Annotated in this window: 27 protein-coding genes and 12 pseudogenes; 19 read left to right on the forward strand and 20 right to left on the reverse strand. The window is 42.8% G+C overall.

The annotated features are described in order from the left end of the window. Positions 1-617: 617 nt before the first annotated feature. Both F6K63_RS21755 and F6K63_RS21760 read left to right on the forward strand, forming a co-directional pair. A pseudogene (locus tag F6K63_RS21755) lies at positions 618-1,166 on the forward strand (reverse transcriptase N-terminal domain-containing protein); the annotation flags it as partial. Between the two features lie 426 nt (positions 1,167-1,592). Further along, a pseudogene (locus F6K63_RS21760) lies at positions 1,593-1,955 on the forward strand (hypothetical protein); the annotation flags it as partial. A 24-nt stretch (positions 1,956-1,979) separates the two neighbouring features. On the opposite strand, the gene F6K63_RS21765 reads toward F6K63_RS21760, so the two are convergent. Then, positions 1,980-2,141: a hypothetical protein gene (locus tag F6K63_RS21765; RefSeq protein WP_267872037.1), complete on the reverse strand. Its 162-nt coding sequence runs from the start codon at positions 2,139-2,141 to the stop codon at positions 1,980-1,982. A gap of 402 nt (positions 2,142-2,543) precedes the next feature. After that, a pseudogene (locus tag F6K63_RS21770) lies at positions 2,544-2,633 on the reverse strand (transposase-like zinc-binding domain-containing protein); the annotation flags it as partial. 1,134 nt (positions 2,634-3,767) lie between these two features. Between F6K63_RS21770 and F6K63_RS21775 the strand changes: the two are divergent. From F6K63_RS21775 to F6K63_RS21795, 5 genes are all read left to right on the forward strand, one after another. After that, positions 3,768-5,135 carry a hypothetical protein gene (locus tag F6K63_RS21775; RefSeq protein WP_008184713.1) on the forward strand — a complete coding sequence of 456 codons (1,368 nt, stop codon included), beginning with the start codon at positions 3,768-3,770 and terminating at the stop codon, positions 5,133-5,135. A 544-nt stretch (positions 5,136-5,679) separates the two neighbouring features. Beyond that, positions 5,680-5,970, forward strand: coding sequence for a DUF2499 domain-containing protein (locus F6K63_RS21780; protein WP_008184715.1), 291 nt, complete (start codon positions 5,680-5,682; stop codon positions 5,968-5,970). 203 nt (positions 5,971-6,173) lie between these two features. Next, positions 6,174-6,503: a DUF3593 domain-containing protein gene (locus F6K63_RS21785; protein ID WP_008184717.1), complete on the forward strand. Its 330-nt coding sequence runs from the start codon at positions 6,174-6,176 to the stop codon at positions 6,501-6,503. Positions 6,504-6,522: 19 nt separating this feature from the next. Continuing rightward, the gene (locus F6K63_RS21790) at positions 6,523-6,699 is read left to right on the forward strand and encodes a hypothetical protein (RefSeq protein WP_287313100.1); all 177 of its coding nucleotides are present in this window, start codon (positions 6,523-6,525) and stop codon (positions 6,697-6,699) included. A 270-nt stretch (positions 6,700-6,969) separates the two neighbouring features. Then, on the forward strand, positions 6,970-8,178 hold the full coding sequence (locus F6K63_RS21795; protein ID WP_353813065.1) for a protein kinase domain-containing protein: 1,209 nt from the start codon (positions 6,970-6,972) through the stop codon (positions 8,176-8,178). Between the two features lie 125 nt (positions 8,179-8,303). On the opposite strand, the gene F6K63_RS37365 is transcribed toward F6K63_RS21795, so the two are convergent. Together F6K63_RS37365 and F6K63_RS21800 are read right to left on the reverse strand one after the other, a co-directional pair. Beyond that, positions 8,304-8,432: a transposase-like zinc-binding domain-containing protein gene (locus F6K63_RS37365; RefSeq protein ID WP_353813068.1), complete on the reverse strand. Its 129-nt coding sequence runs from the start codon at positions 8,430-8,432 to the stop codon at positions 8,304-8,306. A gap of 84 nt (positions 8,433-8,516) precedes the next feature. Beyond that, on the reverse strand, positions 8,517-10,334 hold the full coding sequence (locus F6K63_RS21800; RefSeq protein ID WP_287313101.1) for a fatty acyl-AMP ligase: 1,818 nt from the start codon (positions 10,332-10,334) through the stop codon (positions 8,517-8,519). 545 nt (positions 10,335-10,879) lie between these two features. On the opposite strand from F6K63_RS21800, the pseudogene F6K63_RS21805 reads away from it, so the two are divergent. Beyond that, positions 10,880-11,704 (forward strand): annotated as a pseudogene (locus F6K63_RS21805) (DUF6444 domain-containing protein); the annotation flags it as partial. A gap of 68 nt (positions 11,705-11,772) precedes the next feature. Here the strand turns inward: F6K63_RS21805 and F6K63_RS21810 are convergent. The 8 genes and pseudogenes from F6K63_RS21810 to F6K63_RS21845 all read right to left on the reverse strand — a co-directional run bounded on the left by F6K63_RS21810 (position 11,773) and on the right by F6K63_RS21845 (position 22,582). Then, positions 11,773-12,858 (reverse strand): annotated as a pseudogene (locus tag F6K63_RS21810) (IS4 family transposase). Then, entirely contained in the window at positions 12,771-13,007 is a 237-nt protein-coding gene (locus F6K63_RS21815; RefSeq protein WP_287313102.1) for a hypothetical protein, read from the reverse strand. Before F6K63_RS21815 ends, F6K63_RS21810 begins: the two are co-directional and overlap by 88 nt. A gap of 23 nt (positions 13,008-13,030) precedes the next feature. Further along, complete coding sequence (locus F6K63_RS21820; RefSeq protein WP_287313103.1) at positions 13,031-13,684, reverse strand: transposase; 654 nt, start codon at positions 13,682-13,684, stop codon at positions 13,031-13,033. Between the two features lie 58 nt (positions 13,685-13,742). Beyond that, positions 13,743-17,279, reverse strand: a pseudogene (locus F6K63_RS21825) (beta-ketoacyl synthase N-terminal-like domain-containing protein); the annotation flags it as partial. 98 nt (positions 17,280-17,377) lie between these two features. Beyond that, positions 17,378-18,604 (reverse strand): annotated as a pseudogene (locus F6K63_RS21830) (group II intron reverse transcriptase); the annotation flags it as partial. Between the two features lie 107 nt (positions 18,605-18,711). Beyond that, positions 18,712-19,074 (reverse strand): annotated as a pseudogene (locus F6K63_RS21835) (reverse transcriptase N-terminal domain-containing protein); the annotation flags it as partial. Positions 19,075-19,610: 536 nt separating this feature from the next. Then, positions 19,611-20,876 carry an RNA-guided endonuclease InsQ/TnpB family protein gene (locus tag F6K63_RS21840; protein WP_287313105.1) on the reverse strand — a complete coding sequence of 422 codons (1,266 nt, stop codon included), beginning with the start codon at positions 20,874-20,876 and terminating at the stop codon, positions 19,611-19,613. Between the two features lie 251 nt (positions 20,877-21,127). Continuing rightward, positions 21,128-22,582, reverse strand: a complete 1,455-nt coding sequence (locus tag F6K63_RS21845; protein ID WP_287313106.1) for an acyl-CoA-binding protein — start codon at positions 22,580-22,582, stop codon at positions 21,128-21,130. A gap of 592 nt (positions 22,583-23,174) precedes the next feature. Here F6K63_RS21845 and F6K63_RS21850 point away from each other — a divergent pair. Together F6K63_RS21850 and F6K63_RS37375 are read left to right on the forward strand one after the other, a co-directional pair. Continuing rightward, positions 23,175-23,348: a hypothetical protein gene (locus F6K63_RS21850; RefSeq protein ID WP_287313107.1), complete on the forward strand. Its 174-nt coding sequence runs from the start codon at positions 23,175-23,177 to the stop codon at positions 23,346-23,348. A 262-nt stretch (positions 23,349-23,610) separates the two neighbouring features. Then, a pseudogene (locus tag F6K63_RS37375) lies at positions 23,611-23,745 on the forward strand (protein kinase domain-containing protein); the annotation flags it as partial. A 13-nt stretch (positions 23,746-23,758) separates the two neighbouring features. Here F6K63_RS37375 and F6K63_RS21860 read toward each other — a convergent pair. The 3 genes from F6K63_RS21860 to F6K63_RS21870 form a co-directional block, all read right to left on the reverse strand. Next, positions 23,759-25,111 carry a helix-hairpin-helix domain-containing protein gene (locus tag F6K63_RS21860; RefSeq protein WP_287313108.1) on the reverse strand — a complete coding sequence of 451 codons (1,353 nt, stop codon included), beginning with the start codon at positions 25,109-25,111 and terminating at the stop codon, positions 23,759-23,761. A 196-nt stretch (positions 25,112-25,307) separates the two neighbouring features. After that, positions 25,308-25,496 (reverse strand): hypothetical protein, encoded by a 189-nt coding sequence (locus tag F6K63_RS21865; RefSeq protein WP_287313109.1) that lies wholly within the window; start codon positions 25,494-25,496, stop codon positions 25,308-25,310. Between the two features lie 606 nt (positions 25,497-26,102). After that, on the reverse strand, positions 26,103-26,780 hold the full coding sequence (locus tag F6K63_RS21870) for a hypothetical protein (protein ID WP_287313110.1): 678 nt from the start codon (positions 26,778-26,780) through the stop codon (positions 26,103-26,105). A 611-nt stretch (positions 26,781-27,391) separates the two neighbouring features. On the opposite strand from F6K63_RS21870, the gene F6K63_RS21875 reads away from it, so the two are divergent. Continuing rightward, positions 27,392-29,221: an Rqc2 family fibronectin-binding protein gene (locus tag F6K63_RS21875; RefSeq protein ID WP_287313111.1), complete on the forward strand. Its 1,830-nt coding sequence runs from the start codon at positions 27,392-27,394 to the stop codon at positions 29,219-29,221. Positions 29,222-29,577: 356 nt separating this feature from the next. Here F6K63_RS21875 and lipB read toward each other — a convergent pair whose 3' ends face one another. Then, on the reverse strand, positions 29,578-30,252 hold the full coding sequence (lipB, locus tag F6K63_RS21880; protein WP_287313112.1) for a lipoyl(octanoyl) transferase LipB: 675 nt from the start codon (positions 30,250-30,252) through the stop codon (positions 29,578-29,580). A 173-nt stretch (positions 30,253-30,425) separates the two neighbouring features. Here lipB and hpf point away from each other — a divergent pair, with 173 nt between their 5' ends. The 4 genes and pseudogenes from hpf to F6K63_RS21900 all read left to right on the forward strand — a co-directional run bounded on the left by hpf (position 30,426) and on the right by F6K63_RS21900 (position 34,715). Then, positions 30,426-31,067, forward strand: a complete 642-nt coding sequence (gene hpf, locus F6K63_RS21885) for a ribosome hibernation-promoting factor, HPF/YfiA family (protein ID WP_287313113.1) — start codon at positions 30,426-30,428, stop codon at positions 31,065-31,067. 194 nt (positions 31,068-31,261) lie between these two features. Continuing rightward, positions 31,262-32,495 (forward strand): annotated as a pseudogene (locus F6K63_RS21890) (RNA-guided endonuclease InsQ/TnpB family protein). Positions 32,496-33,173: 678 nt separating this feature from the next. Further along, the gene (locus tag F6K63_RS21895; RefSeq protein WP_008189000.1) at positions 33,174-33,950 is read left to right on the forward strand and encodes an LmeA family phospholipid-binding protein; all 777 of its coding nucleotides are present in this window, start codon (positions 33,174-33,176) and stop codon (positions 33,948-33,950) included. Between the two features lie 132 nt (positions 33,951-34,082). After that, positions 34,083-34,715, forward strand: a complete 633-nt coding sequence (locus F6K63_RS21900; RefSeq protein ID WP_008188998.1) for a GerMN domain-containing protein — start codon at positions 34,083-34,085, stop codon at positions 34,713-34,715. A 185-nt stretch (positions 34,716-34,900) separates the two neighbouring features. Here the strand turns inward: F6K63_RS21900 and accB are convergent, their stop codons facing one another. Together accB and efp are read right to left on the reverse strand one after the other, a co-directional pair. Next, entirely contained in the window at positions 34,901-35,425 is a 525-nt protein-coding gene (accB, locus tag F6K63_RS21905; protein ID WP_008188996.1) for an acetyl-CoA carboxylase biotin carboxyl carrier protein, read from the reverse strand. Positions 35,426-35,577: 152 nt separating this feature from the next. After that, complete coding sequence (gene efp / locus F6K63_RS21910; RefSeq protein WP_008188994.1) at positions 35,578-36,135, reverse strand: elongation factor P; 558 nt, start codon at positions 36,133-36,135, stop codon at positions 35,578-35,580. A gap of 592 nt (positions 36,136-36,727) precedes the next feature. On the opposite strand from efp, the gene F6K63_RS21915 reads away from it, so the two are divergent. The 4 genes from F6K63_RS21915 to F6K63_RS21930 all read left to right on the forward strand — a co-directional run bounded on the left by F6K63_RS21915 (position 36,728) and on the right by F6K63_RS21930 (position 40,679). After that, entirely contained in the window at positions 36,728-37,879 is a 1,152-nt protein-coding gene (locus F6K63_RS21915; protein WP_008188990.1) for a peptidylprolyl isomerase, read from the forward strand. 227 nt (positions 37,880-38,106) lie between these two features. Next, on the forward strand, positions 38,107-39,288 hold the full coding sequence (gene thiL / locus F6K63_RS21920) for a thiamine-phosphate kinase (RefSeq protein WP_287313114.1): 1,182 nt from the start codon (positions 38,107-38,109) through the stop codon (positions 39,286-39,288). A 176-nt stretch (positions 39,289-39,464) separates the two neighbouring features. Then, the gene (locus F6K63_RS21925) at positions 39,465-40,301 is read left to right on the forward strand and encodes an Rpn family recombination-promoting nuclease/putative transposase (RefSeq protein WP_008188986.1); all 837 of its coding nucleotides are present in this window, start codon (positions 39,465-39,467) and stop codon (positions 40,299-40,301) included. A 147-nt stretch (positions 40,302-40,448) separates the two neighbouring features. Further along, complete coding sequence (locus F6K63_RS21930; protein ID WP_131827126.1) at positions 40,449-40,679, forward strand: hypothetical protein; 231 nt, start codon at positions 40,449-40,451, stop codon at positions 40,677-40,679. Positions 40,680-40,737: 58 nt separating this feature from the next. Here the strand turns inward: F6K63_RS21930 and F6K63_RS21935 are convergent. Then, positions 40,738-41,526: pseudogene (locus F6K63_RS21935) on the reverse strand (zinc ribbon domain-containing protein); the annotation flags it as partial. 23 nt (positions 41,527-41,549) lie between these two features. Next, positions 41,550-41,755: pseudogene (locus F6K63_RS21940) on the reverse strand (IS4 family transposase); the annotation flags it as partial.

The raw sequence follows: 41,755 nt of genomic DNA on the forward strand, positions 1-41,755 counted from the left end.
TCCCTTTTACCCATAGCCTGTCGCCTATAAAGGCTTCTTTATTCTAAGGTTTCATCTCCGGCCTTATTTCATATAACTTAAACTCATAACTCACAGACTGTCGCGCATTTCGGCGACCCTATTCTTACGGTAACTTCAAACCCTCGCGAAATCCGAGTGACAGCCCTACCCTGATTCATAGGAAGTAACACACCTATGGATTAATGCAAGGGTCGAACAGTGAAGCACTGCAAGCCAAAAAATGGTGTTAGTAACAGGCAAGGGACTCATGGGTACGAATAGGAAGATACGTTTAAATCATCGTTACAAACACGTAGCGAAATAAGGCTGATACGCTACCGACAAAACGTCAATGGAATAAAGATTATAGATTTTTCCCTCTATAACGATTTACCACAATATTCCCGGTGAATAGTATCGCCCTAAAAGTCCGCAGAATGGTTATCAGGAACGAATTAACCCTCACATGTACTCTCAGGAAGGTCGAATATTCTGAGTAGGTAGTTAGCCGCAAGTCATGTGGGGGCGAGATTGAGCTCAGTTGCCAATGCTTAGAGTAATATCTAGGATATGCTGACGGACTCACGTTATAGGAAATGGTGTAGTTGTAAGTAGTAATGAAAATGCCCAATACTCGGGGTTTTTCCCCAAAGTCGGAATGGAATAAGGTTAACTGGCGAAAGCTAGAAAAGACTTTATTTAAGTTACAAAAACGAATATACCGAGCCTCACAACGTGGTGATGTCCGCGTGGTTAGAAAGCTGCAAAAGACTCTGATGAAATCCTGGGACGAAACCTTAGAGAGGGTCGCCTTAATTCATATAACTTAAAACTATTACCTATAACCTGTCGCGCTCAATGGCGACCCTCTCTTACGGTAACTTCAAGGACAGCCAAAATGATTGCGGTCAGGCGAGTTACCCAGGAGAACAAAGGTAAAAAGACTGCCGGAATAGACGGGATTAAAACTTTAACCAATAAGCAGCGTCTCGCCTTAGTAGCCAAAATTAAAGTCTCCACAAAGGCACAACCCACCAGAAGAGTATGGATTCCCAAACCCGGACGGACGGAAAAACGCCCATTAGGTATCCCAACCATATATGACCGTGCTCTACAGGCACGCGGCCATTCAGGCTCTTGAACCTGAATGGGAAGCAAAATTTGAACAAGACCGTGAGACGCATTCCCCCACCTGGCCGCAGGCCACGCTACGCGAACGCTCAGGTTTTGAAGTTACCGTAAGATAGGGTCGCCTTATTAAAAAAGATTTAAACCTTTTCTGCATAGCCTGCTGACTATAAAGGCGACCCTATCTAAGAGGATATCTCCCAAGTTTTTTGATACTGAATTTTGCCCCCCTGACCCCCCAACTTTGGGGGGAACAAGAGTCAATTTGCTTCTAAAAGTCCCCCAGAGGGGGACCAACGGGGGCTTGGATGTAGCAAATGAGACTTCTCAGACAACCTCTAAGGTTTCGTCTCCGTGGTTAGTCCACGCCAACAACAATTACTAAAAACCTGGAACATTCATTAATCTCTTGTCGTCTAATCTTTTGTAGACTAAAAATTAACTAAGGATATTTTATTAGACCAGTGAAAGCGCCAGCAAAAGTCATACGAACTGACAAATGGAAACTTAATCCGTCCCCCGAACAGAAAGTGTTATTCGGGGAGACGGTCAAAGTTTATCGTCAGGCTTGTAGGTACTTAGTTGGTATTATTTATACTCATTGGTCTGAACTTGGCGAGTTAACAGCAGATCAGTTAACTCCTGCTGTCGAAAAGTTGATGCATAAAACAGCCAAGCGACCTAATGTAAAATATCCTCAGTTCAATAAGGCTTTTCATAAATTTCCTAGCTATTACCGTCGAGCAGCAATCGCATTTGCAGCTGGGCAGGTTAGCAGTTATGTTACCAGATACCGTGAATGGCAGTCTGGTGTCCGAAAAAGGAAAGGCGTTGCTGAATAACGAAATGGTTTAACTATAAAGGGGGATTTTTTGATATTTTAAATAATAAATAAGAAGTCTAATTGATAACTCCAACATTGGTGATGATTTAGAATAGCAAAGAGTTCGCTGATGTAGTCTGGCTAAATAATGTCTCAATCTGGTATTTTCATTTTCTATGTCTTGATGCAGTCGCTCATGGTTTGTTCGCGTTCGCCTTTGGCGTGGCCTACGGCCAAGCGTCGGCAGGCCTTGAAGTTACCGTAAGACAGGCTTGCCTTAATCAATGGAGGCGCGCTTTCCGCGTGAAGAATTAAATTACGGGGTCGCGCCTCAAGTTTTAACCATGCATCTGCATAGCCTACCAACCATAAAGGCTCCCCTGTCTAAGGTTTCGTCTCCGGGGGAAACCACGGCAATAGCGAGTGGGGGGAACCCCCAAGACCGTAATGGTGCGTTTGACCCGTAATTAAATTCGCCACGGGTCGCACCTCTGCCTCCCCAAGACCGCGCTGCATCGCTTAGATACATTTTTAGGCAAAGCAATTTAGTTTTTTCATCGTAACCACGCTCAGTTTTAACCTCTATAAATTGTCGCCCACATTCGTTGCATTTATATCTTTGTTTTCCTCTTTGATGACCATATTTATGAGTTTTATGGCTATGATATTTAGGGCATTCCATGGTTTTCTTTTTAGAATACCATTTTTTGATTCAGCAACGCCGAAATCCTTTCAAGAATATGGATTGCGGTTTGATATCGAGGAAAATTTCTGGGCGTTGCTGATTATGGGTATGGTTCCGCCCCCCTAGCCCCCCAAGCGAGGGATTGCTCGCTTGGGGGGAACAAAACTCTTAAAGTCCCCCAAGCGAGGGATTGCTCGCTTGGGGGATTTAGGGGGCTTTCATAAAATCAGATAATCGCGCATTCATTCCTTAATTCAGCAACGCCAATTTCTGGGATGACCAGTCCAATGGGAGCGAATGTGCAAAAATCCCAAATTCGCTCAGTTCCTGCTTGATCAAGGGCTTAGGTTCATCCTGGCAGTTGCTACGTTATATGTCACAGCCCCTTGGGGTTGAGGTCGTTGAAACCGGTTTTCGTCGATGGGTAGACACACACTGGCCCAGGAGGAAACAGCTATTTTCGGTAGGGTTTGGAGTGGGTCAAAGCCTCCGAGCGAAAATGGCTGGAGACTGATTCGTCGGGTTCGTTTTACATAGGTGCCCTTGACCTTGGCGAATTAAATTCGCCACGGGTCGCACCTGAGTAATCATGATCCTGACCCAGTGATGGCTTCACGAACACAACATGATAAACGACGGTATCGACTGGAATTCAAAATACAAACGTACGAGTACGTGGTTGATTAGTTTTGTCAGTCAACCAGCCCATCAGGTTCTTGCTTGTATCTGTTCCCGTTCTAAAACCAAACACCAAACACCAAACACTTAACACCTAATTATGATCAGAAAATGTTAAAAAAATCAGTCGAAATTTCATTGTTATAGCAGTTCAAGTTATAGGATTACGATCGAATAGCCTGTAGGAGCGCTTAAGCGTACTTGGCAATTACCGCTAATTTTGTGTCGATAACCCCTCATCACAACAGGGTGTATTTAGGATATCCTATGACTAACACTTATGGGATAGGGTCTTGACTCGGGAGCAGTTATTATGGTTAACTGCTAACAGTTAAGCATGAGGGTAGCAGCGGGCAAGCTTTGTCCTACTCCTAGACGGAGATAGGTTAATTTTTAATGTCGCTCTTTTGTGATTTGTAATAAGTCGTAGTTTGGTCTGTATGGAGTAAGCAGATGGATGGTGCTTTTGGGAGCAAAAGGTTAATTGGTAATCACGCCCATCAAGAGGATGAATTGAACTCAAGGGTAAACTCAAATGCGATCGCAAAATCAAGCTCTATTCTGGACTTGATTTCCTCAAATTCCGATCAAGTCAGGGTGTTTGCCTTCGATATCCGAAGCCAACCTCACTTTCAGGGCAAGAATACACTCCAACCTTGGGCGTCACGAGCCCTAGCTGTAGCTGGTTCAGACGATGTCGTGATGATTCCTGGAAATCTGGATGCAGAGTACTACGACTGGCTGAAAAATCTTGGCTTAGGACCCCAGAAAGTCTTTGCCTTCAACCGTGAAAATGAACCAGCACTGCTCTCAGAGCTGATAATGCAAAAAGCGGATGAAGTAAGAGCATTTCTTGCATCGATTGGAAAACCCTTGGTGTTTGTTCCTTATTATTCGGCAGATCTAGATAAACAGGCGGCGTCAACCATTGATGCCGTTTTTTTTGGCTGTGATCAGTCTATTACCTTAAAGTATTTTGACAAGTCCACCTTTAAGGACCTGTGTCAGTCTCTTGGTATTCCCACAGTACCAGGAACTATCCTGAGTAAATCATCAGACTCTGAGGATTTTGAGACAAAACTGCGACAGGAAATCTTAGGTTGGCTTAAGGATTATGAGACGTTACTGATCCGGGGCGCACAAGGGTCTGTAGGCTCATCACTTTATAAAGTTAACAGCAGTAACCTCGACACTGAGATGCCAAAAATGCTGGCATCGGGAGAGAGTTGTTTTTTAATTGAGCCATTCCTTAAAGTCATTACATCCCCCAATGACCAGTGGATGATTGGCAGCAATGGAGAAATTGCTCATCTGGGAGTGACATGCCAGCTATTTAGTGGGTTAAAACATATCGGTAACGTGAAAGGAAAACCCTATTCAAGACGGATAGAAGGGTTAATTCGCGATTACTCCTTCAAAATCGCCCAGCAGATGCGGGATGATGGCTATCTTGGCATCTTAGGCATCGATTATATTGTCACAGATCAAGGAATATTTCCCATCGAAAATAACGCCCGATTGAACGGATCGTCCTTTGCGTTTTTTATTCTTGACAATTTGTTTGGTTCTAGTGACTACGATGGATGCTGGAAGGTGTTGAGACTTGAAATCGAACCCTGTAGTTTTAGCACCCTCCGGGAAAAGATTGGTTCCTTAATTTACCAGGGTAATGGTAATCCGAATTTTGTCTTTCCTTATGAATTTGACACCTTACGAACTCAAGGGGATGTCACTATACTAATTGTAGCTGAGGATTTACATCACCTGGAATACGTTGAGAAAGAACTATTATCTAAGCTAGAGATAGCAGCTCTTAATTAAAGTATGTCAGCTAATAGCTCACAGCTGAAGGCTCATATATAATTATTTTCTCATTAAACAGTACTACACCAGGCCAATTTGTCTTCATAACTAGAAAGTTATGGTCTACTTTATCCTGATCAACCTCACAAATATAGCTTACCTTAGCTATATTTGTGACTTCGCCTAGGGTAGTAGGGCAATTGCAATGGTATTTCCTAGTTCAGAGTACTATTGTATGAAAACTGGGTACCTGTTAAGCAAAAACTAGTACTAGTTTCTGGTTAACCAGTACTGTTGTGTAACAAACGGGTACCCGTTTATCATTAAGCAGTACTGTTGTGTAACAAACTAGTACTGTTGTGTAATAAACGGGTACCTGTTTCTGGTTAACCAGTACTGTTGTATAACAAACGGGTACCCATTTTTCCTTAACGGGTACTGTTTCTCATTAATGGGTACCCGTTTCTCGTTAACGGGTACTGATTTGTGAGTACGGTAGACTTAATAGCAAGGGAAATGTAGTTTAGCCTATACTATTAGGTTTTTTCTGACGTTTTTTCTTATGCATGCTCTATCAATTCCAACTTGGATTATTCACATTTCCAGTGTTATCGAGTGGATCGCTGCAATTTGGCTAATCTGGACCTATGGTGAAATTACTGGTAATCGTGCTTGGTGGGCATTGTCTTTTGCCATGTTACCAGCATTGGTCAGTGCTATGTGTGCTATCACCTGGCACTTTTTTGACAACCAACAATCCCTGGAGTGGATGGTTACACTCCAAGCAGCGATGACAGTTGTCGGTAACTGTACCCTTTGTGGAGCAGCTTGGTGGATTTGGCGTTCAGCCTAAGGTTGCTACCAATGCCAGGGATAAGTTGTACGGTAAGCTATCAGCTATCAGCTATCAGCTATCAGCTATCAGCTATCAGCTATCAGCTATCAGCTATCAGCTATCAGCTATCAGCTGACGGCTGACGGCTGACGGCTGACAGCTGACGGCTGACGGCTGACGTTTTACGAATCATTTTGACAACCGTTTTTGCTGATCTTCAGATGATTTCTAAAGAGACATTATTTGCCATTTCCCTATTTCCTTACCTAGGATTCTTGTGGTTTCTCACTCGTTCTGGACAAACACCCCGTTTAGCGCTAATCGGATTTTACGTCCTCTTGGTGTTTGTTTTTGTTACCATCCCAGCTGGGATTTATTCCAAGGTAGCTTATCAGGAAGCATTAGCTGATGTGGATTGGCTACATGGCAGTGCTGAGTTTTTTTTAACCCTTTCCAATACTTTAGTAGTACTGGGCTTCCGACAAGCAATTATGGAACATATCGCAAAGGGAACAGGGAACAGGGAACAGGGAACAGGAAACAGGGAGTAGCGATGCAGAGGTGCGACCCGTGGCGAATTTAATTACGGGTCAAACGCACCATTACGGTCTTGGGGAGGCAGTGAGGCCAAAGGGGGTTCCCCCCATGAGCAACTGCCGTGGTTTCCCCCATGAGCGACTGCATCAAGACGGGAATATGGCATTAAAAATTATCACAATTCCTACACGGATTGCTATAAGGTTTTGAAGTAATCAGGTAATTATACCAAATCCGCTTGCCACACCCCCTTTATAAAAAATCGACCAAATCCTTTTATTCGAGGAATCTATAGCTGTTTGGATAAGGGGGGTATGGGAACAGGATTTGGTATTAGATAATGAGGGGATAGGCAGATAAGCTACATAATCTCAAAAAATTCCCTACTGTCACCATCAGTCCTGATCACATCATTGTTTATCTGTTCGTAGATAGGGCAATATATAATTATAGATAAAAGCCCGACTGCTGACCAGTATAATGAGCTACTGTCTCAATCCCACTTGCCCCAATCCCAAAAATCGAGAAGGAACTAAATTTTGCATTGCCTGTGGCTCGAAGTTGCTGCTCAAAGAGCGATACCGAGGGATTAAACCTATAGGTCAGGGTGGATTTGGTAAAACCTTCTTGGCTGTGGATGAAGATAAACCTTCCAAACCTCCCTGCGTCATCAAGCAGTTTTTTCCCCAAGCCCAGGGAACCAATACGGTTCAAAAGGCCGCTGAGTTATTCACCCTCGAAGCGGTACGGCTGGATGAGTTGGGCAAACATCCTCAAATTCCGGAACTGCTGGCGTATTTTTGTCAAGATAGCCAACAGTATTTAGTCCAAGAGTTTATCGATGGACAAAACTTAGTCCAAGAACTGGCAAGTCGGGGTGGATTTAATGAAGCACAAATTCGGGCGCTACTGGATGATTTGCTGCCATTGCTGCAATTTGTTCATCAACATCATGTCATCCATCGGGACATCAAGCCAGAAAACATTATTCGCCGCAGGGGTTCAAGGTCTTCTGTTGTGGGGGGAGCAACTCAGGTCGCTGGTCAACTGGTTCTGGTTGATTTTGGAGCATCGAAAGCTGCTACTGGCACTAGTCTAGGCAAAACTGGGACAGCGATTGGCTCATTTGGTTATGTATCACCAGAGCAAAGTATTGGTAGAGCAGTTTTTGCCAGTGACATCTATAGTCTTGGCATCACTTGTATTCATTTGTTGACCGATAAGCACCCCTGTGATTTATTTGATGTCAGGGAGGGTGTCTGGATATGGCGCAACTTTTTGAGTCATCCTATTAGTGATCACCTTGGTCGCATCATCGACAAGATGATAGCGGGGGCTATTAACCGACGTTATCAATCAGCGACTGAGGTAAGTAAAGATTTGCATCCTAAAACACCTCCGGCAACAGCTCTAAGGCAACAAAAACCAGTTACACCTATCAAACCTACTGTACCATCAAAGCCTGCAGTCGGGGGATTGAATAAAAGGATTGCTCAAGAATTAGAAGAATTGAAGTCTGAAATTATGGGTAATCCGACCCCTAAATCAACCCATAAAACCCTTGGATCTAAAGTTTCTGGGTCTAGTAGTTTACCAAAAACTAAAACTCAACTTGATCTGGAACTGGAGGAGATTCAATCTGAATTTATTGGCTCTTCTAATCCTCAGCAAAATCCTGGTTCAAGTTGAGAAAGAGGGTGCATCTCAATGCATGCAATTAGGCAAAAATTCTAATAAAATCTCCAGAATTACCACATTACGGACACTCCGGACACTCCCGATACTCACGAAACTTCCCACACTTCCCGTATTTTTTACAAATATGAGATGCACCCTCCACATTCGTTGCATTTATATCTTTGTTTTGCTCTTTGATGACCATATTTATGAGTTTTATTACTATGACATTTAGGGCATTCCATGGGTTTTTTTTTAAATACCATTTTTTTATTCAGCAACACCACAATTTTTTTTTGGTCAATTTATGCCGAAAGTGACACTCAGCTTTCTACATCGTACTCTTGTCCCTACCTCAGATGCGCCCCATTTTTTGGAGTTGCCCTCATAACACTCATAACAGTTAGTTTTCTTAAGTGTTCTGGATTACCACCACCTGAATTTATAACTTCCAAAGTTCCCTCTAGAAACTTAATCCGACAAGCTTGACGCATTATCTTGCCACTTGAAGTTTTAGGAATGCTACCTGGTTTGATCAATGCGATCGCATAAACCTGTAGTTCGTGTTGCGCCATCAATTCCTGACGAATATCTCCATTTACTTCATCGAAATCCAGTTTTCGCAGCCAACTTCGTTCAACCTCCTGAACAACGACTAGTTTCTCTTCGTTATCTACCTCAATCCCAAATGCAGCCCCTGAATTTTTACGCAATGATGGGTGACTATTTTCAACAGTAAATTCAATGTCCTGAGGATAATGATTGTGGCCTCGAATGATGATTACATCCTTCAAGCGCCCAGTGATAAACAGCTGACCATTCTTGATGAACCCCAAGTCACCAGTACGTAGAAATGGACCTTCACCAGTATCTACTGTATAAGCCTTAAATGTTTGCTTTGTCTCTTCTGCTCTATTCCAGTAACCTTGAGCAATACTCAAATTTGATACCCAAATTTCGCCAACTTCATTTGATGAGCATCTAATTAAAGTATTGGGATTGATTATAATTACATTTGTGTCACAAATCGGGAAGCCACAACTAACCACATATCGATTTCCCTTTTGATTAGTATCCCCCTCAACAATCTGATTTTTCTCTAAGGCTGATGCCACAACTGGGGTGATTTGAGGCACATTATTGTGAGGTTTAGTCGCTACTAGTAAGGTTGCTTCTGCAAGGCCATAAGCTGGATAAAAAGCTGTAGCTTGGAAACCACAGGGTTCAAATTTTTGAATAAACTTTTCTATAGTATCTTTACGAATTGGCTCTGCTCCATTACTAGCAGTTCTCCAACTCCTCAGGTCTAACTCAGATAATTGTTCCGAGTTAACTTTCTGAATACAGAGGTCATAGCCGAAGTTTGGGCTTTGGCTATGGGTTACCTGATACTTAGAAATAGCTTCCAGCCAGCAGCTTGGTTTTTTAATAAAGGCTAATGATGACATGACATAACAAGTAATACCAGAATAAATTGGCTGTATCAGTCCATCAATTAGACCATAATCATGGAAGTAAGGCATCCAAGTAGCTGCAACACTATCTGAAGTGTAGTTCCAAGCCTGCTTGATGTAGGCAGAATGGTGCATTAAATTGTTATGGCTAATTATAACGCCTTTTGGTGTGGATGTAGACCCAGAAGTATATTGTAAATAAGCTATACCATCTAGATCTATTTTAAATTCCTGCCATTGGCTTGCTAGTTCGTCTGATATCTCCTCAGTAAATAACCATAGTATATTATGATCTTCAAAATCTTTTTTCCATTCATCTGAGAACAGAGAATAAATTTCAGATTTAGTCAGCACAATAGAAACTCGGGCATCCTTGACAAAAGCTTGAAGTCTAGGCAGAGTTCGCTTCAACCGAATTGCATCAGGCGGGGGAGCTGGTATAGCAATGACTCCTGCATATAAACATCCAAAGAAAGCACAAATAAAATCTAGAGGCTGTGAATAGAGCAGCAATGCTCGCTCCCCCTTAGCTATCCCCATTGTCTCAAGTTTAGCAGCGATCGCCCGTGCCCTCCTTTCCAATTCTCCATAAGTCAAACTGTTTGCTTCTGTTTGTCCATTAAAAAGAAACCTATAGGCTTTTTTGTTACCTTCATTCGTTGCTCGATAACGTAGGAGGTCTATCAAAGATAGAAATTTATTGTTAGTATTCATAAAAGTTGTCCTTCATTAATCATCCATTATAGCAATGAGCGCTGGCATATCTACATACTACTAATGTCTTTATGTTTAGCATAAACTCCTACTACATGACCGATATTTTTGATGTGCGATCGCAACTCAGTTCCCCTGTCGTGAGCCAAATATATTTTTGCCTGCCAGAGCTGACATCAGACGGGAGCATGTCAAATTCGTAGAACAAATGTACTAAAACGACTGATAACTGGTACTCAAGCCCGGAAAACACTATAGTTCAAGAGTTTGTAGTTCAAGTGTTCTTACAAAATTGACCTGCTCCCACATCAGACGGTCTGTGCTCGCGTCTCAATTTCACCCCATGCAACCATGCTTACCTTCAAGTTTTATAGACTCACCCCTTGAAATTTAATTCCTAGGAATAATTGATTTAACCACTACGGAAAAACGTAACTGCTCACCGCAATAAAGATGCTCTATTGACAACGGAGAAGCCAAATTGAACACTTGGATGTATATTGGTTCTTATGACTCCAACCGCCACCGAGAATTCCCAGTCCGTCATGAGCGTCGCCTCCGAACAGTTGGTGACCAATGTACTGCTGGTTGAGTGGCACGCGCATAGCTGCAACAACAACTATCCCTTCAACAACGAGTGATTGAACAGCAGCAAAGACAAATCTTTGGGCAGCAGCAAGAGATAGAACAATTAAAGGAGGAGCGAGACAAGCTCAAAAACCGCTCCTCGAAAAATAGTTCAGTCCCTCCTTCATCTGACCAACTCCAAAAGCCCAGCAACAAAAGTAAGCGCAAAAAGGGGAAAAAGCGTGGTCCCAAGTATAATCATCTTTGGAATTACCCGTAACGGATTTGGCACTCCTGACGAAATAGTGACTATCGAGCATGAAAGCTGTCCCATGTGCGCTACTTCCTTAGAGGTAGTAGAAGAAGCTCCACAAAAAGTCCAGCAAGTAGCTGAAGTAGTCGAGCAACCAATAGAAATCAGAGAATATCGCCGCCCTCTATACAATTGTCCCAATTGTGGATGGTCTGGTTATAGCTCTATGCCTTGGGGAGTCAAAGAAGGATTCAGCTATGGGGGACGACTCTGTAGCATTGTGGGCGGGTTTTGATATGGGGGCAACTTGAGGTGGCGTAAACAGGAATATTTTGTCGAATATGTCTTGGGGGTTCCTATTTCTCAGGGAAGTCTGGCAAAAATGCAACGCTGGTTCCAAGAGAGTTTGGAGCCTTCTTACCAACAATGGCTAACCTACGTCAGACAGCCAGGGGTCAGGTGTGTGGATGAAACGACCTACTGTATAGATGGCATTAAGTATTGGTTGTGGGTAGCTACCAGTGACCAGGTATGTGCCTTGATGTTAGCCAGAAATGTTGAATTTCGTAATAAAACTTTACATATAGAGATATAATTGTCCTATCAATGATACAATTGTCAACATTTCATAATATCTTCCATCCAATGCACATAACTTATTTTTTGACACATACAGGCTTGTAAATAGCGAAATTTATCTAATATTTTTTCACCCCATTCTTTAGGGACATAGACAACTTGTAAAATCAAATAAGCAATGAGACTTGCATAAATTTGTATTGCAATACCATTAATATTTTTGGTGATCAACCTATCCAACTTTAGGTGCATCTTTAAAAATTTCCATTGTCTTGGTGCGCTTTCCCTAGGTCGGGAAACCCGACCGGGGTCGCACCGCAACAATTCAACTCCCCACCTTAATCGATAAATATCCCTAATCTCATCATCCTTAACTGCTCCATCTCCATGACTTGGTAAATTGGTGACTAACCGAAATTCAGTTTTCGTTTCTAAATCACAAAAATTAATCACTCTATAGGCTTTTGCATCTTTTGATGAACCAATTTTTATTAGTCCTGTCTCTGAATCAAACTCTAACTTCCAATTATTATTAATTCGTCAAACAAAATATTTATCGGCTTGCACTAATTTTTCAATAAAATTTAATCCAGCAAATCCTCTATCCATTACTCCTACACCGTCTTCTGGTAATTTAGACATCATCTTGTCACCAAACCTATAATCATGATCATTGCCAAAATTTACCAAATTATCCTCTGGTATTCCTGTAGATAAATTTAGAGAACTAAAAAGTTTTACCTGATGATAACCCAAAGCCCATAGTAACTTACTTGTTAATGTAATAACTGTTGAATCAATTGGACAAATGGCGTATTTATTATGTAACTTTTTATTGGATTTATTCTGGACTAATTTATTTAATTTATTATAAATTTATTGAAATATTTCTTGACTTATATGTTTATTAGCCTTGGAAAATGTTGAAATATCTACGTCAATTCCTGTATTATTTAATCTTTTAAATAAATCTCGCATACTCCTTAAGCTATTATCTAGAGAATAACCTAACCAACATTCAACAAAAAGACGGCTGTTCAAAACCGGGTAATCATTTTTGGGTAGACTTTTGAGAATATCTTTGACAATCTTAGGAAGCGATGCAGCGCGGTCTTGGGGAGGCAGCGCTGCATCGCTTCTTCAATACCGAATCGTGTTTTATAAGCCTCAATAGCTACTGGTAGCGACCCCAAGTTAGTCAAAATAAACCATCCTTCATTTGCGCTCATTCCCCAACGCTTTTGTTGCCATTTAGCTGCCAAATCAAATCCCACTACTTGTTTTGTCTTAGTAATTTTTATGCCTCGCCGTAGGCGACGCTTCGCGAACGAAGATAAAAAGCTATTCCTGACTTTAACCCTAACTGTTGCAACTGAGTCCAAATTTCATTTTCTTGTTCAATGAAATGATTCTTTTTTAAACGTAAACAAAAGTATACATTCTTTTCTCTGAGCCAAGATGCCAAATCCACTGAGCAAAATTCTCTATCCCCTAGAACCACAACTTTATATTTTGTAAATTTGATTAATACTTTTTCTAAGGCTTTAGTTTGTTCGTCAAAGTTACTATTTCCTTTTTTATCTAACAGCTCAAAATACAACGGAATTGCTCTTCTCTTATAAATTAAACTAATGACTAATATATTTACCGACTCCCATCTAGTTCTATCTATTGCGATATGCTGGACTTTTTGGGTCTCAATTGATTGAAATATCCACTGCATAATTAGTGATAACCAAATTCTATTAACATCCCAGTCTGGTAAAGACAAAAATCTCTGGATCTTCTTTCTTCTACTTTCATACTTAATTGGAAATGGTAAGGATGCTGCTAGTTTTTCTAAACTGACCTGTTTGATTGATTGTAAAAGATTAATGAATATCTCAAATAAGAGATAATCTGACTCTTTTAGATGTTGTTGAAAATGACTTTGATATAATTCAGATAACATTGAATTTTGATAGGTACGAAGCGTGATATCTTCAACCTATCTTTTTTTGTCACTTGCTTCAATCCCTTTTCCCATCTACTCTACAGGTGGCTTTGTCGCCCCCCCAGATGAATGGGTAATCCCGAAATCTCTCTTGTGCTTTGCTAGTAAAGGAAGTACCGATATCGGTGAAGATATATTCTGTTTGGTCTGGATTCAGATGAGGCAATATATAGCTAGTAGTTCCCCCTGTCCCTGCTCCAATTTCTAATAATCGCACCCCTCGGCTTGGAGGTAAATTTTCCAGGGCAGTGGCGATCGCACGCTGGACTAAAGTGTTGGTAAATTGTGCTTCAGGAGACTTTTCATATAGTTGGGTAGCTGTAGTAAAATCCCCTTCAGGGAAGAGAACTTGCAGGGGATCTATAGTTCCCTGCAAAACTGCTCTCAATTGGGAACCACAACGCTCTAACATAGTTAGTTCTGCATTAGCGCTGGGGAATTGAGCCAGTAAGGTCTGATTTTTTTGTTGTAGATTAACTTTTTCAGGAGTTTGGAGTGTCACCCACTGATTTTCGGTGTAGCGCAGAATTTCTACTTCTGCTAGCATCTCTAACAAAAGGTTGAAAAGTTGTTGATATTGTGGTACTACACCTAATTTTTGGGCTAGGGATTCAGTGGAGAAGTTTTCCCCCAATTTTAATGACCATCCCATTTCGTCAAAGGCTTGCAAGACATATTCCACACTCAAAGTTTCTAGTTGTCTCACAAGTTGACTGTAGCTATCCAAGTTATTAACAGAGGCTAAAGACGACACCAAAGGTTGTAGTTTCTGGTTAATGGTCAATGGGTCTAAAAGTTCCTCTGATGGAAACTGGCCGCCAAAACTAGCTTGAGGTTGCCATTCTACTTCATATAACCAATCCTGGAACTCCTCTTGATCTACAAAGTTAGTAAAGTTAGTTGCTTTGGTCCAATACCGTTCTCTTTGGAAAGGATAAGTAGGTAATACTACTTTCTCACGGATATAATCTTTGTCGAATCCTGACCAGTCTACCTCTAGACCTCTTACGTAAAATTCCCCTAAGCTCTCTAGCAATTGTTGCCAGTCTTCGCGATCTTTGCGCAGAGAAGGCAACCAAACCCCCGTTTCCTCTGGCAAGCATTGGCGTCCCATTCCTAGCAAAATTGGCTGGGGTCCGATTTCCAAGAAAATTTGACAGCCTTCCTGGTATAAACTCTGCATACCATCAGCAAAGCGGACTGGTTGTCGTATATGATTCACCCAATACTCAGGAGTGCTAGTGTCATCGCCTATTCGTTGCCCAGTAACATTAGAAATTAGAGGAATCTGAGGCTTATTGTAGGAGATTTGCCATGCTGCTACCTCAAACTGCCCTAGCATTGGTTCCATCAGCGGAGAGTGAAAAGCATGGGATACTTGCAAAAATTTTGCTTTTATTCCTTGGGTTGACACCTTGCTGTAAATCTCCTGGATGGCTTCACTTTTACCAGAAATTACTATACTGCTGGGGCCATTGAGAGCTGCGATCGCAACTTGATCGCCATAAGGAGCAATCACTTCTCGCACTTGAGATTCTGATGCGAGCAAGGACAACATCTCACCACCTGGAGGCAATTGTTGCATTAACTGTCCCCGCATTGCTATCAATTTGAGACCGTCTTCCAGGCTAAAAACCCCAGCAACACAGGCAGCGACATATTCTCCCACACTATGACCGATTACAGCATCCGCCTCTATGCCCCAAGATTTCCATAATTGGCATAGGGCATATTCCAGAGCGAATAAAGCAGGTTGAGTATAGGCCGTGTTGTATAACTTTTGGTTTGCCTCGCCAGATGTTGGAGAAGACAAATCAATATCTGGATAGAGAACAGAGAGTAGTGGAACTTCTAGATAGGGACGTAAAATTTCTTCACAGCGTTTGAGGCAATTACGAAATGTCGGTTGGGTATCGTAGAGTTGACGCCCCATATTCAGATACACAGACCCTTGACCAGTAAATAAGAACGCTATTTTCTGGCGCTTGGGACTGCATATTTGACCGGTTGGCACTGTATCTTTGCCCTCCGCAAGGTCGCGCAGAGCCTTTTGCATCTCTGTTGTAGATGTTGCCGTAACAAAAAGGCGGCGATCAAAATGCGTTCTTCCTGTATTAGCAGTGAAACAAACGTCTGCCAGCTTTGCGGATGAGTTGGATCTCAGATGAGCCTCATAGCGCTCTACTAATTCACTCAAAGCCTTCTGATTTTTGGCTGAGAGAGCAAGAATGTGAGCAGGGCGTTCAATTTCATTAGCTCTGGTTTCTTGTTTGGGAGCTTCCGACAAGATGACATGGCAATTTGTGCCACCAAAGCTAAAGGAACTGACCCCAGCCAAGCGAGGTTCTGTAGCAACAGACCAAGGTTGGCACTCAGTAGGTATAAAAAAGGGTGTACCTTCTAACTGAATTAAGGGATTCAGTTGTTTGAGGTGCAGGTGGGATGGTATTTGCTGATGTTGCAGTGATAGAACTGTCTTAATTAGACCAACTATTCCCGCCGCAGCTTCCAAATGACCGATATTGGTCTTAATTGAACCAATCCCACAGGACTCAAGAGGCGATCGCCCTTGACCCAGTACTGCTTTTATGGATTCAACTTCTATTGGGTCCCCCAAGGAAGTGCCAGTACCGTGAGCTTCAACATAACTAATCTGGGCTGGCGCTACACCAGCATTTTTTAATGCTTGCCTGATAACTGCCTGCTGGGAAAGCCCATTGGGTGCAGTCATGCCATTGCTTAGACGATCATGGTTAACTGCCGAGCCTTTGATAACTGCTAAAACATTGTCTCTATCCCGCAGGGCATCACAGAGGCGTTTGAGGACAATTACACCACATCCTTCCCCTCGTACATAACCATCGGCGTCTTTGTCAAAAGTCTTACAAAAACCGTCCGACGCCATCATCCGAGCTTGAGAAAAAGTGAGAGTGTATTCGGGGGACAAAACCAAATTCACCCCTCCGACCAAGCACAAATTAGACTCACCGCTTTGCAGGCTTTGACAGGCAAAATGCAATGCTACCAGCGATGACGAGCAAGCTGTGTCTATCGCCAAGCTAGGTCCATGCAAATTCAGTATATAGGAAAGACGATTCGCTGCAATACCAGGCGTGATGCCAATGCCGCCATAAGCATCTATATTAAGGGGATCATTGAACACGAGTCGGCCATAATCACTAGCAACGATTCCGATAAACACACCTGTTTGGCTGTCAGCTAACTTATTTGGTGCCAGTCCTGCATTTTCCAGAGCTTCCCAGGCTACCTCTAAGACTAGTCTATGCTGGGGATCCATTGACTCTGCTTCTCGGGGAGAAATTCCGAAGAAACTCGGTTCAAACATATCTATCTGTTCCAGAAAAGCGCCCCAACGGGTGTTCATTTTTCCTGGTGTAGCTGGATCTGGATCATACAAGGCATCAACATCCCATCGATTTGACGGAACTTCAGTGATGGTATGCACCCCATGCTGCAGCAAATCCCAAAAGCTTTCTGGATTTCCAGCACTTGGAAAACGACAACCAATACCTATAATCGCGGTTGGATCCATGTAATTTGCACCTTATCTTCAGGATGACGAAAGTGACATACTCCCGACGTTGTCCCGTTAGGGCAACGCGGGCTTCTTATTACGGTCGATGTCCCCTATTACGGGGAGCACCTCCGCTCCAGAACCGTGCATGAAACTTTCGCCTCACACGGCTCCTGAGTATCTTTTTGACTCCAGTGAATCTGTTGGTGACAACTTTGGTGAACAGCTATTAAGTTGTTTTTCTTCCAGTTATCATGGTTTCCATCAATGTGATGTAGGTGTACCCTTTCTTCATCAATGAACTTCATTTCACAGTATCCACAGGAATGGTTTTGCCTTTTCAAAGCCTCGGATGTAGCGTTGTTGTATAGTTTGGAATTTCTTCCACTCCCATAGACTAGGTCGACGTCATAGGGGGACTTAGTCCCTTTTACGTTAATGTGCTGGTTTTGTTCATACCCCACTGCGGGAAATGCTTGTTTACATAGTTCGTTAGCTAAATATTAGTTCACCTTTTTTTCCTTTCGGAATTTGCGGTTGGCAGTTTTTGCTATGAACCATAAGCTATCTCGCGAGCTGCTCATGTCGCCACTTTTGTGGTAATTCCTCCATCCGCGCACGATAGGGGCTAATTTCTTGGCTTTTACTTTGGCACCATAATTCGAGCTGTTGACAAAGGCTTTAATCTTCTTACGTATGTTCCGGTGGTTTTCCTCTGAGGGAATTGACCGGAACTTTCCGTTTTTTTGGACGCGGAAGTTCCACCCCAAGAAGTCAAATCCGTCTGTCGTTTTGGTTACCTTGGTCTTTTCTTCGCTGATTTCCATTCCACGTTCTTTTAAGAAGTCTTTGACCTTCCTTAAGATTTTTTCAGCGTTATCCTTAGGCTTGAGGATTATTACCATGTCATCGGCATATCTGATCCTTCTGACCTTGGGGTTTGTTTCCTCTATTCCGTCAAGTGCGATGTTGGCTAGAAGTGGGCTGACCACGCCTCCTTGGGGTGTTCCTTGCTCTGGGAATTCCGGATTGATGCCTGCTTTTAAACATCTGAATATCCCCGTCTTCAGACCCGCAGGTGCTAGCAATCTATCCATAATAGAGCTATGGGAGATGCGGTCAAAGCACTTCTTGATGTCTAGTTCAATTACTCTTTTATTTATGCCCTTTTTGCCGGAATTCAGATTTTGAAATAGCATTTTTTGTGCGTCTTGGGCACATCTGCCAGTTCTGAATCCGTAGCTGTAGGCACTGAACGTAGCCTCATGAGCTGGTTCTAAGGCGTATTTTGCTAGACATGGCCATGTTCTATCTGGGATTGTTGGTACTTTTAGTATTCTCGTACTCCCGGAGACGAAACCTTAGAATAGGGCAGCCTTTATGGTTGGTCGGCTATGGGCAAAAGGGTCAAAACTTTATGATTAAGGCTGCCCTATTCTTGCGGTAACTTCTGACCGTTTTTCTTGGGTATTGGTATCTCCCTTAACCCTTGATGCGTCCAGTTTTCCGCATTGGAGTCTAACTTTTTAAGTACCTCGAACCTTTCTTTGTAGGTTAGGGATGCTTTCCCGTCTACTCCGGCGGTTTTCTTTCCTTGATTGAGCTGTGTCACTTGGCGGATAGCCAATAACTGTGCTGACCGGGATTTCATTATCAGTTTCTGTAGAGACCGGGCTTTCCTCAGGTCGCCAGCTTGAACTGCTTTATAAACTCGCTTTTGGAGGCGGAAAAGATTCCGGCGGAGTTGTTTCCACTTTTGACTTTTCCAGAGGTCACTATATCTGTTTGACATGTGTCTACCTATGCTCTTCATTAGTTTGTTTATCTTGATACCCGTCACCAGTTTCCGGTGACATCTTACCCGACAGTAGGGATTAAGCTTGGCATGGCTTACTAAGGTTCGACTACTTCTTAGACCTAAAGATTGCTGTCGTTTTTACTCGTTCCATCAATTAGATTTTTTTTGACGATTTAGGGCAGTCCAATTTGCCTATCCTCTTCTCAGAGATTACGATTACTGTTGAAAGAGCATCGTGAGAATAAAAGGATGTAGTCTCGCATTTGTTTTCAGATTGCGGCTTGGTGGTTAGACACTTTTTCAGGACTTTTACTACTGTTACCCATGTCGTCTCCCTTTTAGCGGCAGTGTGGATAATCTGATTCACCTCTGATTCCGCCCTGGTGCCAGCGTCACTCTGTAAGGTTGCCGCCTTGCTCGGTGTGGCCAGATAAGGAGTCACATATTCTCTTAATGGGGTGGGTTTTCACCACCATCCAACTGATAGTTAAGATTCGGGGTTTTTACCCCGCGAATCTTCTGGGTCATACCCCTCCTGTTTCAGGAGGCTCCTACCTCAGAACGAGCCGCACACCAACACCACCTAACGGTTCGGTTACTCGGTAAGCTTTATTTCCGACGGGATGCCCCACCGCCAAATTCAATATATTTTTAGCCGCGTTCACGTCTCTATCCGCTGTATATCCACAATGAGGACAAGAATGAATGCGGTCTTTCAATTCCTTGGGAACTTTTTGCCCACAATTAGAGCAGTTTTGACTGGTGTTTCGTTCGCGTAGCGTGGCCTGCGGCCTTGGATTTACTGCTTTCGTTATCAAACCAGCATTTAAGGCCGTAGGCCACGCTACGCGAACGGCTTTGTTCGACAGTATAGAGAGGAATTGCCCCCACCCAGCGTCTAGCACTGACTTAGCTAGTTTAGTCCTAGCCAGCCCCTTTATGTTCAACTTTTCATGAGCTACTAGGTCATGATTATCTAGTAAATTCTTTGCTGTTTTAAAATGAAAATCTTTTCTGGTGTCAGCTACTTTCTTGTGAGCTTTTCCTAACTTAGATATAGCTTTATTCCTGTTTTTACTTCCCTTTTTGGAACGGCTAACTGCTTTTTGTATTTTCTTTAATCGCTTCTGGGCTTTTCGGTAGTACTGAGGGATGGGAATCTCTGAACCATCAGATTTGACCAAGAAGGATTTGAGTCCCATGTCTATCCCAATGGGATTGGTTACACTTTCTACTGGCAATATTTCCGGAGTAGTGTCATCTTGGATCGAAAGCGTCACGTAATAACCGTCAGCCTTCCGTGTTATGGTCGCTGTTTTTACCTTAAAGCCGTCAGGGATAGGTCGATGATATATCATCTTGACCTTTCCAAATTTAGGAAGAGTCAAGATATTTCCATTTATAGGAGTTTTAGACAAAGAAGGAAAAGTAAGAGACTTATATCTACTTTGACTTTTGAATCTGGGTCTTCCGCTCCTTTTTCCATTGCTGTCTCCTTTTAGGAATCGTTTAAAGGCTAAGTCAACTCGTTTTACACAATCTTGCAAGACTTGAGATTGGATATCCGAGTACCAAGGTCTATCTTTCTTGAGTTGAGGTAATGTTCTTTTTTGGGAAAAATAGTCTGGATTGTCTCTTAGTTCTGGTAAATGACAAACAAGAGGACAGGAACTCAGAGAACATCGGTTTTGTTCATGCCAGTTAAATCTGTCTGCCAGTAAGTAGTTATATTGACACCTAAGCAGATCTAGCCACTTTTCTATTTTAGTAACCTGACTTTTCGTCAATCTCAACTGGTACTGATACGCTGCTCTCATTGTTGTCATCTCCTGCTTTTCGACCTATTAGGATTATACACGTTGTGTATACATGTGTTAATGCATAATGAAAGGCAAAAATTTGATGATTAGATTAACTGACTTCGAGAAAAAACAGTTAAAACAGGAAGCCGATTGGCCGTAGGCCACGCTACGCGAACGCAGAGGGATGACCAGTTCAGAACTGGTAAGAAGCTTAATAGCTCGTTTCCCTGAGCCAAAGGAGTCTTAGTTGGCAATTACGTTTTACTTCATTGCCTCGCTGTCATCCCGACGCTGACCCTATCGGTACAGCGCGGGGCTTCTCGCGAATTAGCTAAATGCTTAGCCAAAAACTCTATTGTTGGGTAACTATAAAGCGCAGTAGCAGGAATATCTCGTTCTAGCCAAGCTCCCAACTCAGCAACTAGAGTTGCTGACTCAGCCGATCCTAGAGCATAGCGCTCAAAAGGAAGAGTACTATTCACCTCATCTGGTTGAATGTTAAAAACTTTGGCTATGTAAGCGACTAACCAAGCTTTAATTTTTTCTTCTAGAGGCAGCTCCCTTTCTTGATCCACTACTGGCAGTTTGGCTACTATTTGACTGTATTGCTTCATCGCCTCACTGCAACTCATGCCTTTAAGTTGATTCCAGGCTTGCCATTGAATATACTTTCTAGGTTGCAGAATCGGATCTGGCTCCTCCTCTAGACAATCCCCTTCCATTGCTTGTTGATAGAGAGTCTCAAGCTCTATTTCTTTCTTGCCTTTAGGTAGTTGAACATGACCAAAGCGAACTAAGTTGGACATGGTCTGAAATTCTAACTCTATATTGTCTAGATCATGAGAATCACGAACGACGTTGATTCCATAATCATCTTGCCCTGATACCAGGATACAAAAATGCTTTTTGATATTATGAAAATTTTCGTCAATGAAATCGCCTTTTAAACGGTGTGGATAAACCTGTACGCTGGGAGGAACATAACGTCCATTAATACCTAGTCGGCGTTGTTGCTTGGACTTATTGGGGGGAGAGGAATGCATAACTCTTTCGGTAAAAATAATAGCTTGCCCCATGCGCGCTGGTACAGCTTCCACTTCCCATTCATTGTCATCGAAGTCAAACACTACTGAGTATTGTCTCCGCCCTTGCCAAACCATTTTATGGTTTTTTATACCCGCAAACATTCCTTCCTCAGCAGGTACCTGCACTCGCCCAAATTTTTTCTTGTGTGTCCCATTAGCAAAATGTAAGCAACCGTTTTCGAGATTAGCATCATCTAAAGCTATCCATACTGATATATTTATAATATCTTCAGTATTGGGGTAAAGCAGTGCTGGCTTTTGAGGATCATAGGCGCTGGGGTCGTAAGAATCATAAACTTGATGCCATTTGATCTCTCCTTCCCCTGGCATTTTGCAAAAAACATTACTGTTCCACAATAGTAAATTGTCTCCACCCAACTGGTTTAGTACCCGAACAATTTTGTTGTTTTTAAACATCTCGACTATCGGTTGATGAAACAGATGAAGGTCACGAGATGTGTTGAGGTTCAGGACATTGTTGTAGAGCATCATCATCGGCTGACCCTCTACTTCTTTAAGTGAACTATTAGTTTCTATACATTTTTTTACAGATTCTACTTCTGAATTTGTAAATATATCAAGGGGGCCTAACCATCCCTTTTCTTCAAAGTGTTTAATCTGGTTTTGTGTGAGCATATTCAGGGTTAAATTATTTCTATATTACTACTGTAATTGTATTTAAAAATACTTGGTGGTTCAGTTTTTTATACTGATACAAAGTATCACCAATAAGTAGCTTAACAAAAGCTATTCGGAAATGCACTTTATTGTTGTAACATTTTGTTAAGCTGTTCAGTGTCTATGTTCATTGGTGACAAGTTAAGAGCTGATTTCTAAAGGAAATATTAAGAATTATGAAAGCCTTGCTATGATTGTCTTTTGGGTATTAAATAGTTCAATTGTTCTATTTGAGCGCAAGCCTTATCCTACAAAGATTACAGCGAGTTTACGAATCATATATAAGAGAAAACGCCTTTTGTCAAGAGGGGGAATTGCCTGAGAGCATGTCACCAATGCCGAACATTTGTACTAAATCTGGGTAATAGGTAATGGGTAATATAGTGTTTCTAGGACTCATGAGGTATACAAGATTGTTTCACTCTTGCCTAATCCCTGGTCCGAACGCGCCCCGCGTGGCCCACGGCCTCAGTCCCTAAAACCTAGATATTTTTACCTCACAAGTCGCAGAATTGCCATATATTACACAAAATTTTCAGTAATAAGTCTGATGATTTCTATCAAAATACACAAAATTTTCAGTAATAAGTCTTACAATTTCCCGCTTCTGACGACTCCCGACTCCCGATTCCCGATTCCCACGGCGTGCGCTTACAGTCGTCGAATTAAATTCGCCACGGGTCGCACCGGTCCCGACGCAAATCTAAAAAACCTACCCCTGTGAGGGATTGGCTCCAGGGTCGTGCGTCGTGTGAAACTCAGAACAGACAAGTAATTGAGCCATTGTGAATCCTGATGAGCCACCACGGAAAAACCCACCGAGACCATGCCAAAAAGACTCAACGTCCTCTAGTAGAGGACTCAGCAATAGCTGAAAAGCTAAAATCGTGCCATCACAGCCCTCAGGGTAAACGCATCTAATTTTTTCAATCCTATATATACCTATTGGTGAAAAGTTAGAAGCGAAGCGCTTTTGTCAATACCTCCAAGAACTGGCAAGTCGGGGTGGATTTAATGAAGCACAAATTCGGGCGCTACTGGATGATTTGCTGCCATTGCTACAATTTGTTCATCAACATCATGTTATCCACCGGGACATCAAGCCAGAAAACATTAAAAGACTAAACTCCTTGATCAACTCCTAATAACTGGAGCAGTACGGGCATCAAATCCACTAGCTTTGAGAGCATTAACGGTTACTTGGTGATCTTGGACCCAGTATTTAGAATCAAAACGGACAAATTGATACTGCTGGGGTGCAGCAATAGTTGCTAGTACGGGGAATTTTGCCTGATGTTTTTTACCGGAATGTTTTTGCAGAATCGATTTTAATTGGTTAAGGTTGTTTGTCGTAACTTCCTGAGGGGTAAGTTCTACTACTACTGTTCGTAAACTTTCAATTAGCTCAGCATCTTCAATAATCAGTTGAATTTTTTCATCTCGCTCATCCACCTTCGCCCAAATAATTAAACGGGAATCGGCTTGCAGTAAAGAACTAATTTTTTCGTAAGTTTTCGGGAATACAACTCCTTCAGCTTGACCGGTCAGATCTTCCATCTGCACAAAGGCCATGCGTTCATTATTTTTTTTTGTGAGGTGAGGCTTAACTTCGGTGAGCATTACAATAGCACTCAAAGTTGTCCCCTTCTTTTGCTCTGCTAACTCCGCCAAACTGACAGGAGAAAGAACTTGAGCTACTGGACGGGCTGATTTTAAAGGATGGTCAGACACATAAAAACCAAGCAATTCTTTTTCCCAATTTAATTTTTCTTGGCGTGAAAAATCAGAAACTGCTGGAGCGGTGGGAGCAGATTCCCAAGCATTATTGTTCTGATTCTGATCTTGCTCAGAATTACTGTTGCCAAACAGATCAAAAATGTTCAGCTGACCAGTTTCTCGGTCTTTGGCACGGTCTTGCCCCCAACTAATCACTGGTTCCAGGTCTTGGATAAGTTGCTGGCGGTTGGGCTGAATGCTATCAAAGGCACCACAGTAAATCAATGCTTCCAAACCACGGCGGTTAAGGGTGCGCAAATCCACGCGATCGCATAAATCTGCCAAAGCCTTAAACTCACCACCAGTCTCCCGAGCCTTGATAATACAATTAATTGCTCCGTGTCCCAAATTCCGGATTGCTGAAAACCCGAACAATATACTATTAGAGATTGGGGTAAAATCAAAATCAGAACGATTGATATCCGGTGGCAAAATCTCAATCCCCATGGTTGAGCAAGTAGCAATATATTTCTGTATCTTGTCCGTACTGTTACTACTCGCTGTCAGCAGCGCTGCCATATATTCAACTGGGTAATTCGCCTTAAGATAGGCAGTTTGATAGGTTACATAGCCATAGGCGGTAGAGTGGGATTTGTTGAAGCAATTGGAAGCAACCATACCGTTTGCCAAAATAAAATTATGGTCGCTCTTGACACCAATATCATAGACAGGTTTAGTGCCTAAGGATTTGCGGCTGATGATTTTAACCATCCCATGATTTCCTGCTTTACTCTGTAGACAATTGGAGATTTGACCTCCACACAAACTATAGTTTTTTTTTGAGCAGATCAACAAGGGGTCTACTGTCAATTTTGATAACACTTTTATTCCTAAGTTGACGGTTGACCGTTAACTGTTTACTGGTTACAAACCACTGTCAACCGTCCACAAACAAGCAGTTATTTATTTACTTCTGATCTAATTCCTCCCCAGTATCAAAAATAATCACAAATTTGACATCAGGCATCAGCTGTCGGAGACTGCGCAAGTGACCCTCTGCATCAGAGCGGTTACGGAAGCGAGCAACAACGACTCGTTGCATTTTGGGTAATAACCGCACAATTACCCACGGACTAAGACGGTCTCGATAGGTCATAATAAAATTATCTCCTATGTTACTAGGGGTTAGAGCCAGCCCCGTGGTTTTTGAGGTTCAGGGGGCTGGTTTTTGACCTTATTAATTAAGGTCACTTTTATTATAGCACAAAAATTATATTTAATTTTAACTTTTTTTGAAAAGAAAATGTCACTTAAATATTACTTAATTAGTACAAACTGATGGTGCATTAATAACGCAACCTACGGGTAAATATAAAATACGATAGCCGTGAATAAGTGCAAACAATACTGTAACTTCGAGTGTTTAATTGCTAAAATTTATGGTTATTCTGTACTTGTTATGCTAAATGAACAGTTTAGCAGAGGCAGCAGGGAGCAGGAATCAGGGAATAGTTAAAAGAGGCCGTCTTTATAAAATTTTGTTAGTTGAATAGTACCATTTTTATGGTACAGTAAGCTTTCCGATTTTTTTATTGCAACTTTAGCATAAAAGGTACTGAATAACATCATTTTTTTTATTCCTGAGCAGGAAAAATATAGTGTTTGCGTAGTGTGACCTACGGTTAATCTTTAGTAGACAAAACCTCTCAATTTTAGAAATGGCGAATGAAGGTTTTGGAAATTTAAAAAAAAGGAATAGAAGTTATTTTTTTTGTCTTACAGCTTTTTTAATTTGTTGTGCCAAGACCATAGTCATTATAGAATTGGCAAATCCACCAAAAAATGGTAAGTTGCTGAGCATGGCAAGAGATGCTAAAGATGGATCAATCTCCTGAGACAATATTCCTAAGATAGCATTCTCAGCTCGGCGAGTATACACACGAGAGGTAACGTTAGCATTTTTCATGTAGACATCTATATTACTTGAATAGTTATTAATAGAAATTAGCTCAATATATACCCGGTCTCGCGGATTCAATAGTTCAATAATTAAATCAAGTCGGTTTTCTTGAAGTAATAATTCTCGAACTTCTCCAAATCCAACTTCTGGAATAGTTTTGAAAGTATATCCTACAATCTTGGAATTGCTGTCTAAACGTATACTCACTGGTTGCTCCCTAATAGCTAGGTTACCAGAGTTAAAAACTTCCATATTGAATAAAAATACAGAATTTGCAGGTTCATCTGCGTATATAATTTTGAGTTCGTTACGAATTGTATCTGAGAAGGAAAGTAGTGAGGAAGAATCATTAATAATGCAATCTACTTGCTTAATCTTTTTTGTTTTATGCCAGATAAATACAGATACGCATGCTGTAAATACTGATCCAGCAAGGGCACCTAAAGTAGCAGCAACTGTTGGATTATCGTACCAAGCCATATTTTTTGAATTTTCGGGTATTTACTAGCTAAATATTTATTATATTGCACCTGAGGGGGTGGCCAACAGCCTTAAAAGCCTTACTGGGTGTGGGGTTTGGGGTCACCGGGGTAGGGAAACATCAGGAGCTGGCTACTTTGGTAGAGACGGTTGAATCAGGTTGGGGACGGAGGTTTTTGCTGGGGTAACTCAAAATTACCTTCTATTTTTACCAAACCCCACACCCCATACCCTGTCTACTTTTTAGCCTTGTTGTCACTGCCTCAGGTTTGGTATTATGACACTGGCTAGGTGAGCTCTGACTTGAGAATAGGTAGTTTCTCGACTAACATCGTAGCCCTAAGACTGACTTATACAATAGTATGTATAGCAGTTGCCAGGGCAGTTAGGACATGACAAAAGTCTCAAACCTAAGTAAGCGCAAGAGTTTGACAAATGACTTCTGACAAATGACTTCTGACAAATGACTTCTGCTATAAATGCCCAAAATACGAAGTGGACTAGAAGGCGATCCCATAGCCTTAGCCCAAATCCGATGCTAAGCATTGAGCCGCTACGCGAACCCATTCTCAAACCCCAATCCTACCAAGCTCAGATCTGGCACCTGGCCCATGCAACCTGTTGACTATACCACCCTGACCGCTGCTTGTTCTGAGCTGCGTGCTACCTGGGTACCAGGACGTACCGAACAAGTCTATCAACGCGATCGCTACACCATTGCGATCGCCCTACGCACCCTAAATGGTCGAGGTTGGCTCACCATTTGTTGGCATCCCCAAGCTGCCCGGATTTGCATAGGAGATCCACCCCCTCGGGTTCCCGACACCTTCACCTTTAGTGACCAACTGCGGCACCAGTTAGGTGGCTTCGCCCTAATTGCCATCGAAACCATTGCCCCTTGGGAGAGAGTCTTAGACCTGCAATTTGCCAAACGCCCTGGAGAAGCTCCGACTTGGCATTTGTATGTAGAAATTATCGGCAAATACAGTAACCTAATCCTCACTGATGCTGACAATCTGATTGTCACCACTGCTCATCAAGTCAGTAACCAGCAATCCAGCGTCCGTACTATTCAAACCGGTCAACCCTACGAACTCCCACCAGCCCTGACTGGCACTAGCCCCAGTTTGACTGAACCCTACCAGAGCTGGAAAGAACGAGTAAGTTTGATACCAGGAGCAGTAGCAAATCAGTTACTCAAAAGTTATCGAGGATTGAGTCCCACCCTTGCTCGCTCTATGGTACAAGCAGCTGGTTTAGACCCAAAGCAATCCACCCAAAACCTAGAAGAATCCGACTGGCAAAACCTATTTCAACGCTGGCAAAAATGGTTACAAACTTTATTAAACGTTAGCAAGTTCTCTACAGACAACCCACAACCGACCAATCTACCCTACTCGAACGCCAAAGGCGAACAACCAGCTAACCTTTTTCAGCCAGGCTGGACAAACCAAGGATATACGGTAATGGATTGGGGGATAGTTAAACCAGCTAAAAATATCCAAACCTTACTCAATGCCTACTACACTAACCAGTTCAATCAACATGAGTTTGCGCGATTGCATAACCAACTCACTCAGAAGCTAAATAATAACCTACGAAAACTACGGCAAAAAGCTTCTAGCTTTAACGAACGTTTACAGCAATCTGACCAAGCTGACCAATCCCGAGAAAAAGCTGACTTATTAATGGCATATCTCCAGGATTGGCAACCAGGGATGAAATCCATCACCCTACTGGACTTTGAAACCAACCAGCCAGTCAAGATTCCCTTAAATCCTGAGAAAAATGCTGTCCAAAACGCCCAAGCTTTCTACAAGCGACACCAAAAACTGAAACGAACTCGGGATGCCGTTGAGCCATTACTAAAAGAAGTACAAGATGAAATACAGTATTTAGAGCAAGTCGAGGCATCATTGACTCAGTTAAATACCTATTATAACACTCTAGACGACTTACAAACCCTACAGGAAATCCGCGAAGAGCTAATTGGGCAAGGATATTTAGAAGCCTCTGCTCAAAGGAGTCGTAATTTATCTGATGTCTCACAGCCCTATCGATATCAAACTCCCAGTGGTTTTGAATTATTGATTGGTCGCAACAATCGGCAAAATGACCAGCTGACATTTCGTACCGCTGGGGATTATGACCTCTGGTTTCATACCCAAGAGATTGCTGGGAGTCATGTACTACTGAGATTAGAGCCAGGAACAGTAGCTGATCCAGCAGATTTGCAATTTGCTGCTGATCTAGCCGCTTACAACAGCCGGGGGTGTCAGAGTGAACAGGTACCAGTTGTTTACACGAAACCCAAATATGTCTACAAGCCTAAAGGCGCTAAACCAGGCATGGCGATTTATAAGCACGAGCAAATCCTCTGGGGGCGTCCTGATCAAGGTCGTGATTACGTTATGAAATCTGCCTCAACCAAAAAAATGTAAACTTTAATTACAAAAAAGAACGTATTCTCTGTTACGATTAATTTAAAGCAGAAATTTTTAGGCTGTCGGTTTGGGAACGCGCAGCCTGGATTTTCCTCATGGAAAACGACGACGTATCTCTAATTAATTACGTGGATCATACCAGCTGTCTCCACAGCTGGTGATTTTTTTGATAAAATTTAAATAAAAATTAACAAATATACGGTGGAAAGAGGCAATACCGTTACCCAAAAACCAGGATGCTGTAGCAGGACTTTAGCTATTTGGTAAGCATATGCATTTGAAGTACCGTGGCCATAGGCCAATAGCTGATAGCTGAATGCTGATAGCTGAATGCTGATAGCTGAATGCTTACCCTAAAATCCCCTTTCCCCTTGGTCAATCAGTTGCAAACCAAAAACCTCAGCAAATTTACCACAGAGATCTAAGCGTACCTGTTCCACACTAAGATCTGGAATAAACTGAGCTAGACTACCCACCGGTTTATCCGCAATGCCGCAGGGAACGATATGATTAAAACCTGCAAGGTCAGGACAGACATTCAAAGCAAAGCCATGCATGGTAATCCAGCGCTTCACCTTAATGCCAATGGCAGCAACTTTACATCCTTCTAGCCAGACACCAGTCATGCCAGCCACCCGCTCACCCTTTAGTCCATAGACAGCCAATACCTGAATCAAAACTTCCTCTAGCTGTCTGAGGTACCAGTGTAAATCTTGGCGATAGTACCGGAGATTGAGAATGGGGTAGCCTACCAGTTGTCCAGGACAGTGGTAGGTCACTTCACCACCACGCTCTATCCGATGCACCTCCGAGTTAACCTGATTGGGATCGAATTTTAGAAAGTCAATACTCGACCCTTTTCCTAGGGTGTAAACTGGTGGATGCTCCAGCAACAGGAGAATATCATCCAAACTGGAATCTTGGAGCCGTTGACTAACTAGCGTACGCTGTTGCTCCCAAGCCACTGTGTAAGGGACTAAGCCTTGATGACTAATTAAACATTTACGCACAATCGCCAATTGTACCATACTCTATGCCCTATTTTATCAATGTCAACGAATGCAAAGGAATTTGAAGAGAAATCAAAAGTTGATGTTGTCTAGAATACAAAGTGATAGGGTAAGAGTAAGAACCAATAGCAGATCTCCCCAACCTCCACTGCTATTGTCAAGCGCAAACGTTACGAGATGGAGTAGTCAGTATGAAGCTTGTTATCCAAGGTAAAAACATCGATATCACCGATGCAATTCGTGACTATGTACATCAAAAAATAGAAAAGGCGGTCAATCATTTTCAAAACATTACCAATCAGGTGGATATAAATCTATCGGTGGCTCGTAATCCTCGGATAAACCCTAAACAGACAGCTGAAGTAACCATTTATGCCAATAAGACAGTGATTCGTGCCCAAGAGGGGACTGAAAACTTGTATGCCAGCATTGATCTGGTCGCTGATAAGATTCATCGTCAACTGCGGAAATATAAGGAGAAGCTGCAATCCCAGAAAACCCGTAATCAGGCAAAGACAGGCGTAATACTAGAAGAAGAATCGGTGGCAGTTGATCTAATTAGCGATCGCACTCCTGAGCTACCCGAAGAAGTGGTGCGCATGAAGTATTTTGCCATGCCGCCAATGACTGTAGAGGAAGCCTTGGAACAACTAGAGCTAGTAGACCACGATTTTTATATGTTCCGGAACATCAAAACCGGGGAGATTAATGTAATCTATGAACGCAATCATGGGGGATATGGAGTAATCCAACCCCGTAATGGCAATGGTAAAACCAACCACAGTAACGGTAAGGTACCTCAAAGCCTTAGTGCTGCCGCAGGATTCTTATAAAAACTCTGTGGAAGGTTAAAGGTTGAGCGTTGAGCGTTGAGCGTTGACCATTGACCGTTGACCGGAAATCGGGGAGTGTGAGGGGGTGAGCGCAAGCCCCTACGATTCATCCATGGGGTAAGCTCACCCCCTCACATAAACAACAATTCTTGTGGTACTGTAGGTAATAGGCTAAATAAGCAAGTGTCACAGGCATGATAGTCTACGAGTTCAAAGTTAAAGGAAAACTCAATCAATACCGAGCGATTGATGAGGCAATCCGGGCTGGTCAATTCGTTAGGAATTCATGCTTGCGTTACTGGATAGATAATCGAGGTTTAGGGAGGAAAGAGCTATATCGGTATAACACCGAACTTCGCGCTATGTATCCCTTTGTCAAAGATTTGAACTCCCACGCTTGTCAGACATCTGTAGAACGATGCTGGTCAGCCATTGTTAAGTTCTTTGAGAACTGTAAGAAAAATCTCCCCGGGAAAAAAGGATATCCTCGGTTCAAAAAACGTAGCCGCTCTGTTGAATACAAAACGTCCGGGTGGAAGTTACTAGACCCCAAGCACATTGAATTTACCGACAAAAAAGGGATTGGTAAACTTAAATTGATTGGGACGTGGGATTTGGCATTCTATCGAGTTAAACAGATTAAGCGAGTGAGACTGGTTAGACGAGCTGATGGTTATTATTGCCAATTCTGTATTCAAGTAGATGTCAACGTTGATGTTGAACCGACAAAGCACAACGTTGGTTTAGATGTCGGACTCAAAGAGTTCTACACAGATTCAGATGGCAATACTGAACCCAACCCACGATTCTACAGAAAAAGCGAGAAACGGATGAAGTTCTATCAACGTCGCGTTTCTCGAAAGAAAAAAGGCAGTGCTAACCGTAAGCGCGCCATTAATAAGCTAGGACGTGTACACCTCAAAATAAGTAGGCAACGTGAAGAACATGCTAAGAGAGTAGCGCGTTGCGTAGTCCTGTCTAACGACATGGTCGCCTACGTTCGCGCAGCGTGCCGTAAGGCAAGATTTGAGGATTAAGAACCTGGTGAAAAACCATTGTCTCGCCAAGTCTATTAATGATGCAGGTTGGTATCAATTCAGGAAGTGGTTAGAGTATTTTGGCAAAAAGTTGGGCAGAGTAACAGTTGTCGTTAACCCTGCCTACACAAGCCAAAATTGTTCAAGTTGTGGAACAACGGTCAAGAAATCACTATCAACTCGAACCCATGTTTGTCGATGTGGATGTGTTCTAGATCGCGACCAAAATGCCGCCATCAATATTCTGAATTCTGCTTTAAGTACGATGGGGCACATCGGAACTTGGATCGATAAAGATCCCAACGCTTCGGGAGACCTGAGCACTACTGGGACTGGAGAAATCCTGTCTCAGCAACTTGGGTCGCTGAACGAAGAATCCCCCGGTTTCTAACCGTGGGGAGTGTCAAGTTATAGTGTTTCCATGGAAATTGGAATTGTGAGAAGGAAAACCAGTGTTCATCCCCTGCTCTTAGCACAGGGTTGTTCAACTGGGTTTTGGGATAAGATTAAGAGGGAATTTTCTGGTAAGTACCTGGATAGAAATAAACAGGACTTACCCCAGCCACCTGGTTATTGACGGTAATTACACCGATTTAAACCTTTGATGTATTACCAGAAACCAGGGTTTAAGGGTCTTGGTGCGTAAGTCCTGATCAAGTTAACTGTGTTAAGACCTGTGTAATAGGTGTGTAAGACCTGTGAAGGCATTGAATCCCCTTCTATTGCCTGATCTGAAGTTTATTGTTCCCAAGTCTTAACAGTTAACTTGAATTTTGCTCTACTACTTACATCTGCCCTATCTCCCTTAACTGCCCTCGTTGCCTCGTAAGCATTCAGCCGTCAGCCGTCAGCCGTCAGCTTTTAGCTCACGCTACTTGAGGTGCCGTCAGCAGACTTAACTCAGCATTATTCGAATGCTTACCTCTTTTATTAAAAAGCACCTCAAGTAGCACCTCAAGTAGCGCATTAGCTGATAGCACCTCAAGTAGCACCTCAAGTAGCGCATTAGCTGATAGCTGAATACTTACCTTGCCTGACCTCACTCTTAACGTTGTGCCTTTTTTTTTCCATGGAATTTTTGACCATATTCCTATCAGGCTTAATCACTGTCGTTTCTGGGGTGGGTTTCATCCTCGACAAGGTGATCGAAAGCAATATCCGCTCCCAGCTTTCCCAGGTCGAGCAATTGCAAGTCCGAGTTAACAACACTCCCAATTACCAAATTTTGCCAGGCAAAGTAGACCAGGTTTTAATTGCTGGTAAGGGATTATGGCTGACGCCAGATATCCGGATTGGTGTCTTGGAATTAGAAACTGATCCGATTGACCTTGATATAGAGAAGGTCCGTAAAGGTGGTAAAGACTCACTAGCGAACTCTCTGAGGCAACCGCTACAAGCTGGAGTGCGTCTAGTTTTAACCGAGTCAGATATTAACCAAGCTCTAGAGTCGCCGGAAGTTATAGAAGTATTAAACGATTTGATCAATGCTGTGATCAGTCGTGGCAGTAGGCGTTATAAACTACTGAACTCACAAGTCAACTTCCTAGATAACAACCGTATTTATTTACAAGTGACATTGCAGCAAGGAGATAATCAACCCCTAGAGATTATATTAAACTCCGGTGTGGGCATCCTGACCGGGAAAAGCATACAGCTAATTGAACCCAAGTTGTCGGTTGATGGGAACCCACTCCCTCCTCAGATAATCAAGTTATTTGTTGGTAGTCTTAGCCAGCGCTTAAATCTGAGCAATATCGAAGATGAAGGCATCACAGCCCGTATCTTACAATTCCAGTTAAGTCCTAGTGAATTAGAATTAGCAGCATTTGTCCGGATCAAGGAATAAAGCGTGTTAAGTATGAAATATCAAAGATGAAGGATGAAATATCAAAAATTCAATTTGGTTTCGTGCCACTAGTCAGATCTGATCACAGTAAATCAAATTACAGTAAATCAACCTTTTGATTAATCAGTTATTATGCATGACCAACAAGACGATCGTGGTATTCCTCTCGGTGTGATTGCCAGTATTTCCATCCTAGTCTTAGCAGCAGCAGGTGGAGGTAGCTGGTGGGCATGGCGTTCACAGCAATCTTCGTCTGTGACAACAACTACACCCAAGTCATCTACACCCAAGTCATCTCAGACTATACAACCCACAACTGAAAAACCCTCAACTAAGGAAAAAATTCAGGTTTATTGGCTCAATGATGTTGATAACCAAATTGTTTTAAGTCCCAGTTCAATTCCCTTAAATAATAAGACCCTTAACAAAGGTGAGATCTTAGAGAGCGCATTCAACAGTTTATTGGCTGGGCCGACCAATGGCACATTTACGACCACTATTCCCCAAGGTACAAAACTACGGGGTGTTTCTCTCAAAAATGATGGTGTTCATGTAGACTTGTCCCAGGAATTTACCGTTGGTGGGGGCAGTAGCTCCATGAGCGGTCGTCTGGCGCAAATTGTTTATACAGCAAGCAGTCTAGACCCCAATACTCAAGTATGGATTGAGGTAGATGGGAAACAACTAGAGGTTTTAGGTGGAGAAGGCTTAATGCTTGATCAACCACTGACTCGCCAAGATGTCAATCAAAACTTCCCACTCTAGAGGTTTCCCAGCTTAGACTGCTTTGAGCAGTTGCTCACTAGCGTTGGATGAAAATTTTTCAACCGACGCTGCGGCAAATAAATATACGTTGGCAGACCTCTAATTCCCATGCCCAGCAAACCTATTTTCGCTTCTAGCAGCTATTATTAGCTTGACATCTGTGAAACCTATCTAAGGAGTAATGCTTAGTCAGGTTTAATCCGCATTAGTGCTTGACCATATTCTATTGGTTCTCCATTTGTCACCAAAATTTCCATTACTTGTCCAGTCACTTCTGCTTCAATTTCATTCATCAGCTTCATAGCTTCAATAATACAAACAGTTTGACCAGCACTAATGCGTTCCCCCACCTCCACAAAGGGGTCTTCATCAGGAGCAGGAGAGCGGTAAAATGTCCCGACCATGGGTGACTTAATTTCTTCCCACTTTTGATCTACCCCTGGTGGAGGTACTGGTGGGGTTGGTTCTGGTGTTGGGGCTACCTCTAGTACTGGGGTGGAAGTAGTGGGAGTGGAGCCGATGGGAACCGCTACGGAGCCTGTAGGGGCTTGATAAGTAGTGCTAGCTCCACCAGAATCACTGGTAGGGGTGATACTGACCCCTTTACGCACTGTGAGTTCAAAATCATCACTCTTGAGGGTCAGTTCTGTAATATCAGTTTCAGCAATAGCAGCTAACAGATCACGAAGTTGATTGATGTCTAATGCCACAATTTTTAAAAAAAGGTTAGGGTCTTGGGGCTAAAGGCTAAGGGTTAAGATTTTTTGGCATTATTTTGCCTTAGTAGTCAGCTGAGTCCATTATCTTGATTGCCATGATCTCATGATCTATTAAGAGCATCAAATCAGGGCATCAAAACAATTTACTCGCGACCTTGGTAAGAATCATTACGGGTATCGATTTTAATGCGCTCTCCTATGGAAATGAATAGAGGAACCATCACCTGAGCTCCTGTTGAAACAATGGCTGGTTTGGTACCACCAGTAGCGGTATCACCTTTAACACCAGGATCGGTATCGACTACTTCCAACACTACAGAATTGGGCAGTTCTACTTCTAGAATCTGGTCGTTCCAGGTGAGGATGTTCACTTCCATTTCTTCAGTGAGATACTTGGAGCGATCGCCAATCTGTGCTTCACTCAGACGAGTTTCCTCGAAGCTTTCCATATCCATGAAGACAAATTCTTCGCCATCTTTGTAGGTATGCTGCATGGGACGTTTTTCGAGGTTTGCCTGGGGTACTGTTTCCCCAGCCCGAAAGGTTTTCTCTACAACATTCCCTGTCTGGACATTTTTTAGTTTGGTGCGAACAAAGGCGGAACCTTTTCCAGGCTTGACGTGGAGAAATTCCACTACCCGCCATACGGATCCATCTAACTCAATGGAGACACCGGTGCGAAAGTCGTTACTAGAAATCATTAACCTGCTAACTCGGGCAGAACAATCGGCATCTTATTTTACCCTTGAGAGGTTGAAGGTTGAAAGTTGCACTTTGGAGGTTAACCTAAAGATTTGTCCCAAAGTGGTGCGGCAAGGGACTTGCCAAACTTAAACTAAACGATACTGTTGGCCAATCACCTCAAAGCTAGTGAAATCGATGGAGGGATAGGGACAGGGGGAGAGGGTGATAACCTGGCTAGCTCAGTGGTTTATTGGTGTGATGGGCGCGGGCCCCAGCTGAAAGGGCGTTGCTGAATCTTCGCGCTGAATAGCAGTAGAGTGGGCATCCTGCCCGCCCGAAAATAAGCATGAAACTGGCAAGATGCCAGTTCCACGCCTGATGCCCATTCCACAGGTGCGACCCAAGGGCGCGAGCAATCCCTCGCGCCCTAGGAGGCGCGCACCTACTATTAAAATCATTCCATTATTAAGCAACGCTGCTGAAAGACCCACGCTAATTGAGAAACGGTATCATAAACTTCCTTGACATGGGAAGATATGAGATGAAGTTTTGATACGTTGTGGATCAGCCTTGACCCCACTGGTGTAATGCTTGGGGTAATTATTGTTTATGAAACTTTTAAAGATTTCTTTGCCAGATTGGTGGAAACCCTTGACCAAGACTACCCTCTTGGGGCTGCTGTTAATGTCCCTTTCCTTAGGTCTGAGTGGAGCTTGGTGGAACTTTAAGTTTAACTTTGGTAATCAAGAACCTGCTCGTGAAAGTCGATTACCAGGGGGTAATGCCATTACTGATGGTAGAGCTTTGTTGCGCTATGCCCTACCGATAGATAATCAGCCAGTGCGGAAAATACAAGCCAGTTTGGAGGATATTTCTCAACAAATGCGGGGAAAACGCTGGAGTCCTATCACCAGCGATATTACTAAAGCTGCTGTGGTTTTAACTAGTAGTGATCAGAAATTGCTAGCGGACATTCCAGATGCCAGAAAACCCCAAGGCGAAGCCCTAATTGCCCAGATCCAAGCCGAAATTGCTAAGATTCGAGAAGCTGTGGAGGCTAAAGACAAGGAAAGAGTCTTGATTGAGCGCGGGATACTCTTGGATCAAGTAGGGGAACTGGAACAATTGATGGTAGAGGAGTTTCCCTTTGAGGTACCCCCAGAGTATAGTAACTTACCTCAACTTAAGGGTCGCGCTACCGTGGAAATGACCACAGAGGAAGGTTCCTTGAGAATGGTGGTAGATGGTTACAATGCTCCAGTCACCGCCGGTAACTTTGTGGATTTGGTACAGCGGGGTTTCTATGATGGTCTAACCTTCAACCGTGCTGAAGATAACTATATCCTGCAAGCAGGAGACCCTCCAGGAAAAGCGACAGGCTTTATTGACCCAGAAACTGGTGAATACCGAGGGATTCCCATAGAAATCATGCTGAAAGGGGACTCGGAACCGGTTTATGAGTTTACCCTGGAAGAAATTGGTCGTTATCGTGAGCAACCTGTGCTACCTTTCTCTGCTTTTGGTACCCTAGCAATGGCACGTCCTGCAGAGGATCCCAATGGTGGCTCTTCTCAGTTTTTCTTCTTCCTGTTTCAACCAGAACTTACCCCAGCTGGTATCAACTTTATGGATGGGCGCTATTCTGTCTTTGGCTATGTTGTAGAAAACAAAGAGTTACTCAGACAGCTCAAACGAGGGGATGTAATTGAGTCGATGAGAGTTATTGATGGGATTGAGAATTTAGTTGAGCCGCAGGCATAGCTATCCTATCGGTTATAGCGCTACGCCCAAGGCAAGAGGCAAGAGGCATGCTAGCAATAGCTGAATATAATAGCTTTTGCTGCTTTTATAAATGTCAAACACCTTAATGCTTAGTGCTATAAGCGGTCAGCTCCTAAGCGGCTGCGGCGAAGCCAGGGATAAGCTTGATTAATTACCTTTAGCTCCGTTTATGCCAGTCAGAAGTATCAATCATTGATCGTTGTCTCGTGACCCTTGAATTAATAAAAGATATCGGAGAACAAGGTCTTCTAGAACGGTTACAGCCTTTCTGTCCACCAGGGGTTGTCGGGGATGATGGAGCGGTAATTCCCCCTCCAGAGTCTGGTCAATCCTTGGTGATTACTACAGATGTTTTAGTGAATGGGGTGCATTTTAGCGATCGCTACGGTGGGGTAAGCCAATGCACTACTAGTCCAGAAGATGCTGGTTGGCGTGCTGCTGCTGCTAATTTGTCTGATTTAGCTGCGATGGGAGCATCCCCCCTAGGCATTACGGTAGGCTTAAGCCTGACAGGGGATGTAGCGGTTAGCTGGGTTGAGAGACTTTACCAAGGCATGACTCAGTGTTTAAACCAGTACAATACACCAATAGTCGGAGGAGATATCTGTCGCTCGCCGGTTATTACTATTGCTATCACTGCCTTTGGTCAAGTCTACCCCGACCAAGCTATCCGCAGAACAGGTGCTAAGGTGGGACATGCCATTGTGGTGACAGGTGTTCATGGTGCTTCCCGGGCTGGACTAGAATTACTCCTCAACCCAGATTTCGGCAAACACTTAAGTCCAGAGGAACGACTATCTTTGATTAAAGCTCACCAGCGTCCCCAACCCAGACTTGATGTTGTATCTTTACTCACGTTACAGGTTAACAGGTTGAAGGTTGAAAGTTGGAACTTTCAACCTGATAACTTTCAACCTGATAACTTTCAATCTGATAACTTTCAACCTTCAACCCTTCAACCTTCAAACCTTCAACCTTCAAACCTTCAACCTTCAACCCTTCAACCTTCAACCCTTCAACCTTCAACCCTCCAACTATCCATTGCGGGTATGGATAGTAGCGATGGTTTAGCAGATGCTATTGTACAAATTTGTGGTGCCAGTGGTGTTGGTGCAGAGATTGATCCTAACCGAATTACCCTACCTCCAAGCTTCAGTAAATTGGTGTCTCCAGAGCAAGCTTTGGATTGGGCGTTGTATGGTGGTGAAGATTTTGAATTAGTGCTATGTTTGCCCACTGAAGCTGCTGAGGAATTAGTGGCACAACTGGGGGAGGGAGCAGCAGGAATTGGCAAGATTACTAGTGGTAATGAGGTCTGGTTGAAAGATAAGACTGGTACTTATGCTGATCAATTGCTGAGTTTAAATAAGGGATTTCAGCATTTTTGAAATTTTTCCCTTAGAAGTGATTAACCGGATTTACTATTATTCCTTATGTATCTGATCTCAATCAGACTTGGTCAGGTATCATAACTTGACTCAATAAACAAGATCCAGGTGCGATCAATTTTCTGGTTCAGATTCACTACACTGTCTGAGATAGTATTAACTTTGAACAATTTGCCTTGGCTTACGATAATATCTGCAAATACCTAGCAGAAGAATACCCATCGGAGTTTTTTCACTGGCTATTGGGTGAAGAACCTAGAGATATTCAGGTACTTAAAAGCGAATTGAGTAGTGAACCAATTCAAGCTGATGCTCTGACTTTACTCCAAAGTACAAACCAAATTCTGCACCTAGAATTTCAAACCTTACCCCAATCCGAGCCACCATTACCATTTCGGATGTTGGACTATTGGGTCAGATTACATCGCAAGTACCGATGTCCGATTGAGCAGGTGGTAATTTTTCTAAAGTCTACGACCTCACAGATGGTATTTACTAACGAGTTTAGAGATACTAACACCTGGCATCGTTATCGGATAATTCGTCTGTGGGAGCAAGACCCATTACCACTATTGGCCAATCGGGCTTTGTTACCCTTGGCCACTTTAGCCAGGAGTAATCGGCCTAATCTATTGTTGGAGCAAGTCGTTGCTGAAGTCGATAGAATTGAAGAACAAGGTCAACTCCGAACCCTAGCGGCCTGTGTGGATGTACTGGCTGGTTTGCGGTTTGATAAAGATTTAATCCGTCGATTTTTGAGGGAGGAAGTTATGGAAGAATCAGTCACCTATCAAGATATTATCCAAAAGGGAGTCCAAAAGGGAATCCAGCGCGGCAAGCAGGAGGGAGTCCTATTAATTGTGATGCGTTTGCTAACCCTGAAGTTAGGTTTACTTGACCCTGGGCTCCAACAGCAGATTGAGGGATTATCGATTACTCGATTGGAGGAATTGAGTGAAGCCTTGTTGGATTTTGAGACAGCAACGGATTTAGCGCTTTGGTTGGAGCACTAGGGAATAGGGAATAGGAAAAAATTCGGCGTTGCTAATGTCTTGGCGCTGAATAGGAGTAGAGTGGGCATCCTGCCCGCTCGAAAATATGTGGGCATCCTGCCCGCTCGAAAATAAGCATGAAACTGGCAAGATGCCAGTTCTACCAACATGCCAGTTCTACCAACATGCCAGTTCTACCAAGATGCCAGTTCTACCAACATGCCAGTTCTACCAACATGCCCATTCCAGAAAACTCTTAAAATCATTCCATTATTAAGCAACGCCAAAAATTCGGTGTATCTCAATATCCCTACTCCCGACTCCCTACTCCCTTTTCCCAGCATCCCCTGTCAAAGAAAATGCTGCCCAATAATAAGGATGGGGATATTTTTCCCGTAAGTCTTTCTGAGCTTGCTGTAATGCCGATACTTTTTAGCTACCAGAATCTCCCAAAAAGTCAATCCTGGCTCGCCAATGCAAGCTGATTTCTCAGCCAGGGTGTATCTACCAAGGCACGTAGGAATATCCCACGTGCGCCATTGATGTCGCGATCCATCGATCGGCCATCAATTTTTGATTTAATTTTCTTGCTACCACCGATATTTATTAACTCACCTGTCCAGCTAACAGTTTTACTGGTATAGGCTTCACAGACGTCTACTACTGTTTTCCCTGTTTCTCCAGCTTTGTGTTTGAGGAACTCTTTGAAGCGATAATGAGCAAAAGAAAGCAAATTCCGAACAGTTTTAGACCTGATCTTCCTGTTTCCTTTTTTTGTCATTTCAGATGTCTCAAAAGTAGGAAGTAGTATAACGTCAAAGTTGTCAACTAAAAAACGGGCAGCCTTATGATGTAGTTCGTTAATCAGATTCTGAATTCTAATGATTATTCGCCTGGCAGCTTTTCTCATTCGACGTTTTTGCTTCCCTTTTGCCTTGCTTATTCTTGATAAGAGGCCATCGAGGTGAGAGCAAAGTCGTTGAATTCGAGAAAAATCTCCACAACCAATTTTTCCTACAGAATTCTCACTAAAAAGTGTCAAAAATGTTCTAACACCAGGGTCTAAAGCTACTACTCTACCTTGGTTCTCGGATTTTACTTGAGTAGTCTTGTGAGGGACTGTCAGGTAGTAATCCCCATTGGTGCTAGTTAATCGACAATCTCCAATATCATCTGGAAGTGTTTCAGTAAAGGTCAATTCACCCAGTTTTGTATGGTAAATCCCTTTGCTAGATACAGCCGACTTAGCTGGGGGGGCGACGAAAATAGTTATAAAGCAGACAGGACAAGCGATTTAGCTCTCATTCCTCGTAAATAATACTTCCATTTATTACGATTAAGTCTCATTAATTCTCGTACTAAATTAATACACTCATCGCTAAAACTGACCCAATTTTGAGCATATAATCCTATATAAAAACTACTGTGTCGTCGTTGTGAACGGCCATCTTCTTTTACTCTGCCGATATATTTTT

The sequence above is a fragment of the Moorena sp. SIO1G6 genome (assembly GCF_010672795.1).
Classification (GTDB): Bacteria; Cyanobacteriota; Cyanobacteriia; order Cyanobacteriales; family Coleofasciculaceae; genus Moorena; species Moorena producens.

What these genes read in the sequence shown, in the direction of transcription:
- F6K63_RS21775 (WP_008184713.1), top strand. Translation starts at nt 3,768, where the DNA reads ATGGATGGTGCTTTTGGGAGCAAAAGGTTAATTGGTAATCACGCCCAT.
- F6K63_RS21780 (WP_008184715.1), top strand. Translation starts at nt 5,680, where the DNA reads ATGCATGCTCTATCAATTCCAACTTGGATTATTCACATTTCCAGTGTT.
- F6K63_RS21785 (WP_008184717.1), top strand. Translation starts at nt 6,174, where the DNA reads ATGATTTCTAAAGAGACATTATTTGCCATTTCCCTATTTCCTTACCTA.
- F6K63_RS21795 (WP_353813065.1), top strand. Translation starts at nt 6,970, where the DNA reads ATGAGCTACTGTCTCAATCCCACTTGCCCCAATCCCAAAAATCGAGAA.
- F6K63_RS37365 (WP_353813068.1), bottom strand. Translation starts at nt 8,432, where the DNA reads ATGGTATTTAAAAAAAAACCCATGGAATGCCCTAAATGTCATAGTAAT.
- F6K63_RS21800 (WP_287313101.1), bottom strand. Translation starts at nt 10,334, where the DNA reads ATGAATACTAACAATAAATTTCTATCTTTGATAGACCTCCTACGTTAT.
- F6K63_RS21820 (WP_287313103.1), bottom strand. Translation starts at nt 13,684, where the DNA reads ATGTTATCTGAATTATATCAAAGTCATTTTCAACAACATCTAAAAGAG.
- F6K63_RS21840 (WP_287313105.1), bottom strand. Translation starts at nt 20,876, where the DNA reads ATGAGAGCAGCGTATCAGTACCAGTTGAGATTGACGAAAAGTCAGGTT.
- F6K63_RS21845 (WP_287313106.1), bottom strand. Translation starts at nt 22,582, where the DNA reads ATGCTCACACAAAACCAGATTAAACACTTTGAAGAAAAGGGATGGTTA.
- F6K63_RS21850 (WP_287313107.1), top strand. Translation starts at nt 23,175, where the DNA reads ATGATTTCTATCAAAATACACAAAATTTTCAGTAATAAGTCTTACAAT.
- F6K63_RS21860 (WP_287313108.1), bottom strand. Translation starts at nt 25,111, where the DNA reads ATGGTTAAAATCATCAGCCGCAAATCCTTAGGCACTAAACCTGTCTAT.
- F6K63_RS21865 (WP_287313109.1), bottom strand. Translation starts at nt 25,496, where the DNA reads ATGACCTATCGAGACCGTCTTAGTCCGTGGGTAATTGTGCGGTTATTA.
- F6K63_RS21870 (WP_287313110.1), bottom strand. Translation starts at nt 26,780, where the DNA reads ATGGCTTGGTACGATAATCCAACAGTTGCTGCTACTTTAGGTGCCCTT.
- F6K63_RS21875 (WP_287313111.1), top strand. Translation starts at nt 27,392, where the DNA reads ATGCAACCTGTTGACTATACCACCCTGACCGCTGCTTGTTCTGAGCTG.
- lipB (WP_287313112.1), bottom strand. Translation starts at nt 30,252, where the DNA reads ATGGTACAATTGGCGATTGTGCGTAAATGTTTAATTAGTCATCAAGGC.
- hpf (WP_287313113.1), top strand. Translation starts at nt 30,426, where the DNA reads ATGAAGCTTGTTATCCAAGGTAAAAACATCGATATCACCGATGCAATT.
- F6K63_RS21895 (WP_008189000.1), top strand. Translation starts at nt 33,174, where the DNA reads ATGGAATTTTTGACCATATTCCTATCAGGCTTAATCACTGTCGTTTCT.
- F6K63_RS21900 (WP_008188998.1), top strand. Translation starts at nt 34,083, where the DNA reads ATGCATGACCAACAAGACGATCGTGGTATTCCTCTCGGTGTGATTGCC.
- efp (WP_008188994.1), bottom strand. Translation starts at nt 36,135, where the DNA reads ATGATTTCTAGTAACGACTTTCGCACCGGTGTCTCCATTGAGTTAGAT.
- F6K63_RS21915 (WP_008188990.1), top strand. Translation starts at nt 36,728, where the DNA reads ATGAAACTTTTAAAGATTTCTTTGCCAGATTGGTGGAAACCCTTGACC.
- F6K63_RS21930 (WP_131827126.1), top strand. Translation starts at nt 40,449, where the DNA reads ATGCCAGTTCTACCAACATGCCAGTTCTACCAAGATGCCAGTTCTACC.